Origin of the sequence: Gordonia zhenghanii, assembly GCF_021738965.1 — a bacterium.
Taxonomy (GTDB): Bacteria; Actinomycetota; Actinomycetes; order Mycobacteriales; family Mycobacteriaceae; genus Gordonia; species Gordonia zhenghanii.
Genome location: NZ_JAKKOQ010000018.1, coordinates 1 through 51,341 on the forward strand (window position 1 = coordinate 1; position 51,341 = coordinate 51,341).

Here is a 51,341-nt window from a genome sequence, read left to right on the forward strand (position 1 = left end):
CCGCCGACAGCGACGACCCGGACCTGGTGCCGGCCGCAGAGAATCCCGACCTGAACGAGATGGTGGTGACCACTGATGAGGAGGGCCGGATCACCGCGACCGCGGATCTCGACGTTCTCACCGGGGAGGAGTTGCAGGCCGCGCTCGACCCACTGTGTCGGCCGGTCCCGTCCCCGGACGGGTCACCCGACCCACGCAGTACGGGTCAACGTCGCGCGGACGCGCTCGGGCAGATCATCCGCACCTACCTCGCGGGCTCCGAACGCCCGAGCAGTGGCGGCGTCCTACCGCACGCCACCCTGATCGTCCCCACCGTCGGGGCGCCAGGAGATGACGTGGCTCGGTTCGGGTTCGCTGGCCCGGTCTCCCCGGCCACGGTCGGACTCGCGTTGTGTACCGCCGCGGTCACCGCCGTCCGGGTCGACGGTGAGGGGGTTCCGCTCGATGTGGGGCGCGAGCACCGGTTGTTCACGCCGGGGATCCGGAAGGCACTCGCGGTCCGTGATGGCGGGTGCGCGTTCCCCGGCTGCGGGCGCCCGGTCTCCTGGACCGACGCGCACCACTGCACCCCGTGGGCGCACGGTGGAGACACCTCGGTCGGTAACGGAGTCCTGTTGTGTCGGATGCACCACGTGAAAATCCACCACACCGGATGGGAGGTGTTCATCGGCCACGACGGACACCCCTGGTTCCGCGAACCAGTCGACCCGCAGCACCCGAACCGGCACCGCGAACCACTGCGATCACACGCACGACGCACCATGACCGCCCACCCCAACGCAGCATGACGCGCGGTGGGGTCAGCTGAAGAGGTGCTGGCCCCACCATTCGCCGTCCTTCAAGCCAGGAGGCACAGCGAAGACGGCGGATGCGTTCGGAATCAGGTACTCGGTCATCGCGTCCTTGCGGGACAACTGGTGCTGCATCGGGACGAACTGTTTGAAGCTGTCGCGATTGAAGGCGATGAAGAACAGTCCCGCGTCGAGGTGACCGAAACCGTCGGAGCCGTCGGTGAAGTTGTAGCCGCGGCGGAGGATCTGGACGCCGTTGTTCTGATCCGGGTGCGCCAGGCGCACGTGCGAGGTCCGCGCGATCATCGGTGATCCGTACGACGTGATGTCGAAGTCCGGCTCGTCGAACTCAGAGGCCTTACCGATCGGAGCGCCTTCGCCCTTCGTCCGGCCGATGATCGTCTCCTGTTCCTTCAGGTTCGCGCGGTCCCAGGGCTCGATGTCCATCCGGATACGGCGGGCGACGAGGTACGTGCCACCCGTCATCCACTGTGCCGCAGGAGGATTGTCCTTCTCCGCGACCCACACGTGGTCGTCGAGCACGTCGGTGTCCTCGGCGCGGATGTTCGCGGTTCCGTCCTTGAACCCGAACATGTTTCGCGGAGTGTCCTGGCCGCGCGTCGTCGACGACGTACGCCCGAAACCGAGCTGCGACCAGCGCACCGACACGACGCCGACGCCGATCCGGGCCAGGTTTCGGACAGCGTGGACGGCGACCTGTGGATCATCGGCGCACGCCTGGATGCAGACGTCGCCGAACGACCGCGACGGCTCGATCTTCTCCGCCGCGAACGCGGGCAGATCAGCGAGAGCGGCAGGCTTGCGCGCGCCGATCTCGAACCGATCCTTCTGACTCGGGTCCGCCGCGCTCGACCCGAACAGGCCCGGACCGAAGCCGACAGTGAGCGTGAGATGGGCAGGGGAGAGCCCGAGCGCCTCGCCGGTGTCCGCAGGCGGCGCGTAATCGCCGAGGTCCAGCGCACCGCCCTCGACCGTCTCCTCGCCGCGCGTCATGCGCTCCGCGGCGACGGTCCACCGCTTCAACATGTCGACCAACTCGTCACGCGAATCGGTGACGACGTCGAACGCCGCGAAGTGCAGACGGTCCTGTGCCTCGGTGGTGATTCCGGCCTGATGATCGCCCCGAAACGAGACCGTCTGGTCGTCCGACGACGAGTCGGACGAGCCGACGCCGTAGCCGCCGGCCGCACCCGCGACGCCGCCGACGACCAAGCCTGCACCCGCCGCCCCGAGGACGGCGCGGCGCGAGACTCCCGAGTTCTCCCCGCTACCCACTACTTCTTCTGCATCACGATGCCGGGAACCTGCGAGAGGCTCGCCGACAGCGCGTCGATCTTGTCCGAGAGACCCTTGCGAGTGTTCTCGTCGACCTGGTCGTAGGACTTGTAGCCGTCGCCCTCGCGCAGTGCGTCGATCGCCGACCGGACGTCACCGAACTGCGCGGTGATCTTGTTCATCAGATCGGGGCTGGTCTTCGAGATCATCGGCTGCATCTCGGCGATCAACGTCTCCGCGCCGTCGATGTTCGCAGCGAAGTCCCACAAGTCCGTGTGGCTGTAACGGTCCTCCTCGCCGCCGACCTTGGTCGCAGCGATCTCGTCCACCAACGCCTGCGGTCCCTGGACGAACGACTGAGTCTCGAACTGGAAGTCCGGCTTGTTGACCTCGGTCTGCAACGTCTTCACGTTCGTGAGCAGGCCGTCGGCGATCTTCGCGATCGCCTCCTTCGTGTCAGCGGTCTTCGCCTGCGCAGCGTCGGCCGGCGCGACCTGGTCGCCCGCCTCGCCCACATCAGAGGCTTGCGGCGCCCAGAGGAAGCGCTCGATGCGGTGGAAGCCGGTGAACTCGACCTTGCCGTCCTCGGTGTCGTCCCACCGCATGTCGACCTTCGGATCCAGATCCGGGAAGCTCTCGGCGACCGGCTCGACACGCTCCCAGAAGGTGCGGACCTGACCGAACTGCGAACGCGCAGCATCGAGATCGCCCGACTTCACCGCGTCCGTGAACGTCTGAGTCTGCGCGACGAGACCGTCCACCTGGCCGCGGACGTACTCGAGGTAACGGCCCTTCGCAGCTTCGACGTCGGCCGGAGCCTCGCTCTTCTCCTTCTTCTCGCCGGTCACGTTGACCTCCGTGCGGATGCCCTGACCGACCATGCCCGGCTTGCAGGCCACGGTGTAGGTGCCCGGATCGACGATCTCCACGCCCAGCTTGCCGGTGAGCCCCGGACCGATGTTCTCGACCTCGCCGAGCACGCGGTTGTTGTTGCCGTACACGTAGAACTCGGTGACCTTCGACCCTGAGTTCGTCACCGCGAAGTCGACCTGACCGGTTTGAAGATCGGTACTCGACAGGTCGCACGCGTCATCGGTCGACGTCACCGTGATCGCGCCCTCGCCGTCGGACTTCGACTCGCACGCGGCGAGCGCTATCGGCGTGGCGACGGCCAGACCGAGGATCGTCGCGGTGCGAAGGCCGCGATACAGGGACGTGGGGGCCATGAGATTTCCTTTCGGGGTGTGCTCGGCGAATGCGAGCATCAAGAGGAGACGGACTCTGAGTCGGACTTCATCGACGGAGCCGGATCGGTACGCTTGGGCGATCGACCGCGCAGAACGAACAGGGTGCCGACGATCGCGACGTAAGCGACCCACACGACCACCTGCAGCCACGTCGGCTCGGGCCGGAAGTTGAAGATGCCCTGCAGAACCTCGCCGTACCAAGCGCTCTGGTCGTACCACGAGGTGATGTCGAAGGCGATGTTGTCCAGTCCCGGGAACCAGCCGTACACCTGCAGCGCATGCACGCCGTAGCTTGCGATACCCGCGGCGACGACGATCAGGAACAAGCCCGTGTAGTAGAAGAATCGGGCGAAGTCGATGCGGACGGCTCCGCGATACAACAGCATCGTCAGAACCACTGCCACCAGGATTCCGAGTAGCAGCCCGAGCAGCGGCCACGGCCCGTTCGACGAACTCTCCGCGTACCCGACCATCAGCAGCGCGGTCTCCAAGCCCTCACGGCCAACGGCCAGGAACGCGAGGCCCATGACCGCGGCGGGGCCCGCGGCCATCGCCGTCGACAACCCGGACTTCAGCTCGCCGGAGATGGTTGCCGACGCCTTCCGCATCCACAGCACCATGAACGTCACGATCACCACCGCGACGATCGACGCGATGCCTGCGATCAACTCGGCCGCCAACGATGAGACCGTCGACGTGCCGAACTGGATGATCAAGAACGTGCCGATCATCAACGCCAGTGCGACGGCGACGCCCGCCCAGATCCATTTCAAGACCTCGCGACGACCCGACTTGACCGCGAAAGCGATCAGGATCATCACGACGATGCCCGACTCGAGGCCCTCGCGAACACCGATCAGCCCGCTCCCGAACATCTGGGTTACTACGGACGGTGCGCCCGACGCGGCGAGAGAGATCATCGACGGTTTCAGCTTTCATGAGGCAAGGCATGCCAAACGGCAACGCTCTACAATAACCTTCGAACGCAACTGAGTGAACAGTCGGCACGTCCGCGTCACGAAGTGAGGTCGATAGCTGTCCTGAATGCCGTGAATCGATGTCGTCGCACGTCATAGCCTTGCCGGGCGATGAGCGCATCGCGGATCTGCGGATGGATTCGCGCCGCGATGCCCGTCCACCACGGTTTATGGGAACGAGGTAGGTCGTCCAGCAACCTGTCGGAGGCGGCGGAGAAGACCGGCGCGAGCCGTAGGTAGTCGGGTCGGAACTCACGAAGGTCGCGGTCGGCGAACGCCGCGAGATGAAGACCGGAGATGGCCCGCGGGAGGTCGGCGTCGATGTGCGCCGCGACTCCCGACACCAACCCCTTCACGACCGGTAGGTGTGGTTTGCGTTCATCGCGCCGTTCGCACGTCGACCACGCCCGCTGCCACATGGGCTCGCACGCCTCGCCTGCCTCGAAGGCGACGAGGTTGCGCATGTAGTACTCGTCGAAGACCGGGATCAACGCGAGCACCCAATCCGGATTGTCGACGTCGCCGCGATCGCAGACGCCGATCATCTCGTCGGTCACGTAGGAGTAGACGCGGGCGAACCACTGCTTGGGATCGTCCGCCGCCGCGAGACGATCCGCTGTCGCGCGCTGAAAGGCCAGAACCTGCATCGCGGCACGCCGCGAATCGGTCGTATCGACGGGGCGGCGGCGCTCAACAACTGGCGCGGTCGCCGGTGCGGGCGGCTCGAGTCCGGCCAGGAGATCCAGCGAATCGGCGACCTGGCCGCGGACCCGCTTCGCGAGGACGGACGTCGCGGCCCGCGACACCAACTGCATTTGAACGGTCCACGTCAGGGTGCAGCCGGCGGAGGTCGGCGCGATCTCCTGGCGTCCCGAATGGTCGAGTAGCGCGGGACCGCCGTCGTAGACGCGGTAGTCGAACGATCGCGCGAAGTCGGATCGTTCGACCACTTCGCGAAGTCTGGCTCGTCCGCCCGGCAGGGTGACGGTGCGCAAGGCTCCGACGCCGTCCGGCCGGTCGCCGACCCCTGGCTCACGTAACTCGATCCGGGCCGTTGACCACCGGTTCATGTGTTCCGGATCGGTGAGCATGGTCCATGCCTGCTCCGGCGAGCAGCGGAGATCTCGGTGCAGCTGGAATAGGGTCACGCGACTCGCCCGTACCGGCCGGCGTCCGGATCGGCGAGATCGATGCCGAGTTGGGAGGTGACCAGCCGCAGCTCCCGCTGGGCGACGCGAGTGTCCGATCCGAGGACGCCGAGTGCGCGCAACACCTCACGCGAGCGCACCAGCGGCCGCGCCAACGCGACCACGTTGTGCAGGGGAGTGGCGCGCAACCCCATCGCGGACGCGACGTCCTCGTCGACCCATCGCGTCGACACGCTTGCGAACAGCGTCCGCAGCACCGGCCGCGTCACCGTGTGCACGGCGCCGTTGATCGCGTTCGCCACCACCGGCGGCAACGGCGGCAGTGGAACCTCGGTGCGATATCCGTCGTCGAGCAGCGCTGACACCAGAGTTCGCGCATCGGGGTCGGGTTCCATCTGAAACGCGCGTGCGACGCGATCGATGTCCTGGGCGTCGGCGAAACTGCGAGGCAACAGGTCGTCGTCGACGCCCATCACCGATCCGATCCACCGCCACATGTGTGTGATCGCCTCCCGCTCCGCCGCCGAGTATCGAAGACCGAAGTCGTGACCGATGCGCAACGGCAGCGCGAGGAATCCCGCGGTGATCGTCAACTGGCTGTACGTCTGATTGATGGGCACGCCCCACTGCTCGGTGTCCCACCACTGACGTACGAGATGGTGGCGGACCATCGCGTGCACCAACCTGATGCGCAAGGTCTGGACCCAACCGGGGTGACCGATCTCCATGCATTCGGGCGCCGTTGCGAGCGCGACCCATCGGGCTGTCGACTGGACTCGATCCCAGGTGCCCTCGGTGAGACGCCCGGTTGCGCTGAGCGGCCGCGTGAACCCGCGCGCCTGATAGCCGTAGATCAATGACTGGTACAGCGTCGACGACTGCAACGAGCCGAACCGCCACCACGCCATTGCGCCTGCGCGAGCGAGGGCCGGGTCGTACCACGACGGCGGTGTGCCGACCGCGTCGAGGAACGCGGTGAGGGCAGGGGGCAACGGGGTCGGTGAGTCGCGGTTCTCGAGTGCGGCCACGACGTCTCGCCACGGCATCGCATCCGGAGTTCCGTGCCGGTCGAAGTACTCGGCGACCACCGCGTCGGCCAACCGGTCCCCGCGCATGAGGCCCGCGGCCATGCTCGCCGTCCGCTCAGGATGACGTGCGGCGACGGCATCCCAGTTGCGCGCCCCCGTGATGGCGGCGGCCTGGTGAGCGGTGATCAGGTCCATAAAAGACAGTGTGTTCTTTTATGAGACGGTCGTCAAGATCTGTCTACGGGTTCGTGGCGGACAGGCCGGACCACAGCAGGGACGTCACGTGGTCGACGAGCTCGTCGCGGCTGATCTCCCGAGTGTCGGCCCACCATTCGACACTGGCCGCGACGGCGCCGACCATCGCCCGTGCCCACACCGGAGCGGGCGCGGCGTCGAGTCCTCGAGTCGCGAATCCGGCCCGCAGCACCTCAGCCACCGTGGTCTCGACGAATGAGCGTCCGTCGGTGCGCCACCGGACGGAGAGGATCGGAGCGAGCGTGGGGTTCTCGTCGAACCATGCGGCCAACAGGTCGACGGCGGCCCGCGTCTGGGCGTGTGCGTGGACCGAGCCGGTGGCGACCGACTGCATCTGCGCCACTATCCGACGCGAGTGGCGCGCGGCGAGTGCGTCGATCACGGCGTCGCGGTCGTCGAACGCGGCATACACCGCCGACCGGGTGAGGCCCGCCTCGGCCGCGACCTGACTCACCGACACGTCTGCGCCCGACCGGGTGATCGCGCGTTCGGCGGCGTCCAGCAGGCTCTCGCGTCGAGCGTCCCGGTCGACGCCCGGGCCGGGTGGTCTACCGCGTCTGCGGTTGGTCTCGCTCACACTTAGAGACGCTACTGGGAACCTTGACGGGTCGTCCGGAGTTGAGTCTGTGATGTGGCACGCTAGTGTCTTGCCTCGAGCGGGAGTCCGCTCACCAGAAAGGACTGATCAGCTGTGGCGACGGCCAACACTCTTCGACGCGTCGCACTGGGAGCGACAGCCGGACTGGCAGCCGTCATGCTGACCGCCTGCAATATCGACATGCCGTGGGACAGCCCCGACATCCCCGACGGACTGCCGCCGGGCCCCGGCGTCCAGCAGCCGTACGTCGACATCCACGCTTCCGGCCGCACCGCCGACACGCTGCGAGCGTGGGCGACGCCGATCGCCGACGACCTCGGCATCCCGGTCACCTCGATGGAGGCGTACGGCAACGCCGCCGAGATCCAGCGTCAGCAGCACCCCGAATGCGGAATCGCCTGGACCACCGTCGCCGCGATCGGCGGCGTCGAGACCAAGCACGGCACGCACCATGCCGCCGACGTCGCTGCGAACGGCGACGTGCGCCCGGAGATCCGCGGGCCGCAGCTCGACGGAACCAACGGCAACTGGGAGATCCGGGACACCGATAACGGGAAGATCGACGGCGACACCGAGTTCGACCGAGCCGTGGGCCCGTTCCAATTCATCCCCACCACGTGGCAGCGTTTCGGCGTCGACGCGAACGGCGACGGCAGAGCCGACCCCGACAACATCGACGACGCTGCACTGTCGGCCGCGCGCTACCTGTGTGTGTCGTCGGGCGGCGACATGACGACTCCCGAAGGCTGGGAGAAGGCCGTGCTGACCTACAACAACTCGATGGACTACGTCCTCAAGGTGCGCAATCACGCGAACGCGTACTCCGTCAACGTCAGGTACTGAGCGGGTCGCCGCGACCGAGCCATTACCCTGGTACACGTACCCGAAGGCGACGTCGCACGAGGCGTCGGCACGACCATCTGAATGGGGCTGGAATAAGTGGCAATTATCGAGCAGGTTGGCGCGCGCGAGATCCTCGATTCCCGAGGCAATCCGACCGTCGAGGTGGAAGTGGTTCTCGGCGACGGGTCGTTCGGTCGGGCAGCGGTCCCGTCGGGCGCATCCACCGGTGAGCACGAGGCCGTCGAGCTTCGCGACGGTGGCGACCGCTACCTCGGCAAGGGCGTCCAGAAGGCCGTCGAAGCAGTGCTCGACGACATCGCCCCCGAAGTGATCGGCATCGAAGGAGACGACCAGCGTGTCCTCGACCAGACGCTGGTCGACTTGGACGGCACCCCCAGCAAGTCGCGGCTCGGCGCGAACGCGACCCTCGGCGTCTCGCTCGCGGTGGCCCGCGCCGCCGCCGAGTCGGCAGGGCTGGACCTGTACCGCTACATCGGCGGACCCAACGCCCACATCCTGCCCGTCCCGATGATGAACATCATCAACGGCGGTGCACACGCCGACAACGGAATCGACTTCCAGGAGTTCATGATCGCGCCGATCGGTGCGCCGACCTTCAAGGAATCCCTGCGTTGGGGCGCCGAGGTCTACCACGCACTCAAGTCGGTCCTGCACAAGCAGGGGATGAGCACGGCGCTCGGCGACGAGGGCGGTTTCGCGCCCGACCTGCCGAACACCGAAGCGGCCCTCGACGTCATCGCGACCGCGGTCGGCAACGCAGGCCTGAAGTTCGGCAGCGACGTCGTCGTCGCACTCGACTCGGCGTCGACCGAGTTCTTCACTGACGGCGCCTACCAGTTCTCGGGCGCACCGAAGACCGCTGAGCAGATGATCGACTTCTACGCCAAGCTGATCGCCGACTACCCGATCGTGTCGATCGAAGACGGTCTCGCCGAAGACGACTGGACCGGGTGGGCCGCACTCACCGAGTCCATCGGCGACAAGGTCCAGTTGGTCGGCGACGACCTGTTCGTCACCAACCCCGAGCGTCTGGAAGAGGGCATCAGCAAGGGCATCGCGAATGCTCTGTTGGTGAAGGTCAACCAGATCGGCACCCTGACCGAGACTCTCGACGCCGTCGCGCTGGCCCACAACAGCGGCTACAAGTCGATGATGAGCCACCGCAGCGGCGAGACCGAGGACACCACCATCGCCGACCTGGCCGTCGCCTGCAGCTGTGGCCAGATCAAGACCGGTGCCCCGGCTCGCTCCGAGCGCGTCGCGAAGTACAACCAGCTCCTGCGCATCGAAGAAGGTCTCGGCGACGCCGCACGCTACGCCGGTGACCTGGCGTTCCCGCGTTTCAACGCCGACGCGTGATCAACTGATACGTATGGGTGAGTCGACATCCGGGCGCGGCGCCCGGGGCCGGAGCAGCCGTCGGGACGACAAGTCCCGACGGTCGCGTCCGGTACCTCGCCGCACCCGGAGTCGGTCGTCCGACGACGATGTCGCCGCGCTCGCCGATGCGGTCGCGCCGCAGCCTTCAGCCGAACCGGCAGAGGATCGGCGTTCCGCCCGTGGCCGCGGCGGTCCGAGTCCGGCGCGTCGGTCGATGGCGTCGCGGTTCGGTCACGTCGACCCCAAGCGGGCCGCTGTGATCGCACTGGTCGTCGTCTTCCTCGCGTTGACGCTGGCGGTCCCGGTGCGGACGTATCTGTCGCAGCGCAGTGAGTTCAACGAACTGCAGCAGGAGAACGCCGAACTGCAGCGACAGGTCGCCGATTACGAGCACAAGGTCGTCGAACAGAACGATCCCGCCTACATCGAGGCGAAGGCGCGCGAACGGCTGCAGATGGTCAAACGCGGCGAGCGCCAAGTGATCGTGATCGCGCCGAACAAAGAACAGCAGGAAGCCGCGGAGCGCGCTGAACGTGAGCGCGAAGCCAACCCGTGGTACCAGAACATATGGGATGCGGTGTCGACACCGCCGGAGGGCAAGTGAGCGTTTCCGACAACGACCTCGCGGCCGTCGAGCAGCAGCTCGGGCGAGTACCGCGGGGCGTTCTTGAAGTCAGTTATCGGACCCCGGACGGTGCGCCGGCCGTCGTGAAGACGGCGCCGCGACTCCCGGACGGGACGCCGTTTCCGACTCTCTACTACCTGACGGATCCGCGCTTGACCGGCGCGTGCAGCCGCCTCGAGTCCGGCGGCGTGATGCGCGAGATGCAGGCGCGTCTCGCCGACGACGAGGAGCTCGCCGCAGGCTATCTCCGCGCGCACCTGAGCTATCTCGCCGAACGCGACGCGATCGAGTCGCTCGGCACCGACTTCACCGGCGGCGGGATGCCCGACCGGGTCAAGTGCCTTCACGTCCTCGTCGCGCACTCGCTCGCGAAGGGGCCGGGCGTCAACCCGCTCGGCGACGAGGCCGTCGCCATGCTGGCCGACGTCGAGAAGCTCCGCGGCATCGCGGTGCCCGCCGACTGGGCACATGGGGTTGGTGGCGCATGACGCGTGTCGCTGCCGTCGACTGTGGTACCAACTCGATCCGTCTGCTGATCGCCGAGGCCGGGGGAGGCGGGTCGCTCGTCGACGTCGCCCGTGACATGCAGGTGGTCCGACTCGGGCAAGGCGTCGACGCGACCGGAGAGTTCGCTCCCGAGGCGATCGAACGAGTGCGTGCGGCCCTCGCCGACTACGTGGACGTCATGCTCGACGCCGGAGTCGAGCGGGTCCGGATGGTCGCCACGTCGGCCACCCGCGACGCAGGCAACCGCGACGAGTTCTTCGCCATGACCGCCGAGTTGCTCGGCGAGATCGAGTCGGGTGCAGTGGCCGAAGTGATCTCGGGCGACGAGGAGGCTCGACTCTCGTTCCGCGGCGCGGTCGGCGGCCTCGACCCTGCGGACGGTCCGTTCGTCGTCACCGATCTCGGCGGCGGCAGCACCGAAGTCGTCGTCGGCTCGGTGACCGGAGGCGACGCCGTCGTCGCGGGCGCCTACTCGACGAACATCGGCTGCGTCCGACTCACCGAACGCGCGCTCCGCTCGGACCCGCCGACGCTCGACGAGGTCGACGCCGCCGCCGGTTTCGCTCGCGAGGAGTTGGCGAAGGCCTTCGCGGCCGTCGACGTGTCCGCGGCCCGCACCTGGGTGGGAGTCGCCGGAACGCTGACGACGTTCGCGGCCCTGCACGCGGGACTCGACCACTACGATCCCGAAGCCATCCACCATTCCACGATCGGGCTGGCCGACCTGCACAAGCTGTGCTCGAAGCTCGTCGCGATGACCCGCGCCGAACGCCTCGATCTCGGCCCGATGCACCCCGGACGCGCCGACGTGATCGGCGGCGGCGCTCTCGTCACTCAAGAGTTGGCGCGCAATTTCGCCGACCGTGCGGCGATCACCGAGATGGTCGTCTCCGAACACGACATCCTCGACGGCATCGCGCTGGGCTTGCTGGAGGGCTAGCCGCGCCCGAACAGCGTCACGTCGTTGCAGGCTTCGCAGACGTCGTCGGGGATTACGCCCGCACGCTGCAGATACCCGAACGCGATGCAGCCGAGGCAGACGCCGAGCGCGAACTCCAACAGTGCGGCGACGATCAGGACGCCGACGACGATCTGCGCGGCGAGTCCGAGACCGACGAGAGACAGTACGAAGGCCGTGCCGGAGAACGCGAGTCCGACGGCCTGGGCGAACCGCTTCGGCGGGCCGGGAACGGTCTTCTCCTTGCGCCACACCTGCGGGACGATCACGTGCACCGCGAGCCGACCGAACGGCGAATAGCGCGGTCCGCCCGCTACTCGCAGGACGAAGCCGAGTGCGAGCACGCCGTAGAGCCACGGCTGGTTCACCGCGATCGAGACGATCGCCAACACGATCACCAGCCCCGCCGTCGACCGTGCGGCATAGTCGTTGACCGGGTTCGGGAAGTCCAGCACGCCACGGTGCCACGACGGCTTCTCCTGGACGGCGACAGTCGCGTCCACCTGGGTGAACAGCGAATCGGGCGTGGTCATGCGCGGTACTCCTTCGATCGGACGCTTCACGGTACGTCGGTGCGGCGGCGACGTCGAGGATTTAGCGCGCGACAGTTCTGACGCCTCACGCCGAGGTGAACTCGTCGATCACTTCGAGGATCGCGGTGCCGTAGCGCTCCAACTTGGCCTCACCGATGCCACTCACGGAGAGCATCTGTTCGCTGCTGGTGGGTCGGATCTGGGCGAGGCCTTCGAGCGACTTGTTGGACAACACCGTGTACGGCGGGATCTGCGCCGCTTTGGCGACCGACGTCCGCCACCGCCGCAACGACTCGAACAACTCGCGGTCGGCGTCGGACAGGTCCGCTGAGACTGCGGCCGTCTTCGGTCTGCGCGCACGGCCGGGGCCGCGGGTGTCCTCGCGGAACATCTGTTGGACCTCGCCGTGCATCACCGGGACGCCTGCCTCGGTGAGGTAGTACTGCCCGTACTCGCCGCGAGTCTCCAGGTATCCGGACGCCAGAAGTTGCCGGACGACGCTGCTCCACGTGTTCGCGTCCAGGTTGGAGCCGATCCCGTACGTGCTGAGACTCTTGTGTCCGAGTTGCTCGATCCGCTTGCTGTCGACGCCGCGCAGGATGTCGATGAGGTGACCTGCGCCGTAATGCTGCCGGTGCTCGCGATCGAGACGCCAGATCGTCGACATCAGCTTCTGCGCCGAGACCGTCCCGTCCCACGTCTTCGGCGGATTCAGACAGGTGTCGCAGTTACCGCACGGCTCGGAGTCCTGGTCGAAATAGCGCAGCAGCTGCTGCCGACGGCAGGTGGCCGTCTCGCACAGCGCGAGCATCGCATTCAGGTGCTCGGACTGCGCACGACGATGTGCGGCGTCGCCGTCGGACATTCGGATCAGCCGCTGCTGTTGGACGACATCGGCCAACCCGTACGCCATCCACGCCACCGACGGCAGACCGTCGCGCCCCGCGCGACCGGTCTCCTGGTAATAGCCTTCGACGCTCTTCGGCAGATCGACGTGGGCGACGAACCGCACGTCGGGCTTGTCGATGCCCATCCCGAACGCGATCGTCGCCACCACGACGATCCCGTCCTCACGGAGGAACCGGTGCAGGGTGTCGTCCCGCAGCCGTTTGTCCAGGCCTGCGTGATACGGCAGTGCATTGATGCCGTTCGACGACAGGAACTTCGCGATGTTCTCCACCGATTTACGACTGAGCGCGTAGACGATCCCCGTCGCCTGCTGTCCGTCGACGACGCCCTCGGTCGTGATGAACTCCAACAGCTGTTTGTTGACCTGCGACTTGGGCTCGATCCGGTACGTGATGTTGGGCCGGTCGAAGCTGGCTACGAAATGCCGGGCGTTCTGCAGATGCAGGCGCTGCGTGAGCTCCTCGTGCGTGCGACGCGTCGCCGTCGCGGTCAACGCGATCCGTGGAACATCGGGCCACAGCTCGGCGAGGTCGCCGAGCGCCAGATAGTCCGGCCGGAAGTCGTGGCCCCATTGGGACACGCAGTGCGCCTCGTCGATCGCGACCAACGACAGCTTCCCACGCGAGAGCAGGTCACGCGTGTACGACTGGCTCAACCGCTCCGGCGCGACATAGATCAAGTCCAGATCGCCTGCGAGAAAGCGGCGTTCGACGTCCGACCGCTCCTCAGACGACTGCGTCGAATTCAAGAACGCAGCCTTGACCCCCAGCTGGAGCAGGGCGCCGACCTGGTCGGACATGAGCGCGATGAGCGGGGAGACCACGATCGCGCAACCGTCCCGGACCAGGGCGGGAACCTGGTAACAGAGGCTCTTGCCGCCGCCCGTCGGCATCAGGACCACGGCGTCGCCGCCTGCGATCACATGCGAGACGACGTCCTCCTGATCGCCGCGGAACGAGTCGTACCCGAAGACGGTGCGCAGCACCTCGTACTGGTCGGCCACTTGATTCAGGAGTCCTCGCCCCGGTATTGCTCGATCTGCTTGGGCTGCTGCGCCTGCTCGGCCTTCTTCGCGGCGTCGCGCATCTCGAAGCCGTCGGTGATCAACTCGCCGACCTCACGCGCCACATCGACCACTGCAGTCGTGATGATCGTCGTGATGTTGCCGACCCGCGACGCAGTGTTCTGCACCATGTCCTGCATGAAATCCTTGTTGCGCTCTGCCCGACCGACCACGATCGCATCCCTCCGCTCGACGTTGGGTACATCGTATGGGGTCCCGACTCTGCTCGACCAGCGGAGGCCAGCCGCGCCTACAGGAGCTTCTCGGCGAAGGCGACGATCTCGGCCTCGACGTCGTCGCGGATCTCCGGTTCGTTGTGGACCTCGTGTCGAAAGCCCGAATAGACGCGGGTCCGGACGTCCGACTGTCCGCTCGAGACGAGTCTGTTCGCGACGTGATAGGCGCCCTCGCCGAAGTTGGCGACCGGATCTTGGTCGCCCGCGAGGATGAGGACGGGGAGGTCGTCGCGCACCGACGAGTACCAGTCGTCGGCATTCGCCTGGTGATACAGGTCGACGAACCCGCGAACGAAGCGGACGCTCATCGGTGCGCCGAAGTTGTTGAGTGGGTCGGTGCCGTGATCGCGGACGACGTCCTCGTCGCGTGCGACCCACGCTGTGGGGCCTGCACTGTCGCCGTAGCGGGACCCGAACCCGGTGAACAGGGCCTCTACGTAGCGGGCATCGGCTGGGCCACTCTGGTCGGGTTCGGCAGCGAGCGCCGCTCGATCGACGACCGACTCCGCGCCCGGCATCTGTGCCGCGACGCCGCACAGGATGAGTCCGTCGATCTCGATGCGAGAAGCCAAGGGGCGCGCGATCATCGAACCCCAGGAGTGACCGAACACGATGTACGGCAGATCCGGGTACGCCGCACGTGCGAGCCCGAAGAGCGTGACCTCGTCTGCCACGGCAGTCGCTGCTCCGTCGTCCCCGGTCTCGACCCAGAACCCGGATTCGGCTGCCGTCTTTCCGTGGCCGGCATGGTCGTCAGCGACCACAGCGAACCCGGCGTCGAGCAGCGTTGTGATCAGGTGCAGATATCGACGGGAATGCTCGCCGAGGCCGTGGATCAGCTGGACGATCCCGCGTGCCGGCCTCGTCGGGTGATACAGCCAGCCGTAGACGGTGTCGCGGCCGTTGTGGGAGGGGAAGGAGAGTTCGGTGAGAGCCACGAGACGTCCTTTACAGCGGTCTGGAATCGGGATCTCAACGTATCGCAGAAACCAGAAAGACTTCGGCACTCGAATTCGGCCTGACGCCGAATTCGAGTGCCGAAGATTATTCAGTTCGCGTCAGGCCGCGTCGACGGCCTTCTCCCGCTCGATGTTGACGACGATGTCGTTGTCGTCGCGGGTCATCCAGTTGGGAAGCGACAGCTTGGCGATCTTCTTCCACGTCGATCCGAGCTGGTGGCTCAACGAACCCGTGTTGTAGGGGAGTTCGTACTTCTCGCAGATCTCGCGGACCTCGACGGCCATCTGCGGGTAGCGGTTGGCCGGCAGATCGGGGAACAGGTGGTGCTCGATCTGGTGCGAGAGGTTGCCGCTCAGAATGTGGAACAGGCGGCTGCCGTAGATGTTGGCCGAGCCGAGCATCTGACGGACGTACCACTGCCCCTTCGTCTCGTCGACGCACTCCTCAGCGGAGAACGTCTGCGCGCCCGACGGGAAGTGGCCGCAGAAGATGATCGAGTACGTCCACAGGTTACGGATGACGTTGGCGCTCGCGTTACCGACGAGGGTGCTCGCGAAGAACGGGCCGGTCAGCGCGGGCCAGATGATGTAATCCTTGGCGACCTGCTTGCTGGCCTTGTTCCACATGCCCTTCAGCAGACCCTTGACGTCGCTCCACTTGCGCTTGCCCTGAACGATGTTCTCGGCCTCGAGATCGTGGAGCATGACGCCCCACTCGAACAGCACCATCAGACCGGTCGCGTAGGCGAGGTTCCCCAGGTAGTACGGGTTCCACTTCTGCTCGCGGTCCATCCGGAGGATGCCGTAGCCCACGTCGCGATCCTCACCGAGGATGTTGGTGTAGGTGTGGTGCATGTAGTTGTGGCTGTGCTTCCACTGGTCGCCGGGGCACACGGTGTCCCAGTCGAACTCACGCGAGTTGTAGGTGTCCTCACGCATCCAGTCGTACTGGCCGTGCATCACGTTGTGGCCGATCTCCATGTTGTCGAGGATCTTCGACAGGGCGAGCGCACCGACACCGGCCAGCCAGACCGGCGGCAGGAACGGAACGTACATGGCGGCACGGCCGGCGAACTCGAGCTTCCGCTGGACGTTGATGATCGAGTAGATGTATTCGCGGTCCGAGTCGCCGAGGTCCGCGACGATACGTGCGCGCAGCTCGTCGAGGTCGGCGCCGAGTGCCTCGACCTGGTCGTAGGTCAGGTTGACTTCGGTCGTCGGGCGGGTCGGGGTGCGGCGTGCGAGGGGTGAGACAGTCATGGTCTTACGGTTCCCTTCGAAGTGGTGGGTGGTGGTCAGACGTCGATCTCGACGTCGCCGACCGGGGCGTTGATGCAGATCTGGATGTGGCTGTCGGGCTCGGAGTCGAGTTCGCCGGTCAGGATGTTCCGGGTGCAACCGGACGTGCGGACCTTGGTGCAGCTGAAGCAGATGCCCATGCGGCACCCGTATTCCGGGCTCAGGCCTGCGGACTCGGCTTGCTCGAGGAGGGTTCGCCCGTCGTTCTCGGCGCTGACGCCCGATGCGCCGAACTTCACCGAGCCTTCGACCTCGTCGGTGTCGATGACCGGCGAGGCGATAGTGAACGCCTCGGTGTGCACGGCGTCGGCGATGCCTGCCTCGTCGGCGTACGCGCGGACCGCGTCCATGAGAGTCTGCGGACCGCACATGTACACCTGTGCACCGTCGACGGCGACATCGGCGATGTGCTCGGCCGCGAAGTGCTCGGGGCGCTCACCGCGTGTGTAGTGCAGGCGGACGTCGATGCCATCGATGGTGCGGTCGATCGCATCGAGTTCGACGCGATAGGGGACGTCGTCGGCGGTCCGAGCGTAGTGCACGAAGGTGACCGGTCCGGTGTGTCCTTCGGCGACCAACGTGCGCAACATTGAGAGGACGGGTGTAATACCGCTTCCGCCGCTGACGAGGACGATCCTCGCGGGGCGCTGATCGGGGAGTGCGAACGCGCCGTCCGCAGCTGCCAGAGTGACGACCTCGCCGACCTCGAGCGCGTTGCGCACGTGGTTCGAGACGAGTCCGCCGTCGTGGACCGCAACGGTGATCTCGATGTCTCCGCGGGTGTTCTCGGCATTGGTCGGCGAGTAGAAGCGACGCTGGCGAACGCCGTCAATCACCACTCCGACCTCGACGTACTGTCCGGCGCGGTGGCCCTTCCACTGACGCGTGGGGCGCATGGTGACGGTGGTGGAGCGGTCGGTCTGGTGACGGATGTCGATGACCTTGGCTCGGGTGTCCCGCCAGGTGAGCATCGGATCGATGAACTCCAGGTAACGGTCCACCGGGTATGGGGTTGCGGTGGCCTCGACGAGTGATCCGACGAGGGTCGCGATACGGTTTGCCATTAGGGTGTCCTTCGGTCTGTTCGAACTTTTCAGTGAACATGTGTACTCCCATATTCTGTGGGTCCGTACCGGTGTGTGTCAAGGATTGTGAACGTGTCTGCCATCACCGTGGGGGTGGTGAACTAGACTGCTCGCGTGGCAGGAAGCCGAGCGGAAAAGAAGGAACAGACTCGGCAGGCGCTGCTCGATACCACCATCGATCTGGTGGACGACCGTTCGTTCGGAAGCATCAGCCTGCGTGAGGTCTCACGCGGTGCAGGCATCGTGCCCACCGCGTTCTATCGGCATTTCGCCTCTATGGAGGACTTAGGCGTCACTCTTGTCGAGGACGCTATGCGGATGCTGCGCGGAGCGTTGCGCAAGGCGAGGCGAGATCTCGCCAGCCGCGGCATGCCGACGGCGCGCGACTCGCTCGACATCTTGTTGACGAAGGTCCGCAGCGATGAGAAGCAGTTCCGATTCCTTGTCCGCGAACAGCACGGCGGCGTCGCGGAAGTGCGCCGAGCCATCGGCACCGAACTGCGGTTGCTCTCGCGTGAACTCGCGATCGATCTGGCGCGCACGCCCGCGCTGGCGTCGTGGGAGGCCGAGGACCTCGAGATCGCCGCCGACCTGATCGTGACGATCATGATGACCACCGTCGCCGAGCTGCTCGACGGCGACGGTCGAGACGCCACCGAACGCACGTTGGTGGCGCGCGCGGAGAAACAGTTGGTGATGGTGTTTCTGGGGATGTCTGCCTGGCGTCCGAACGAATGACAATTGGCCCGATGCCGGTCACGATTGTCGGACTGATGAGGAATGATCGTCCTCATGGATGTGGGTTCTCAGTTCGGTCCGTACCGCCTCGACGCGCTCGTCGGTCGCGGCGGCATGGGGCAGGTGTTCCGGGCGCACGACACTGTTCGCGACCGTGAAGTCGCACTGAAGCTGCTGCGGGGAGACCTCGCATCCGACGAGACCTTTCAGGAGCGGTTCCGTCGCGAGTCGCAGACGGCGGCGAAACTCGGTGAACCACACATCATCCCGATCCATGACTACGGCGAGATCGACGGCGTCCTCTATCTGGACATGCGATTGGTCGACGGCCGTGATCTGCGCGCCGTGCTGCGCGGCGACGGCCCGATGGCTCCGCCGGACGCGGTGGCCGTGATCGAACAGGTCGCCTCGGCGTTGGACGCCGCGCACGCGGTCGGTCTCGTGCACCGGGATGTGAAGCCGGAGAACGTCCTGATGACGTCGAACGGGTTCGCCTACCTGGTGGACTTCGGCATCGCCCACCATTCGGGGGACGCGCATCTGACGCGCACGGGGACCGCGGTCGGATCGATCGCCTACATGGCGCCCGAGCAACTCGACAACGTCCCGGTCAGTCCCGCATCGGATGTCTACTCGCTCGCAGCCGTGCTTTTCGAGTTGCTCACCGGTCGGCAGCCGTATCCGGGGGACTCGGTGAGTGCCGTCGTGAAGTCGACGGTGCTGTCGGCGGTCCCGGCTCCGAGTTCGATCAGCCAGGCCGTGTCGCCCGCGTTGGACGCAGTGGTCATGCGTGGACTCGCAAAGGCGCCTGCCGACCGGTACGCGTCCGCGGGGGAGTTCGCTGCGGCGGCCCAGGCGGCGATCCACGGCGCTCCGATGAATCCGGCGTACGACGCGACCCAGATCGGTACGCCCCTCCCGGCCAGCACGAAGAACTACTCCGGACCCCAGTCGTTCTCTGGACCCCAGTCGTTCTCCGGACCGCAGCAGATGACGAATCCGATTCCTCCGCAGGGCTATCCGGGGCAGCCGTACGGCGGCGGGTACCCGGGCCCGCAGCAGCAGGACGACAACCGGATGCTGCACATCGTGTTGGCCGTGCTCATCGTCGTGCTCGTCGCGGCGCTCATCGGTCTGGCGGTGTACTGGTTCGGTTTCCGCGATTCGGGCGGTTCGTCGACGGCATCGCCGTCGTCCACGACCACGATCACGAACACCGTCGATCCGCAGACGTCGGCCGTGGCGCCGACGCCGCCGCCGGGCACGTCGTCGTGTGGTGGCGGAGTCGGCGTGGCGACGTCGGTGACGAGTTGTGAGTTCGCCGCGAACGTCGGAGCCGTGTACCTGCAGCAGGGGCCGAAGGGCGAGGCGCGCACGATCGTGGCGTCCAGTCCGGTGACTGGCATGGCGTACACGATGGCGTGCTCGCCGGAGACCGGTGTGGTGGTCTGTCGCGGCGGCAACAATGCCGTCGTCGTGATCTATTGAGCCGCCGACACTGACTGTGAACAGACAACGAGAGGATGCTCGCGTGGCATCGAGGCGTCATACCGCTGGAATCGCACTACTGGCGGCAGTGGTCGCCACCTCACTCGTCGCCTGCGGATCGGGGGATGAGCAGGACTCGGTCGCGACGGTCACCGAGGTCGTGACGGCGACTTCGTCGTCGCCTGCCGCCCCGTCTCCTTCTGTCGGGTCGTCGTCGACGCCTCGGGGGAATGCCAGACTCACGGCGAGTTTCGACGCGTTGACGGTGGCGCAGCCGGTCGGCCTCGCAGTCGCCCCGGTCGGCGGCGGTGACGTGACGACGTTCGGCGACCAGGCTCCGCAGGTCGCCTGGTCGACCATCAAGGTGCCGCTCGCGGTGGCCGCAGAACGTGCGAACGGTCCGAGCCAGGCCGAATCGTCGGCGATCATCAACTCCGACAACGCCGCGGCGGAAACGCTGTGGAGCTCACTCGGGTCGAACGACGAGGCGGCGGCCGCGGTCACCGCAGTACTGCGAGAGGGCGGTGACACGACGACGACGGTTCCGTCGCAGAAGTTGCGAGCGGAGTACTCGATCTTCGGCCAGACGACGTGGCCGTTGGAGAATGCGGCGACATTCGCGGCTAACCTGCCCTGTCTGCCGGACAGCGGACACGTCGTCTCGTTGATGGGGGAGGTCGCAGGCAACCAGCAGTGGGGTGTCGAAGTGATCCCCGCGCGGACGACAGCGGTCAAGGGCGGCTGGGGGCCGAGTGCGTCGGGCGGCTACGTGGTCCGCCAGCTCGGGCTCGTGACTCTGCGTAACGGTTCTCGGGCCGCGGTTGCCATGAGCACGTATTCGCCTGGGGCGTCGATGGACTCGGGTATCGCCGCACTGAACACTGTTGGAAGCTGGGTCGGTCGCCACCTCGCGTCGCTGCCTTCCGGTCGCTGCCGGTAACGGTCAGGCAACGCCCGCGTTGCGGGTGGGCCTCGCCGATTGGCCCCCTTCAGTCCCCCGACTAGTGTTACTGAAGTTGTTGATGTGACCAAAGGGACGTTTGTGATTCGTCGGGCGATTGTGGTTCGTCGTGGGTTGGTGGCGTTCTCGGCTGCCCTGATGCTCGCCGGTGGCGTCGTGCCAGGAGCGGGCAGCGCGGACGCTCTACCGTTCATCCCGATGCCGAATCCGCTACCGCGGCTCTCGCCGCACGCGACGCAGGTCGACCTGCTCAAGAGTTTCAACCGCCGCTCGCGCACGATCACCAAGAGCATTCCTGGTCGTATCGGTCTCGCGATCACCCCGGTCGGCAGTGACGACACGATGAACTTCGGCACCGTCAAGACGGCGCGCGCATGGTCGACGTTGAAGGTTCCGGTGTCGATCGCCGCCGAACGCGCCAACGGGAAAACTGTTGTCGGCGACATCCGTTCGGCGATCCGCGCATCCGACAACGACGCGGCCGAACGCCTCTGGGGCTCTCTAGGCGGCGATGAGCTCGCCGTCGAGCGAGTGTCCGAAGTCCTGAAAGAAGACCACGACGGCGACACCCGCGTCCTGTCGTCGATCTCCCACCCGTCGAGTTTTCCCGGCTACACCGACTGGACTCTCGCCCGCCAGTCGGTCTTCGGTGCGCACCTTCCGTGTCTTCCCGACTCGGGCCGAGTTCTCGGCTACATGCGCACCGTCGAGGCCAACCAGAAATGGGGCGTCAAGACAATGCGCAAGCGCGGTGTCACCACTGCGGTGAAGGGCGGCTGGGGGCCGGTGTCCGACGCAACGGGGAAGTATGTCGTACGCCAGCTCGGAGTCGTCACCACACGGCGAGGCGCATTCGCGGTGAGCATGGCGGCCCTGCCGTCGAGCGGAACGTTCAGCGACGGGACCGCCATGCTCAACCGAGTCGGAAAGTGGATCTCCGGCAAGCTGAACAAGCTGCCGGTGGGCGGCTGCTAGCTCGCCCCGAGACTCGCCAGCACGATCGCCTCGGTGAGGGCGGTCCGGCGGATCTCGTCGGGGTCGACGCTCTCGTTCGGCGCGTGGATGTGGCAGCGGGGCTCCTCGACACCCAACAGCGCGATCTCGGCGTCCGGATGAGCTTCGGCGAGCACCGTGCACAGCGGGATCGAGCCGCCCTGGCCCGCATAGAAGACGCCGTCGACGCCGTATGCCGTCTTCATCGCGTCGGTGAGTGCGGTGTATCCGGGCCCTTCGGTCGCGGCCCTGAACGGGCGGCCGAACGCGTCCGGTTCGAACTCGACTCGCACGCCCCACGGGATGTGCTTGTGTAGGTGTGCGACCAGCGCGTCGTACGTCGGCTGTGGCTCCATCCCGGGCGGGATGCGCAGGTTGAGCATGGCCGAGGCCTGCGGGATGATTGCGGCCGCGCACTCGGCGGTGCTCGGCGCATCCATGCCGATCACGGTGACCGCAGGCCGGGCCCACGCCATATCGGCGGGGCCGCCGCTGCCGAGGATCTCGGTGCCGTCGAGGGCTCCGACATCGGCGCGGAACTGCTCGTCGGAGTAGGAGACGCCGCCCCACTCCTGGGTGTTCTCGACCCCTTCGATGACGGTGTCGCCGCGCTCGTTGCGCAGCGACGCGAGGCCCGCGACGAGGGCGGCCATCGCGTCCGGAGTCGGTCCGCCCGCGGCGCCCGAGTGAACTGCGGTCTCCAGCGCCGACACGGTGACTTTGACGTTCACCACGCCGCGCAGGCTCGTCGTCAACGTCGGGAGGCCTGCGGCGACGTTCCCGGCGTCACCGATCAGGATGAGGTCGGCCGCGAACAGTTCGGGTCGCTGCGTCACAAGGTCGTCGAGGCCCTCGCCGCCCGCCTCCTCTGATCCCTCGATGATGATCCGAACACTGCAGGAGAGGTCGTCGGCGACGGCCCGCAGTGCGGTGAGGTGCGAGACGACGTTGCCCTTGCAGTCGGCGCTCCCGCGGCCGTACCACCGGCCGTCGCGCTCGGTCAGCTCGAACGGCGGCGACGACCACAACGCGCCGTCGCCTGCAGGCTGCACATCGTGGTGGCTGTACAGGGCGACCGTCGGGCTGCCCTCCGGGCCTGCGCGGTGCCCGACGACCGCAGACGATCCGTCGCTGGTCACGATCACCTCGACGTCGAATCCGAGTTCGGCGAACGCATCCCGGACCCAGGCGGCGCTCGCCGCGGACGCGTCGGCCTTCGACGAGTCGAGGTGGACGGACGCGAACGAGACGAGCGTCGCGAGATCGCTGTGCGCGCGATCCATGAGGTCGGAGACGGAGGACGAGAGGGCGTCGGCGGACGGAACCGTGGTCATGCCCTTCAGGATCGCACGAGATCGAAACTCGCGTGCATCTCCCAGTACAGGATCTCGGGCCGGTCGGCGTCGATCGCCGCGGTGACCTGGACGGCTCCGGAGTCGGTGAGCCGCACGGCATCTCCTTCGCCCAATCCGTGCTGCTCGCCGTCGGCGTCCACGGTGACTGCTCCGCGGGCGACGTACAGATGCCCGAACGGCGCTCCGGGCAGGTCGATCGTGGCACCGGGCAGCGGTCGAGCGATGTGTAAGGCGGCGAACCGGTTTGCGATCCGGGCTACGTCAGACCCTTCGTGTTCGGGCCGCCCCGATGCGACGATGACAGGTTGTCCGGACGCGAGTGTGTCGTCGAATCGGTGCTCGGACTGCTGCGGAGGCAGACCGTCGGTGTGTGGAGCCACCCACATCTGGACGACGCGCAACGGCGAGCGCTCCGCACGCGTGGCCGCATTGGTCTCCGCGTGCGTGATTCCGGTGCCCGCCGACATCACGCCCAACGTCCCAGCGGGCAGCGTGCCGGTGTTGCCTGCCGAATCACGGTGTGTCACAGCGCCGTCGAGAACCCAGGTCAGGATCTCCATGTTCTGGTGACGGTGAGCGTCGAGTCCTTCGCCCGCGTCGACGACGTCGTCGTTGTGCATCACCAGCACGCCGTGGGCGTTGTCGAACAGGTCGAAGTTCCCGGTTCCCGGAAACGACTGGCGGGAGGTGAGCCATTCGTTGGCCCAGAAGTGGCGGTCCGCAGACTCGATCACGGTGATCATCAGTGCTCCTCTAGAGCATCGAGGCGAGTGGACAGGCGGGTCATGATGGACTCGAGGGCGGAGCCGTCGTCGGAGGTGAGGCCGGTGTAGAACAACTCGTCGACGTCGCGCCCGTGCCGTGCGGCGGCGGCTGTGAAGGCGTCGAGCCCGGCGTCGGTGAGGCACGCGAACGCGCCGCGGCGGTCGCCGGGAACGGGTTCGCGGCACACCAGACCGCGGTCGGCGAGCGCGCGGATCTGATAGCTGAGGCGGGACGCGGAGAACACCATGCGGCGCGACAGATCGCGCATCCGCATGCGGCGGTCCGGGGCCTCGGCCAGGAGCAGCAGGACGTGATAGTCGCTGAGCGTCATACCGTCCGAGGCTCGCAGCCGCTCGTCGAGGACGGTCTGCACGCGGACGCTGTTCTCGATGAACAGGCGCCACGCGGCGGGCCGGTGGTCGGTCGAGGTCACTTGCCGCTGGCGCGATGCGGGCGGAGCGCATCGGCGGGGACGACGCCCAGGCGGCCGGCTTGGAAGTCCTCCATCGCCTCGATGACCTGTTGTTTCGTGTTCATCACGAACGGTCCGTACTGGGCGACTGGCTCGCGGATCGGCTGTCCGCCGAGCAGCAGGATCTCCATCGCGGGACGGTTCGAGTCCTGGTTCGCGTCGGCGGCGACGGTGATGCGGTCGCCCGCACCGAGGACGGCGAGCTGTCCGCCTTCGACGGGGCGCTTCTCGACGCCGACGGTTCCTCGTCCGGACAGTACGTACACGAGTGCGTTGAAGTCCTCGCGCCACGGCACCGACAGTTGCGCACCAGGCGAGACGGTCGCGTGGGCGAAGACGATCGGCGTGTGCGTCGAACCCGGCCCGGTGTGGCCGTCGAGATCGCCCGCCACGACGCGCACCAGGGCTCCGCCGTCGTCGGAGGCGAGCAGCAGCACCTGTTCGCCCTCCAGATTCTGGTAGCGCGGAGTCAGGAACTTGTCGGCCGACGGCAGGTTGACCCACAACTGGACTCCGTGGAATGCGCCGCCGGACTCGACGAGTTCGGCGGGCGGCGTCTCGATGTGCAGGATGCCCGCGCCTGCGGTCATCCACTGCGTCGCGCCGTTCTCGATGAGTCCGCCGCCACCCGTGGAGTCCTGGTGCTCGAAGCGGCCGTCGATCATGTACGTCACGGTCTCGAATCCGCGGTGCGGGTGCCAGTCGGTGCCGCGGGGCTCGCCGGGCTCGTACTCGACCTCGCCCATCTGATCCATGTGGATGAACGGGTCGAGATCGCGCGGGTGGACGCCGGCGAACGCGCGGACGACAGGGAATCCTTCGCCCTCGTAACCGCGCGGGCCGGTGGTCACCGTGCGGACCGTGCGCTCGGTCGCGGTAAGCGGCGCAGGGGAGATGCGCGGCAGGGTCAGAGTGTCGGCGGTGACGGCGGGCATGATGGCCTCCAGTTCATTAAAATTTGAACAATCTATGGACGATAACAGCGCCGATGCCGAGTCCATTCCCAATCGTGTCCACCGATTCGGCTTGTTCGGCCGCCGTTGGACGCCATACTCGATTCGGGTGGACTGGCGTGATCGCGTCGGTCGTCAGATTCATAAGATTCGGGAGGCATCAATGAGTGACGTGGTATCGACGCCCGCCAAATGGCTGGCCGAACTGTTCGGAACATTCTGGCTCGTGTTCGGCGGCTGCGGCAGCGCCGTCTTCGCGGCCAAGGTGATCGCGGAAGACTCGGGCACCAGCACCAGTTTCCAAGTCGGCATCGGATTCCTCGGTGTCGCACTCGCTTTCGGTTTGACTGTCGTCACCATGGCGTACGCGGTCGGCCACATCTCCGGCGGCCACTTCAACCCGGCCGTGACGCTCGGCGCCGCGGTCGGCGGCCGGTTGCCGTGGAAGGATCTGCCCGGCTACTGGGTGTCCCAGATAGTCGGCGGTCTCCTCGCAGGCGCCGCGATCTACGCGATCGCCTCAGGTAAAGACGGATTCGACGCGACCGGCAACATGGCTGCGAACGGATTCGGCGACCATTCGCCGAGTGGATACAGTCTCGCCGCCGTGCTCCTCGCCGAGATCATCCTGACCGCGTTCTTCCTCATCGTCATCCTCGGCGCCACCGACGGACGCGCGCCGAAGGGCTTCGGCCCCTTGGCCATCGGCCTGTCGCTGACCCTGATCCACCTCATTTCGATCCCGATCTCCAACACGTCGGTCAACCCCGCACGCTCGACGGCGGTCGCGTTCTTCAACGGCGACGGCGCCCCGGGGCAGCTCTGGGCGTTCTGGGTGGCTCCGCTGGTCGGCGGCCTCATCGGTGGACTGCTGTACCCGCTGCTGTTCGAGAACGGAAAGTTCAAGTACGGGTCGTCGGCCACGGCGGACAGCGGAGTCGCCGATCCGTCGTAGGGTTCAGACATGGCTATCAATCCGCCCGAACGGGGCATCCGCGCAGGTGACGATCGGCAGCGGCTCCGGAAGCTCGCCCAGGCGGCGATGAACGCCGACCAGACCGTCGGACAGGTCGAGACGCTGCTCGCCGACATGGGCCCGCTCCTCATGGGGCTCACCAGGACGACGGGGTCGCTCGACGAGACGCTCGCAGGCATGGACGCGACGATCGCCAAGATGGACGCGACCCTGAACAAGGTGGACACGACCGTCGAGCAGATGGCCACCGTCGTCGGACGACTCGAAGCGGTGACCAGCCGCGTGGAGCAGGTCGTGCTGATCGTGGAGGCCGCCCTGCGCCCGATCGGAGTCGTCGAGTCCGCAGGCCGGGCGATCGTCAGCAGGTTGGGAGTCCTCGGTCGCGAATGACTCGACCGCGTGACTGCGCAGGCTAGTCTCGCCAGATGAGCATCGAGACCTCGTCAGTCACCGGTCGTCACGGCATCACCATCGTTTACGACGTCCACCGGCCCGACACGGAGCCGGTGGGCGTCGTCGTCGTTGCGCACGGGCTCGGCGACCACGCCGGTCGCTACCACCACGTCGCGAAGGAGTTCACCGACCGCGGGTACCTCGTCGTCGCACCCGACCAGGCAGGCCACGGCCGGTCCGGCGGCAAACGCCTTGGAGTCACCGACTTCAGTGACTTCACCGCAGACCTCGACACCGTGATCAATGCGGTGGACGTCGACGGACCACGATTTCTGCTGGGGCACAGCATGGGCGGCGCGGTTGCGCTGTCGTACGCCCTCGACCACCAGGACCGGTTGGACGGACTGATCCTGACCGGGCCCGCGTTGGTCCCCGGCGAGGATCTCCCGTCGGTCCTGGTGAAGATGGCTCCGGTGCTCGGCAAGGTCGTGCCGTGGATGCCCGCCACAGCGCTCCCCGCGTCGGGCGTGAGCCGAGACCCGAAGGTCGTCGCCGACTACGAATCCGATCCGCTCGTCTGGCACGGCGGCATCCGCGCCGGACTCGGCGGCGCCCTCATCCGAGAGATGAAGACCTATCCGGATCGCCTTCCGTCCCTGAAACTTCCGCTGCTCATCCTGCACGGCGGAGCCGACGTCCTCACCAACCCCGACGGCACTCGGATGGCGGCGCGCCTCGCAGGCAGCGACGACGTCACGTCGAAGATCTACCCGGGTATGTTCCACGAGATCTTCAACGAGCCCGAGCAGGACGAGGTCCTTGAAGCCGTGACCGACTGGGTCGTCGCGCACACGGTCTGAGGGTGGGGAGGCTCGATCGGCGAGAAGGGAAGCTCGATCGGCGGGTGGCGCTACAGCCAGCTCGGGTCCGTGTCGATGGTGGTGCGGTCGAGGGACTCGAGTAGGTCGAACTGGACGGCGGTCTTCGGCAGTTCGTAGGCGAAGAAGTAGCGGGCGGCTGCCCGCTTGCCCTGATAGAAGGCGTCATCGGGCGAGGCGGCGGCGTCGGCGGCGAGCACCTGCTCGAGCCACATCCACGCGATGACGACGTGACCCGCGGCTTCGAGGTAGACAGTCGCGTTGGCCAGCGCCAACTTCGGGTCGCCCGGCGCCCACACCGCTGCGGTCGCCTGGCCCAGACGGCCCACCGCGTCGGCCAACGCTTCGGCGTGCCCGGCGGCCTCGTCGCCTGCGTCCCGGCCCTTCGAGATGGTCCGCCCGATCGTCTCGACGAGGATCGCGAGACCCTCACCGTCGTTCATGACCACCTTGCGGCCCAACAGATCCAGGCCGTGGATGCCGTGCGCGCCCTCGTGGATCGGATTGAGTCGGTTGTCGCGGTAGTACTGTTCGACGTCGAATTCCTTGGTGTACCCGTAGCCACCGTGCACCTGGATGGCGAGGCTGTTGGCCTCGAGGCACCACTGACTCGGCCAACTCTTGGCGATCGGCGTCAACACCTCCAGGAGTAGGTGAATGCGTGCGCGTCGGTCGGGGTCGCCGGTCTGCTCCTCGTCGAGCAACGACGCGCAGTACAGCAGCAGCGCGAGGGATCCCTCGACGTACGACTTCTGGGCAAGCAGCATCCGGGCGACGTCCGGGTGCTCGATGATCGGGATCGGCGCCGACTCGGGATCCTTGGCGTCGACGGGACGGCCCTGCGCGCGGACCTTCGCATACGCCAACGACGCGCGATACCCGGCATGACCGAGTGCAGTCGCGAGGAAACCGACACCGATGCGGGCCTCGTTCATCATGTTGAACATGTACTTCAGGCCGTGATGCTCTTCGCCGACCAGATAGCCGACCGCGCCGGCCGTCGATGCGTCGCCGTAGGTCCCGTCGCCGAAATTGAGGAGCGTGTTGGTGGTGCCGCGGTTGCCCATCTTGTGGTTCAACCCGACGAGCGCGACGTCGTTGCGAGTGCCGTCCGGCAGGAACTTCGGGACGATGAACAACGAGATGCCCTTGACGCCTGCGCCGCCTCCCGGAGCCTTCGCCAACACGAGGTGCACGATGTTCTCGGTGATCTCGTGGTCGCCGCCGGAGATCCACATCTTGGTTCCGGTCACGCGGTAGGCGCCGTCGTCGGCGGGCACCGCCTTCGTGGTGATGTCGGCCAGCGACGATCCCGCCTGCGGTTCGGACAGGCACATCGTTCCGAAGTAGCGGCCCTCGAGCATCGGGCGGACCCAGGTGTCGATCTGTTCTGGGGTGCCGTAAGTGGTCAGCAGGTTCGCGTTGCCCGCCGTCAAGAACGCGTACGACGACGTGGGCGCGTTCGCCGCCTGGAAGAACGTCATCGCTGCGCGTGAGACGGTGTTCGGCAGCTGCATGCCGCCGAGCTCCTCGTCGAAGGTTCCGGCCATGAGTCCGGCCTCGCCGTACGCCGACAGTGCGCGGCCGATCTCCGGTAGCAGCACCACTGTGCCGTCGTCTCCGACATACGGCTCGGTCTGGTCCGACATCTTGTTGTGCGGCGCGAACAGCTTGGTCGCCATGTCTTCGGACAGGTCGAGGACGGCGTCGAATGTCTCGCGGGAGTGCTCGGCGAAACGTGGTCGCGATGTCAGCGACGTGACGTCGAGCCATTCGTGCAGCAGGAAGTCGATGTCACGGCGATCGAGGTGCTCGGTCATACGGTGATCATACGAGGCGTCAGATGCCGAGCCGGCCGACGATGCGTCCCACCGCGCGAGGCGAGAGGCCGCCGATCGCGCGGAGAACCGACGCGTACCGCGGATACAGATGTGCGGGGCGCTCGGTGACGGCCCGCAGAATCCACTGGGCGGCCTGCTCGGGGCGCAGCGCCGGAGCATGGTCGTACGACGACGTCGGCGCGATCATCGGTGTGCGTACCAGCGGGAAGCCCACTTCGGTGACGGTGACACCGGTGCCCGCGCACTCGGCGTCGAGTGACTGGCCGAAGGCCGCGAGTGCGGCCTTTGATGCGTGGTACGAGCCGAACTTCGGCATAGACCCCGCGTGGACGCCCCAGGTGACCACGTTGACGATCTGTCCGTGCCCGGCGTCGATCATCGCGGGAAGCAGGCCGAGGGTGAGCGAGACCGGGCCGAAGTAGTTGACGGCCATCGTCCGCTCGTAGTCGTGAAATCGGTCGACGGCATCCATCGTCGACCGGCGGATGGACCGTCCCGCATTGTTCACGACCACATCGGGGGTGCCGAAACGCTCGAGGACGTCCGCTGCGAGGCGTCGCGCGTCGTCGGGGTCGGAGAGGTCTGCGGTGAGCATGTGTGCTGTTCCGCCTGCATCGGTGATCCGGTCGCAACTCTCCTGGAGCGACTCGATGCCGCGGGCGACGAGGACGAGTGTGGCCCCGTGCTCCGCGAGCAACTCTGCTGCAGCGGCGCCGATTCCGGACGACCCGCCGGTCACGACGATCGTTCGGCCAGTCAGGTCGGTACGCGAGTCCGGGAGAATCGAACGCACGCGTTCGGTGAGTCCGCGTGACGGACTCAACACGAAGTCACGGGGTGCGGCGAGCACCGAATCTATTGCACGAAGCCCGAACACGGGTCACTTGTGATCTTTGATCACATCGCGCACCTCGTCGGCGGTGATGTTCTTGGCGACCAGTTTGCCGTTTTTGACCTTGCGGACACTGTACTTGCCGGTCTTCTTACCTGTGGCGACGTGAAGGCCTGCCTTCTTCGCCTTCTTGTTGAGATCTTCCAGCACGTCTGGATCGTAGCCTGTGAAAATGAACAGCCTCGACGGGTTGCCCTTAACCGGCCTCGATCGCGGCCTGCACGCGTCGTTCGAGTGCGGCGGCACCAGCGGTGGGGAGCGCGATCAGACCGTCGAGTTCGGACCGTGCACGGGCGTAGGCCTGCCGTCGTTCTTCGCCGGAGGCCGCGTCGTTCATCGCGAGCGCGAGCAGTCGTTGGGCGCGGGCGAGTCGCTCCTGTTCGACGGGACTGAAGTCGTTGCGGCGTCGTCGTTTCGCCTCCTGTTCGGCGACAGCGAGCGACGTCGAGTACGCGTGGACGGCATCTCGGTACGACCGGACGGCGCCCTGGTCGGTCGAGTCGGGCGCCGGACGTAGGAGTTCGGCCCGACTCCGGTCGCGGTGGAACGTCTCGGTGAGCGGTTCGCGGAGGTCGACGAGCATCGGATAGTCGAGGAGCGTGGCGAGGTCGGTCTCGTAGGCGAACCACGTCTCATCGGTCCGCTCGTGCTCCGCGGCCGCCGCCGCGAGCTCGGCCTGGACTGCGGCCGAGTCGACTCGGCCGCGGCTCTCGGCTTCGGCGCGCGCCACCGACGCCTCCTGCTTGATCCGGTACCGCTCCAGCCGCCGCTGCGCTCGACGTTCGTTCCAGGCTCCGATGCCGCGTGTCACGCCGCCGACCGAACCGCCGACGACGAAGATCAGCCACCAGTAGTCGCCGATAGCGTTCCATATGCCGCCCATGGTTCGAGCGTAAACCGCTTCAGCAGATCTCGACGCCTACCGGCGTGGTCTCGTCGAGACGACGGGCGTAGGTCTCGCCACCGATGTCCGCTTTGATCCGGCATGTCTCGGTGAGCGACGAGCCCTCGAGGTAGACGGCGTAGATCGGGTTGCCGTCCAGGTCGTGTCGCAACGACGAGCACGACTGGTCGGTGCGCAGGTATGCCGAGCCGGGGTGGCTGGCGAGGGCGTCGCCGACCTCTTGTTCGTAGGATCCGGGCGTCGTCGCGTTGTAGACGAAGGCGACCGTTCGGCCGTCGCACGGGGGACTGCTGATCGGTGTCGACAGGCCGAGGTCACCCGACTCGCGCGACGGTGTCGCTGTCTCTTCCTCTGTCTCCGTCTCCGGTTCCTGGGTGACGGTCGTCGTGATCAGCGACTGCGAGTTCCCGGTGGGCGGCGATGCGGACGTGTCGGCGACGGTGGCAGGCTCGTCGTCGCTCGTGCTGCGCAGCCCGAACCAGAGGCCGCCCGCGATCAGGGCGACGACCACCACCACGGCGGCAGCGACGAGGGCGATGCGACCGCGGTCGGCCGGTGGGGCTTGTGGGGGATGGGCGTGGGCAGTCGGCACGCCTGCGACGAGGGTCGGCGCGTATCGCCCGGCGAGCACGTCGCGGGCAGCCGCGGCCAACGCGCCGCACGTCTGCATGCGCCGGCCCGGGTCTTTCGCGGAGCCTGCTGCGATGACCGGGTCGAGGACTGTGCCACTCGGCGGGATCGGTCGCGTGAGATGGCCGCTGATGATCTGCTCGATGCTCGTCGCCGCGTACGGCGGTGCACCGGTGACGGCTTCGTAGAGGACGCACGCGAGCGAATAGACGTCGGCGGCCGGCGTGAGCTCAACGGAGTCGCCGAACCGTTCCGGCGCCATGTACGCGAACGAACCGATCGCGGTGCCGGTCTGTGTGAGTCGTGTGGAGCCCGCGGCCTGGGCGATCCCGAAGTCGACCAGGTACGCGAAGTCGTTGCCGTCGATCAGGATGTTCTCGGGCTTCACGTCCCGGTGCAGCAGCCCGGACGCGTGGGCCGCGTCGAGGGCGCCCGCGATCTGACCGATGATCGCGACCGCGCGTTCGGGATGCAGCGGGCCGTCGCCGAGGACAGACCGCAGATCACGACCGTGCACGATGCGCATGTCGAGGTAGAGGCGGCCGTCGATCTCACCGAAGTCGTGGATCGGAATGACGTGCGGATCGTTGAGTCGGGCGACCGTCCGCGACTCGCGGAGAAACCTGGTGCGGTAGCCGTGGTCGTCGGCGAGAGCGGCGGGCAGCAGCTTCAGCGCGACCGTTCGACCCTTGACGGTGTCGACCGCCTCGTACACCTCGCCCATGCCGCCTCGCCCGAGGAGTCGGACGAGGCGGTACGGGCCGAGGACTGTGCCTGACGAGTCAGGGCCCGAGGAGTCAGGGGAAGACATGTCGGGAGTATAGAGCGCGGCGCGTTCTACACCGGTAGTCCCTCTTCGAGGAGGTCGAGTGCTTCGAGGCATTCCTCGAGGGTCGGGATCTCGCCGTCCCCGGTGTTGCCGACGACGTGGAACATCACTCCGGCGGACGCGGCGATGAAGACCCGAAGACGAAAGTCGTCGGCCTTCACCCCGAGATAGTCGGCGATGACTCCCCGCATCTGGACGAGCATCTGGTCGGCGTCGGCCTGCTGGGCGGTGACGAGCGCAGGCTCGGTCTGGATGAGCCGGAACCGGGCGGGGTTCGACGCCCACTCGTCGTCGTGACCGACGTTGTACAGGTCGGTGATGATCCGACGAAGGAGGGCGAACCTGTCCAGGCCGGGTTCGATGGTGTGCAGAATGTCGTTCCGCACGTCGTCGAGATCGTCGGCCAGGACCACCTGTTCTTTGCTCTGGAAGTAGCGGAAGAACGTGGTGTGGCTGACGTCGGCGGCGTCGGCGATCTGCGCCACCGTCGTCGCCACATAGCCCTGGTCCTGGAACAGATGCATGGCAGCAGACCGGATGGCGTCGCGGGTGCGAGCTTTGTTGCGTTCACGCAGGCTCGGCCGCGGCCCGAGGGCCGCGGCCGATTCTGATGTCTCGGACATGTGGTTCTACATAGCCTCGGCCCGTTCCGCGTGCTCGGACGGCACGCCGGCGTCGCGGACCTTGCTGCCTTCGATGTCGAAGTCGATGACCAGCTTGTCCAGCCACTTCGGCAGACCCCAGGCGCGGTCGCCGAGGAGCGCCAGTGCTGCGGGAACGACGATCATGCGGATGATGAACGCGTCGAAGAAGACTGCGACTGCGAGCGAGAAGCCCATCATCTTCGCCGTCGTGTCCGGCGCCAGCATGAATGCGGCGAACACGCTGATCATGATGACGGCGGCCGACGAGACCACCCGGGAGCCGTGCCGGTATCCGGCGACGATCGCCTCCTTGGCGCTCAGCCCGTGGATGAACTCCTCGCGCATTCGGGTCACCAGGAACACCTGGTAGTCCATCGCCAGGCCGAAGACCACGCCGACCAGGAAGATCGGCAGGAACGACAAGAGCGGTTTGGTGTGGTCGATCAGGCCGAGAGCGCCGTCGGTGAAGATCCACGACGTGATGCCGAAGGTCGCGAGCACGGAGAACACGAAGCCGAGCGTGCCGATGAGCGGCACCCAGAGCGACCGGAACACGCCGATCATGATCAGGAACGCCAGGCCCACCACCACTGCGATGTACGGGATCAGCGCGGAGTCGAGCTTGGCCGACAGGTCGGACATGATCGCGGTCTGACCGCCGACGTGGAGCTCGCCGCCCGCAGCCTCGGCGGCAGGTGCGAGACCGCGGATCTCCTCCATCAGCTTGTGCGTCTGATCCGACGACGGCGCGCTGACCGGCGTCACGACGACTATCGCGCTGTCCGCGTCGACGTTCGGGTTCTGCTTGTCGGTCGTGCCGTTGCCCATCCACATGGTGGCTTCCGGCGCGACGACGCCGTCGAGCTTCTTGATGCCGTCGACAGTGGCGGTGGCGGCCTTGTCGACCGTGCCATCGTCGGAGTGGACGACGACGAACAGTTCGCCGCCGATGCCCTCACCGAATCCCTGGGCGATGAGTTCCTGGCCCGCGACCTGGTCGTCGGAGACCATGTCCATGCCGAGCTTCATACCGCCGATCGGGATCGCGGCGGCGACCAACACGATCAGACCGCCCGCGATGAACGGGATCGGACGCTTGCTGACGGACTGGCCGAACTTGGTGCCCATCGTCACGGCGTCGGGCTTGGGCGCTGCCTGCTTGATCCACGGGATGCGCGGGGTGAACGCGTACTTGCCGAAGGCGCCGAGCAGCGCCGGGATCAAGGTGAGGCCGCCGAGGACGGCGACGACGACGGCGACCGCTGCGCCCAGACCCATCTGGGTGATCAGCGGGATGCCGATGACCATCAAGGCGGCGACGGCGATGACCACGGTCAGGCCGGCGAACACCACCGCGGTGCCCGCGGTGCCGACGGCTCGGCCCGCAGCGTCGGCGGGATCACCGCCTCGTGCGCGTTCGGTTCGATAACGGGACACGATGAACAGCGCGTAGTCGATGGACACGGCGATGCCGAGCATCATGACGATCGCGGTGGCCGTCTGGTTGACGGACATGAACTCGGCGGCCAGCGTCAGGAGTCCGATGGTCAGACCGACGCCGACGATGCCGGTGACCAGCGGGATGAACGCTGCGATCAGCGCGCCGAACGCGATGATCATGATGACGAAGGCGACCGCGAAACCGATGAGTTCGGCGGTGCCGCCCTGCTCCATCGCCTGCATGACTCCGCCAGTGGCCTCCACCTGGAGGCCGTCCGCGCGGTGTTCGGCAAGGACGTCGAGCACCGCGTCCTTGTCGTCGACGGTGACGTCCATCAGGTCGATGCCCTGGTGGACGGAGATCAGACCGACGCGGCCGTCGTCGCCGAGGACCGACGCAGCCTTGTCCGGCATCGCCTGCGCGACGGCGACCGGGTTGGCGATCGTGCCGGCTTCGGTCACCTCCGGCAGCTTCTTGAGGTCGGCGACGAGCGAGTCGATCTCACCGGTGTGGGCGGCGAGTCCGTTGTCGGCCGCGATCACGATGTTGGTCGAGGCCTCGGTCTGCTGCTGGGTGATGGCGGGGAAGTACTCCTCCATCTGCTCCATGGCGGTTCCGCCATCGGTGCCCGGCATCTCGAAGTCTTGAGCGAACTTGGGTTGCAGTGCGCTGATCAGGGAGAAGACCACGGCGAGTGCCGCGACCCACGCGCCGAGGACCCACCATTTGTGGCGGAAAGAGAACCGCCCGATTCGGAACAGAAAGGATGACATGGTCACTATTGTTACTGACTAACACTTTTGAGCGCTACCGCGAATCTCAGTGACAGTCCTCTCGTGATCAGCAGTGGGTGCTGTGGTTCACTCCGCCTGCTTGCCGCCGGGCACGACGAGTGCGGCGGCGACCGCCGTCGTCAACGGAACCGACAGCGCCAAGGCGATGCCGCCGACGAAGGCGCGCGCCAACTCGATCGCGACCTCCTCGGACGTCAGGAGCGACGACACCGGTTGCGCGGCCACCGAGAACAGCAGAAGCAGGGGGAGTGCACTGCCCGCGTACGCGAACACGAGTGTGTAGACGGTGCTCGCGATGTGGTCGCGACCGACCCGCATCGCGGCACGGAACGCACCGAGACGCGTCTGGCCGGGCATGGCGGCGAGTTCGAAGGTCGCCGACGCCTGTGTGATCGTCACATCGTTGAGGACGCCCAGCGTGCCGATCACGAAGCCGGCCAACAGGAGGCCGTTCAACGACAACGTGCCCTGATACAACTGCAGACTCTTTGTGGAGTCCGCCGACAGTCCGGTCAACTGGAGGGAGGCGATGGCCGCATTGCTCAGGAACCCGGCGACGACCAGAGACGCCAGCGTCCCGACGAGGGCCGCGCTCGTCCGGAGGCTGACCCCGTGCGCGAGATACAGGACGACGAACAGGATCGCCGCCGCGGAGACGAGAGCCACCAGCACGACGTCGTGCCCGTCCAGAATCGACGGCAGCGTGAAGAAGCCGAGGACGGCGAAGGCGACCGCGAGACCGACGATCGCGCGCAGGCCGCGCCACGTCGCGACCACGACGATGGCCAGCACGAACGCGACCGCCCAGAAGATCAGCGGCGACCCGCGCGTGTAGTCGTAGAACGCGTACGTCGACGAGTCCGGTGCGTCGGCGTTGTGCGACGGCATCGCGCTCACGCGGATCTGATCGTCCACCGACAGGCTCGGCTGGCCCGGCTGCGGATCGTCCGGGGCTCCGGTCCCGACCGCCTGTGACGCCGGTCCGGAACCGGACTGCGCCGCATTGGTGGGGATGGACAGTGCCGCGTACTCGCCGGAGTCGGGGCCCGAATCGATGTGGAGGACTGTGGCGATGCACGGGCCGCCCGTCGTCGGAATCATCGGATACTCGGCGGTCGGAGTCCCCGAGTCGATGACCGAGCAGTCGGCGCGGGTCTGCGAGACGACCGTCGCGTCGTAGATCTTCAACGGTCCGCCGTCGGACGACTGGAACTGCAGGGGGATGGGATGGTCGTCGTCGGACGGCCACGTCATGATCGCGCCGACCGTGATGAACAGCGCCGCGATCGCAAGGACCACGATGACCGCCGGGCGCGCGTATCGGGCGAGGACCCCGGGGATGTCGCCGCCGTGATCGTGGTGGTGATGGTGGGCGGGCGGCGGTGCCGCTGGAGGGCGGGGTCGGGCCTTGGCGGGCTTCGTCCGCGCTTCTCGTTCCGGTCGAGACTCTGGTTCCGGGTCCGGAAGTCGGTGGCTCACGCCCTCCAGCGTCGCACGTCTGCGATGGGGAGTTACAGCCCCATGTTCTTAGCGATGATCGAGCGCATCACTTCGCTCGTTCCGCCGTAGATGCGGCTCACTCGGCTGTCGGCGTACAGGCGGGCGATCGGGTACTCGTTCATGTATCCGTATCCGCCGTGCAGCTGTAGGCAACGGTCGATGACGTCCGATGCTGCCTCGGTGCAGAACAGCTTGGCCGAGGCCGCGTCGGCGGCCGACAGCTCGCCGTTGTCGTAGGCCTCCATCGCCCGGTCGACGACGGCCTCCATCGCGTCGACCTGCGTCTTGCAGGCGGCCAGCTCGAACTTGGTGTTCTGGAACGAGGCGACCGACTTGCCGAACACCTTGCGGTCCTGCGTGTACTCCTGGGCGAATCGGATCGCGGCCGACGCCTGTGCGTACGACCCGACAGCGATCGACAGGCGCTCACGCGGCAGGTGCTGGCCCAGGTAGTAGAAGCCCTGGTTCTCCTCGCCGAGGAGGTCTTCGACGGGGACGAGGACGTCGGTGAACGAGAGTTCGGTGGTGTCGGAGACGCGCAGGCCGATCTTGTCGAGCTTGCGGCCCACCTCGTAGCCCTTCGACGTGGTGTCGACCACGAGCAGGCTGATACCGAAGCGGCGGTCGGTCTCGCTCGGAGCCGAGGTGCGGGCGCAGACGATGACGCGGTCGGCGTTGACGCCGCCGGTGATGAAGGTCTTCGAGCCGTTGAGGACGTAGTGGGTTCCGTCCTCGGTGAGCTTGGCGGTCGTGCGCATGCCCGCCAGGTCCGAGCCGGTGCCCGGTTCGGTCATGGCGATCGCGAACATCGTCTCGCCGGTCGCCATGCCGGGCAGCCACCGCTGCTTCTGCTCGTCGTTCGCCTGCGCCAACAGGTAGGGCAGGCACAGCGGGATGTGCACCGACGAGCCGCCGAGGCTGACACCGGCGCGCGCCATCTCCTCGGTCATGACGGCTTCGTACTTGTACGACTCGACGCCTGCGCCGCCGAACTCCTCGGGGACCTCGATGCCGAACACGCCGAGTTCGCCGACCTTCTTGTAGAACTCGCGCGGTACGATGCCTGCTTCGAGCCACTGGTCGTAGACGGGGACGATCTCGGACTCGATGAACGAGCGGATCGTCTCGCGGAACGCCTGGTGGTCTTCGGTGTAGATTTTGCGGCGCACAGCGCCTCCTTCACGTGTCGGTTGGATGTGCCGGGCCGCAATGCGTCGGTCCGGACGATTGTGGGGTCAGCGGGCGTCGACCATGGCCAGGGCGAGTCCGGCGTAGTAGTCGCCCACGGATTCCGGACTCCACGTGCGGCCGTCTCGGAACCAGCGGGACACGTCGACTCCCAGCGACGAGATCGCGGTGGTCGTCATCGCGACGTCGCCGACGGTGAACTCGCCGTCGGCGATCCCGCCTTCGAGGACGCCGGTGAGGGCCCGATCGATCTGTACGCGGATCGCGACGATCTCGGCGAGATGCTCGGGGTCGAGCCGGGTCAGCTCGTAATTGACGACGCGCGAACTGACGTGGTGTTGAGCGTGATAAATGACGAACTCGCGCACGATGTTCGCCAGACGCGTGGTGGAATCGAGTGCTGAATCGGCGGCGGCCGTAACGATCTCCAGGATTTGCAGATGTCCGGTCCGGGTGATCTCGAACAGCAGCTCCTCCTTGGAGGAGAAGTGGACGTACACCGCGGCCGGGCTCATTCCCGCCGCTGCGGCGATATGGCGCGTGCTGGTTCCGTGGAAGCCGTGCTCGGCGAACGATGCCATCGCGCCGTCTTGGAGTCGAGCGCGGGTGAGTTCGGATTTCGATACCACCGTCGGCCCCCTTCTGGCACACTGGCGTTGAAACTAAGCGAACGCTTATTTCTGAGCGTACACGAATTGAGGAGAAATCATGACCTCGGATTCCACCGGCCGCCGCGTCGTCGTCACCGGAGCGGCGGCGGGAATCGGCCGCGCCATCGCCACGAAGCTCGCAGCTGAGGGCGAGCGGGTCATGGTCAACGACCTCGACGCCGATGCGGTCCACACACTGGCCCACGAGATCGGCGCGATCGCCGCGCCCGGCGACGCTGCGTCACCCGAAGGCGCGGGCGGTCTGGTCGACACCGCCAACGAGTGGCTCGGCGGCGTCGACGTCTGGTTCGGCAATGCGGGAATCGACCGCGGACGTGGTCTGCAGGCGTCCGAGGAGGACTGGACGGACTCGTGGGAGGTCAACACGATGGCGCATGTCCGTGCGGCCCGTGCGTTGGTGCCGCAGTGGGTGGAGCAGGGCGGTGGTCGTTACGTGGTGACGGCGTCCGCGGCGGGCATGCTCACCATGCTCGGCGCGCCCGCGTACTCGGCGACGAAGCATGCGACCATCGGGTTCGCCGAATGGTTGTCGGCGACGTACCGCGACAAAGGTGTTGTGGTGCAGGCGATCTGCCCGCAGGGCGTCCGCACCCGCATCTACGAGGAGTCGGGCGATCTGAAAGAAGTCCTGTCCCACGACGCCGTGCTCGAACCGTCCGACATCGCCGACGCCGTCTGGGCCGCTCTGGCGGATGACGAGTTCTACATCCTCCCGCACGAGAAGGTCCGCGACTACTACGTCGCTCGCGCGACGTCGCCCGACCGGTGGCTCACCGGCATGAACCGTATCCAACAGAGTCTGGAGAACCGCTGATCGGGCACAACTCTCACGTATAGCGCCAGCCGAGGTGAAAAATCATCGCTGTTGTCGCTCTACGTGAGAGTTGTGTCCAGCGGTGACACCTCGACTCGCCGCATGTGCTCGCCGCGTCGGATCAGCTCGACGATCAGCGGAAAGACGGCGTGCCACTGATAGACCACTTGTTCGTAGGTCAGGCGCACCGGGTGATAGCCGAACGCGTGCGCTTGCAGGTCACGGAGTCGGTCGTTCTCGTACGCGTCCCTGTTCTGGTGGAACTCGGCGCCGTCGACCTCGATGATCAGCGAGGTGCCGACGAGGAAGTCCACCCGCCCGACCATCGGAATGTTCACCTGGGGGTTGGCGGGTATGCGTGCCGACTTCAGGCGCAGTCGCACCATGGTCTCGATGCCCGACTCTGCTCTGCCGTCGATCTTGCTCAATACTCGGTCGGCGAACCGGCTCCGGCCCGCGAACTCGGCCGTCAGATCGGAGTGCGTCATCAGTCCGAGGTTGATGATTGAGTCGCAGACGACGATGAAGTCTTCGGGCGGCAGACACTGCGCGGCATGCCGGAGGGCCGTGAGCAGGTCGTCGACCGCTTCGAACTCGGGCGGCTGGCGTCCGCTCTGGCGGCACCACCCCGGGTGTGAGCGGGCAGCGCCGTCGTTCCCGCGAATATGCACTCGGTCGCTTCTCGGCACCCAGACGCTGTGGAGTCGGAGTGCCGACGCGCAGGAGAGGACGCCTCCGGATCGGACCGCGTGCTCCACCTGCCTGTCAGCCGACGCGATCGAATACCAACCCCGTCTGAGACGGATCAGCGTCCCGTCCGCGACGGCGTGCCGCAGTTCGATCTGAGGCGCACGTTTCAACAGATATCCCCACCGATAGACCCCCGTGTCCATGACGAAAATCGTCTACTGGAAGTGGAGTCAGTGGATTGGTTTTCCGATTTTCGGCACAACTCTCACGTATACGGCCATTCGCCCCCGGAAAACGGGGTGACCGGCGCTCTACGTGAGACTTGTGCCCGCGCGACGCGCCGCTTCGACGAACGCGCGGACCTTTGCGTGGTCTTTCACGCCTGGCGAGGACTCCACGCCGCTGGAGACGTCGACGCCCCACGGACGCACCTGGCCGACCGCGTCCGCGACATTGGTCGGGGAGAGACCGCCCGCGAGGAGCCAGCGGCCGCACACGCCCAGGTCGGCGAGGACCGACAGGTCCCACCGTTCGCCCGAGCCCGGCCGCGGCGCGTCGAGGAGGAGATTCTCCTCGCCGTACGCGCCGACCTGCAGCGGCGGGTCGTTCGCGAGCGATGTCGCGCGCCACAGTCGGGCGAACACCGCGGAGGCCGCGGTGAAGTCGTCCGCCGTGTACGACCCGTGCAACTGCAACACCGAGAAACCGAGGTCGGCGGCGATGCGGGCCGCGTCGACGGCAGGCATGTCGTTGACGACGAGGACCGTGTCCACACGGCCTGCAGCGCGGTCGACGATCGTGCGCGCGACGTCGGCGGCGACGGCCCGCGAACTCGTCTGGTTCATCACCACGCCGATCGCGTCGGCCCCCGCGTCGACGGCGACGTCGACCGTCGCCGGATCGGTGAGCCCGCAGACCTTCACATACATGCGGTCAACGGTACCGACCCGCTTAAGGCAGATGAAATGGTCAGCTCAGTTCGACGACCGCCGACTTGTCGTTCATCACGATCACCGGCGTCACCGTCGAATAGCCTGCCGCTTCGATCTTCTCGAGGTCGACGCGGAGTATCGGCTGGCCTTTGGTCACGGTGTCGCCCGCGGCGACGAGCGGCTCGAAGCCCTCGCCCTTCATCTTGACGGTGTCGAGTCCCACGTGGACGAGTACTTCGGTGCCGTCCTGCAGGCGCAGGCCGATGGCGTGGCCGGTGGGGAACACGGTGACGACAGTCGCGTCGGCGGGCGCGGTCACCTCTCCCGCGGTGGGTACGACGGCGGCGCCCGGACCCATCATCCCGGACGAGAACGTCTTGTCCGGCACCTCGGAGAGTGCGATCGCGTAGCCGGGGATCGGGCGGTGCAGGACGAGCGTCTTCGTCGTCTTCTCCAACGTCGCGACCGATGCGGACGACTCGTCGGCGTCCGGTACGACGTCGGGCACTTCGTCGGCGTCGGGTGCGTCGACTTCGCCGGCCATGACCTTCTCCATGGCGTCCTTCACGAACTGCACGTTGAGGCCGTAGATCACCTGGACCGACTTGCCGCCGGGTCTGATCGTGCCCGCGGCCCCGGCGCGTTTGAGGGCGGGCTCGTCGACGACGGACGTGTCGGCCACCTCCATGCGCAGACGGGTGGCGCAGTTGTCGAGCTCGGTGATGTTGCTCTTCCCGCCGAGGGCGTCGATGAACTTGACGGCGGTGCCGACGTAGCCGGCCGATCCCGCTCCGTCCTCGTCCGGATCGACGTCCTCCGGATCGTCGTCTTCGCGGCCGGGGGTCTTGAGCCGGAACTTCAGGATCACCCAGCGGAAGACGAAGAAGTAGACGACGAACCAGAACGCGCCCATCACGAAGATGATCCACGGGTTCTCGGCCAACGGGTTCGTCCAGTTGAGCATGAGGTCGACGAAGCCGCCGGAGAAACCGAAGCCCATCCGGACCGGGAGCAGGGAGCTGACCGCCATCGAGATACCCATGAAGAGGGCGTGGATCAGATACAGCGGAGGCGCCAGGAACATGAACGCGAACTCGAGCGGCTCGGTGACGCCGACGAAGAACGACGACACCGCGCCGGACAGCAGGATGCCGTAGGCGATCTTCTTGCGCTTGGTCTTCGCGGTCACGTACATCGCGAGGGCCGCGCCGGGCAGACCGAACATCATGACGGGGAAGAATCCGGTCATGTACTGGCCGGTGACGCCGAACTCGCCGTCGCCCGCGAGGAAGTTGTTGAGGTCGTTGATGCCTGCGACGTCGAACCAGAACACCGAGTTGAGCGCGTGGTGCAGACCGAACGGAATGAGGAGTCGGTTGAAGAAGCCGTAGAGGCCGGTGCCGACGGCTCCGAGATCGACGATGTGCTCACCGAACCAGACGAGGCCGCTGTAAATGAGCGGCCACAGGAACAGCAGGACGAGTCCGACGATGAGCGAGACGCCCGCCGTGACGATGGCGACCGAGCGTCGGCCGGAGAAGAAGGAGAGTGCGTCGGGCAACTGGACCGATTTGAACCGGTTGTAACAGGCGGCGCCGATGATGCCGCACAGGATGCCGATGAACGCGTTCTGGAACGACCCTGGTGCGAACGCGGCGTTGACATCGGGGGAGGAGATCACCCACTGCCCGTGGTCTTGGACGATCTGCTGGCCGTCGGTGAGGGTGGTTCCGTCCTCGAGCGGGGCGGTCGTGTAGTCGCGGGACAGCAGCGTCATCACCGATGACGGCGCGAGCAGACTGGTGATGACCAGCCAGGACACGAGGCCTGCCAGCGCCGACGTGCCGTCGGACTTACGCGCCATGCCGATCGAGACACCGACTGCGAACAGCAGCGCCATGTTGTCGAGGATCGCCAGGCCTGCGGTCTGGAGGAACGACGTGACGACGTTGGTCTGGTCGTCGTTGATGCCGATGATCCAGTTGGCTATGCCGACGAGGATCGCGGCGACCGGAAGGACCGCGACCGGCAGCATGATCGACTTGCCGAGATTCTGCAGGAATTTCATCATCGGTGGTGACCCATCGTCGGACGAGCTGAGGCTTCGTTCGAGTTGGACCATACAACGATGACCGGCGATTTTGAGGGCGATCGTGTGGGCCGGCACCGGGGTTGGTAAGTTACGTGAGCCTACCCATATATAGGGGAGGTTTCTCCTTCCGAAAGGCGCTCAGCGATGAGAAAGTCCCGATTCCTGTCGCTCGCGTGCGCGGCAGCCATTGCCGTCACAGCCACGGCATGCTCCAGTTCAGACGACGGCGGGTCCGGTGCCGCGGGCGGCGAAGGCTTCCCGATCACCATCGAGCATGCGCTCGGAACGACGACGATCGAGGCTCAGCCCGAGCGCGTGGCGACCGTCGGCTGGGCCAACCACGAGGTGCCGCTCGCCCTCGGAGTCGTGCCGGTCGGCATGGCCAAGGCAACGTGGGGCGACGACAACGGCGACGGCATCCTGCCGTGGGTCGACGACAAACTGACCGAACTCGGCGGCGACAAGCCCGAACTGTTCGACGAGACCGACGCGATCGACTACGAGGCCGTCGGCAACTCGGCGCCGGACGTCATCCTCGCTGCGTACTCGGGGCTCACCCAGGAGCAGTACGACAAGCTCGAGAAGATCGCTCCCGTCGTCGCCTACCCGAAGACCCCGTGGGGGACCACCTGGCAGGACATGGTGACGCTCGACTCGAAGGCGATCGGCCGCGAAGACGACGGTCGCAAGCTGGTCGAGGACCTCACCGGGCAGGTGGACGCCGCTGTCGCCAAGCATCCCGGTCTGAAGAACACCAAGACGATGTTCGCGTTCCTCGATCCGACGGATACCAGCAAGATCGGCTTCTACAACACCCACGACCCGCGCGCCGCGTTCCTGCGCGACGCGGGCCTGCCGGTCCCGTCGGCCGTCGAGAAGAACTCCGCCGAATCCACCGAATTCTACACCGAGGTCAGCGCCGAGAAGGCCGACCAGTTCAACGACGTCGGCCTCATCGTCACCTACGGCGACGAGAACACTCTGTCCCGGCTCCAGGCTGATCCGCTCCTCGGCAAGATCCCGGCGGTCAAGGCAGGCCACGTCGCGATTCTGCAGCAAGACACGCCGCTCGCCGCGTCGTCGAACCCGACTCCGCTCTCGATCCCGTGGGGCATCGGCAAGTACATGGACATTCTCGGCGCAGCGATAGCTCCTTGATTCCAGAGACCACTGGAGTCCGACCGGACAGCGGGAACCGACGGGACATTGTGACCCGACGGGCCGCGGCGGCCGGACCGATCGGGTGGCTCCTCGTGGGCGCCGTCGTGCTCGTCGCGCTGTTCTGCGTGTCGCTCGCGTTCGGCGCCCGCGACGTCGCGTTCGGCGACCTCACCGACGCATTGTTCGGCGACGCCGACACGTTCGGGGCCGCAGCGGTCGAGAAGCGGATCCCTCGCACGGTCCTGGCGATGGTCGTGGGAGCCGCATTGGCGATGTCGGGTGCGGGCATGCAGGCGGTGACCCGCAATCCCGTCGCCGACCCCGGCATCCTCGGGGTGTCGGGCGGCGCTTCGTTGGCCGTCGTGTGCGGCATCGTCTTCTTCGGCATGACCGACCCGTATTCGTACATCGCGGTGGCCATCGCGGGCGCCGCGGTCGCAGCGGTGTTCGTCTACGCCGTCGGCTCGATGGGGCGCGGCGGTGCGACGCCCCTCAAGCTCGCGTTGTCCGGTGCGGCGACGGCCGCCGCGTTCACCTGCCTGATCAGCGCGGTGCTGTTGCCGCGAGTCGACGTCATGACGCGCTTCCAACACTGGCAGGTCGGCGGCGTCGGCGGTGCGGACTGGGATCGGATCGCCGTGCTCTCCCCGGTACTCGCGGTCGGCGCTCTGCTGGCGTTCGCGTGCGCTCGCGGCATGAACTCATTGGCTCTCGGCGACGACGTGGCGACCGGACTCGGCGAGAACGTCGGCCGCACCCGCATCCTGACCGGGGTCGCGGCCGTCGTGCTCGCCGGTGCGTCGACCGCGGTCGCGGGCCCGATCGCGTTCGTCGGTCTGCTCGTCCCGCACGCGTGCCGCGCGCTGATCGGCACCGACCACCGGTGGCTGCTGCCGTTCTCCGCCCTGGTCGGGGCGTCGCTCCTCGTGGCCTCTGACGTCGTCGGACGACTCGTGGTCCGACCCGAAGAGGTCGACGTCGGCGTGGTGACTGCGATCATCGGTGCTCCGCTGTTCATCTGGATCGTCCGTCGGCAGAAGGTGCGTGAGCTGTGACCACGGTCGAGGTCGTGAAGGCCGGGCGGCGTGCCCGCTCGCGTCGTCGCGCGCTGCTGCTGGCGGCGCTGATCGCACTCGTCGTCATCGTGTTCTTCGTGTCGCTGATGGTGGGACAGAGGTTCTACCCGCTCGGCGACGTCATCGACGTGATCCTCGGCCGACCGGTGTCGGGCGGGTCGTTCACCGTCGGTGAGCTGCGGCTGCCGCGCGCCTGCATGGCCGTCCTGTCCGGGTTCGCGTTCGGTTTCGCGGGCGTGACCTTTCAGACTCTGCTGCGCAATCCGTTGGCGTCGCCCGACATCATCGGAATCTCCTGGGGAGCGTCGGCCGCCGCCGTGGTGGCGATCGTGATCTTCGGCCTGACCGGTACGTCGGTGTCCGTCGTCGCGCTCCTCGGCGCACTGGTGGCCGCCGCGGCCGTGTACGGGCTGTCGATGAACAGTGGTTTCTCCGCGACGCGTTTGATTCTGATCGGTATCGGCATCGCGGCGATGCTCAGCAGCGTGGTCTCGTACGTTCTCGCCCGAGCCGCGGACTGGGACATCGCGAACGCGCTCCTCTGGATCACCGGGTCGCTCGCCGAACCCGATTGGGGCAAGGTGACGCCCCTCGCGGTGGTCGTGGCGGTCGTCGCGCCGATCATGCTGACGCGCTCGCGGGACATGAACATGCTGAGCCTCGGCGACGATGCGGCGGCCGGCATGGGGGTGCGCGTCGAAGGGACTCGTGTGCTCGTCATCGTCGGCGCGGTGATCCTGTTGGGATTCGCGACCGCGGGCACCGGTCCGATCTCGTTCGTCGCCTTCATGTCCGGCCCCATCGCGATGCGGTTGTTCACGCGCGCAGGCGGTTCGATGCTCCTCCCGGCAGGCTTGGTCGGCGCGCTGCTGGTCTCCTGTGCGGACCTCGTCGCACAGTTCGCGTTGCCGCACCGGTATCCGGTCGGCGTTGTGACGGGTGTGCTCGGCGCGCCCTTCCTCATCTATCTCCTCATTCGCGTCAACCGGTCGGGAGGCACCCTGTGACCGTCCACCATCAGCTGTCGGCCGAGAAGGTTCGGCTCGCGTACGGCGATCGAGTAGTCGTCGACGGACTCGATCTGCAGGTGACTCAAGGGCAGATCACCTCGGTCGTCGGCGCCAACGGATGCGGAAAGTCGACGCTCCTGCGGGCCCTGGCTCGTCTGCTGTCGCCGTCGTCGGGGCAGGTGGTGCTCGACGGCCAGGACATCTCGTCGCGTCGTTCCCGCGATGTGGCGCGGATCCTCGGACTGTTGCCGCAGAGTCCCGTCGCGCCCGACGGCATCATCGTGTCCGACCTGGTCGGCCGTGGGCGCCACCCACACCAGAAGATCCTCGCGCCGTGGAACACGCACGACTACGAGGCCGTCGCCGATGCGTTGGACGCGACCGGGACCGCCGACCTCGCCGACCGCTCGGTCGACGAATTGTCGGGCGGCCAACGGCAACGCGTGTGGATTGCGATGGCGCTTGCCCAGGAGACGGACATCCTCCTGCTCGACGAGCCGACGACGTTCCTGGATCTCGCCCACCAAGTGGAGGTCCTCGATCTGCTGACCGATCTCCGCGAACGGCGCGGCACCACGATCGTGATGGTGTTGCACGACCTCAACCTCGCCGCCCGCTACTCGGACCGCCTGGTCGCGATGCGGGACGGCAGTATCCACGCGACCGGAACACCAGAGGAGGTTATGACCGCCGACCTCGTCGACGAGGTGTTCGGTCTCAAGAGTCAGATTCTCCTGGATCCCGTGTCCGGGAGACCCGCCGTCATGCCGATAGGGAGGCACCATGTCCGTTGACAGTCAGGCCGTCGTCGAGAAGAACCCGTACGTGCTGGGGCGCGCGAGAGTGTCGCTCGTCGAACCGGTCTCGCCGAACTTCGTGCGCATCACGTTCGTCGGCGAGGACGTCGACCGAATCGGCAATCCGGGCCACACGTTCGACCAGCGGATCAAGGTGATCTTCCCGCCTGCGTCCGGGACTCTTCCCGAGCTCGCGGCAGGAGACGACTGGTACCAGCGGTGGACGGCGATCCCGGAGGCCGATCGCGGCGCGATCCGCACGTACTCGATCCGCGACGTGCGAGTCGGCGACGGCGGAGCGACCGAACTCGTCGTCGACTTCGTTCTGCACATGGTGCCGGGCGCCACCGGCCCCGCGTCGTCGTGGGCGGCGCAGGCACGCGAAGGCGACGAAGTGTTGGTCGTCGCGCCGGGACGCGGCCGGTTCGACGGCGGCGGCTTGGAGTACGCGCCCGGTACGGCGGAGTCGGTGCTGTTGGCAGGTGACGAGACGGCAGCGCCTGCGATCGCGCGGATCCTCGAAGATGCGCCTGCCGACCTGCGGGGCACGGCCTTCATCGAGATTCCGACGGGCGACGACGTGCTGCCGTTCGCTGCTCCCGCGGGCGTCAGCGTCCACTGGCTGGCCCGCGACGGCGCGGACCACGGTGCGCGCCTGCGGCCGGCGGTCCTGGACCATCTCGGGTCGTCCGAGCCGGTAGCGGACGTCTCGGGAGTCGACGACGACCCCGACGAACCGATGGTGTGGGAGACGCCGATCTACTCCAACCTGGGCGAAGAGATCGCTCCGGACCCGGCCCCCGCCGACCGCTACTACTGGATCGCAGGCGAGAGCAAGGTCGTCACCGGTCTGCGCCGCCACCTCGTGAAAGAGGTCGGTATCGCCCGGTCCCAAGTCGCTTTCATGGGTTACTGGCGCCACGGCGTCGCGATGAAGGCCTAGCGTTTCTGCCGCCGGGAACACGAACCCCGCACGAGAGGTTGCACTGACTATGGCTGACAACGCTGACATCGAGTATCGGATCGAACACGACACGATGGGCGAGGTGCGGGTGCCCGCGGCCGCGCTATGGCGGGCGCAGACCCAGCGCGCCGTCGAGAACTTCCCGATCAGCTTCCGTCCGCTCGAGCGGACTCAGATCCGTGCGCTGGGACTGCTGAAGGCGGCCACCGCCACGGTCAACAAGGATCTCGGGCTGCTCGACCCGGAGAAGGCCGACGCGATCGTCTCGGCGGCGCGCGAGATCGCCGAAGGCGAGCACGACGACCAGTTCCCGATCGATGTGTTCCAGACCGGTTCGGGCACGAGTTCGAACATGAATGCCAACGAGGTGATCGCGTCGATCGCGGAGAAGGCAGGCGTCCCCGTTCACCCGAATGACGACGTGAACATGTCACAGAGCTCCAACGACACGTTCCCGACGGCGACGCACGTCGCCGCCACGGAGGCCGTCGTCCGCGAGCTCGTCCCGTCGTTGGAGCGTCTGCACGAGACGCTCGCGGCGAAGTCCACCGAGTGGGCATCGGTCGTGAAGTCGGGCCGCACGCATTTGATGGATGCGGTTCCTGTGACCCTCGGGCAGGAATTCGGCGGGTACGCGCGCCAGGTTCAGGCCGGCGTCGAACGTCTGCAGTCGACGCTCCCGCGCGTCGGTGAGCTCCCGATCGGTGGGACCGCGGTCGGTACAGGACTCAACGCGCCGGAGGGTTTCGGCACGCGCGTCGTCGCCGAGCTCGTCGCGCTGACCGGGGTGGACCAACTCAGTCTCGCCACCGACAACTTCGAGGCGCAGGCTGCGCGCGACGGTCTCGTCGAGTTGTCCGGGCAGTTGAAGACGATCGCCGTGTCGCTCACCAAGATCGCCAACGACGTCCGCTGGATGGGGTCGGGGCCGCTGACCGGGCTCGGCGAGATCGCTCTCCCGGATCTGCAGCCGGGTAGTTCGATCATGCCGGGCAAGGTGAATCCCGTTCTGCCCGAGGCGGTCACGCAGGTGGCGGCCCAGGTCATCGGCAACGACGCCGCCGTCACCTGGGGCGGCGGCAACGGCGCGTTCGAGCTGAACGTCTACATCCCGATGATGGCCCGTAACGTCCTCGAATCGGTGAAGCTGCTCGCGAACGTGTCGCGGCTGTTCGCCGACCGGTGCATCGACGGGCTGCAGGCGCACGAGGAGAGGCTGCGGACTCTCGCGGAGTCGTCCCCCTCGATCGTGACGCCGCTGAACTCGGCCATCGGCTACGAAGAGGCAGCAGCCGTCGCCAAGCAGGCGTTGCGCGACGGCACGACGATCCGCCAGACGGTGATCGATAGGGGTCTCATCGGCGACAAGCTGTCCGAAGAGGAACTGGACCGGCGCCTCGACGTCCTCAAGATGGCGAACGTCGACCGGAAGCGGTAGCGCCGTCGCGCGCCGCCGACCCGGTCAGAAGCGGTCTGGCGCGACGTCGTCGGCCTGCACCCCGCCAGCGACGACCTCGGCGGGCAGCTCGACTCCGCGGAAGATCGCGGCTCCGGCCCGGGCCAGGCCGTCGGCCATCTGGATGCCGTAGCCGCCTTGGCCTGCGAACCAGAAGAAGCCGTCGACGCCTGGATCGAAGCCGACGACCGGCGAGCGGTCGGGGGCGAAGGTGCGCAGGCCCGCCCACGAGGAGCGGACGTGCCGAAGGTTCAGGTCGGTGACCTCGTTGATCGACTCGATGGCGCGGGCGATCTCCAGGTCTGCCGGCCGGACATCGTGCGGGTGGCTCGGAGTCTCGTCCGCTGGCGAACACAACAGGCCGTTGGCCTCGGGCCTGATGTAGAAAGCGGCGTCGAGGTCGTCGACCACGGGCAGCGTCGACGTCGTCAATGAGTCGGGTGCGTCGACGCCGAAGATCGTCCGGATCTTGGGGCTCAAACCGGCCGGGGCGGCGCCTGCGAGGTCGGCGACGGCGTCGGCCCACGCTCCGGCGGCGTCGACGACGACCGCTGCGCTCACGGTGTCGCCGTCTGGGAGAGTGACCGTCCACGTCCCGTTCGCCCGCTCGAGGGCGGTCGCTGTGGCACGAGTGCGGATCTCGCCTCCGCGTCGTCGGAGTCCGCGGACATACCCCTGGTGCAGGGCGTGGACGTCGATGTCCATGGCCGTCGGGTCGATCAGCGCGGACTCGATCGCGTCGCGCCGAAGGTACGGCACGAGCGCGGCCGCATCGTCGACCGACAACATCTCGACGGCCGGAGCTTGCCGACGAACCTCGTCACGGAATGCGGTGAGGGCATCGCCGCGCCCTTCTCGGGCGAAGACGAGGTAAGGCCGTGGGGTGAGGATCGGCCTGTCGAACTCTTCGGACGGGTCGGTGAGGAACGCGCGGCTCGCACCGGTGAGCGCCCGCACCGTCGCGTTGCCGAACGTCTCGAGGTAGAGGGCGGCCGACCGCCCCGTCGTGTGGAACGCGAGCGTGCCCTCCTGCTCGACGAGACAGACTCGCCGGTCCGCGGCCAACTCGTAGCCGATGGACACTCCGGCGATCCCGCCGCCGATCACGACGACGTCGAATGCTGTCGCAGTCACGGATCCACCTCCTGGTCCCAGGGTAGGAGAGCTCTGCTCGTTGGTCGAGCCTCGCCGTCTCCGCTCACACAAACGGCGTTGGCGCCCCCCGGGGGGGGGGCGCCCCCCCGGGTCGGGGGCGACCTGGCCCCATCGACATGGGTGGGCCCCC

At 66.9% G+C, this 51,341-nt stretch carries 50 protein-coding genes; 20 read left to right on the forward strand and 30 right to left on the reverse strand.

All coding sequences use genetic code 11. From position 1 onward, the window contains the following. Positions 1–788 (forward strand): HNH endonuclease signature motif containing protein (locus L5G32_RS17355; protein ID WP_237012338.1); only part of this gene is annotated, 788 nt, incomplete at its 5' end. Positions 789–800: 12 nt separating this feature from the next. On the opposite strand, the gene efeB is transcribed toward L5G32_RS17355, so the two are convergent. The 6 genes from efeB to L5G32_RS17385 form a co-directional block, all read right to left on the reverse strand. Next, the gene (gene efeB, locus L5G32_RS17360; RefSeq protein ID WP_237012339.1) at positions 801–2,087 is read right to left on the reverse strand and encodes an iron uptake transporter deferrochelatase/peroxidase subunit; all 1,287 of its coding nucleotides are present in this window, start codon (positions 2,085–2,087) and stop codon (positions 801–803) included. Next, entirely contained in the window at positions 2,087–3,313 is a 1,227-nt protein-coding gene (efeO, locus tag L5G32_RS17365) for an iron uptake system protein EfeO (RefSeq protein ID WP_237012340.1), read from the reverse strand. Before efeO ends, efeB begins: the two co-directional genes overlap by 1 nt. Before the next feature lie 38 nt (positions 3,314–3,351). Next, positions 3,352–4,254 carry an iron uptake transporter permease EfeU gene (efeU, locus tag L5G32_RS17370; RefSeq protein WP_237012341.1) on the reverse strand — a complete coding sequence of 301 codons (903 nt, stop codon included), beginning with the start codon at positions 4,252–4,254 and terminating at the stop codon, positions 3,352–3,354. Positions 4,255–4,349: 95 nt separating this feature from the next. Then, positions 4,350–5,459 (reverse strand): SRPBCC family protein, encoded by a 1,110-nt coding sequence (locus tag L5G32_RS17375; protein WP_308192059.1) that lies wholly within the window; start codon positions 5,457–5,459, stop codon positions 4,350–4,352. Then, a complete protein-coding gene (locus L5G32_RS17380; protein ID WP_237012342.1) occupies positions 5,456–6,682 on the reverse strand; it encodes an oxygenase MpaB family protein in 1,227 nt (408 codons plus the stop codon). The genes L5G32_RS17375 and L5G32_RS17380 overlap by 4 nt, the downstream gene beginning before the upstream one ends. A 43-nt stretch (positions 6,683–6,725) precedes the next feature. Further along, complete coding sequence (locus L5G32_RS17385; protein ID WP_237012343.1) at positions 6,726–7,319, reverse strand: TetR/AcrR family transcriptional regulator; 594 nt, start codon at positions 7,317–7,319, stop codon at positions 6,726–6,728. Positions 7,320–7,496: 177 nt separating this feature from the next. Between L5G32_RS17385 and L5G32_RS17390 the strand changes: the two genes are divergently transcribed. The 5 genes from L5G32_RS17390 to L5G32_RS17410 all read left to right on the forward strand — a co-directional run bounded on the left by L5G32_RS17390 (position 7,497) and on the right by L5G32_RS17410 (position 11,656). Beyond that, positions 7,497–8,183 carry a lytic transglycosylase domain-containing protein gene (locus L5G32_RS17390; protein WP_237012385.1) on the forward strand — a complete coding sequence of 229 codons (687 nt, stop codon included), beginning with the start codon at positions 7,497–7,499 and terminating at the stop codon, positions 8,181–8,183. Positions 8,184–8,279: 96 nt separating this feature from the next. Further along, positions 8,280–9,563 carry a phosphopyruvate hydratase gene (gene eno, locus L5G32_RS17395; protein WP_237012344.1) on the forward strand — a complete coding sequence of 428 codons (1,284 nt, stop codon included), beginning with the start codon at positions 8,280–8,282 and terminating at the stop codon, positions 9,561–9,563. Positions 9,564–9,576: 13 nt separating this feature from the next. Next, entirely contained in the window at positions 9,577–10,188 is a 612-nt protein-coding gene (locus L5G32_RS17400; RefSeq protein WP_237012345.1) for an FtsB family cell division protein, read from the forward strand. Next, positions 10,185–10,697 carry a DUF501 domain-containing protein gene (locus L5G32_RS17405; protein WP_237012346.1) on the forward strand — a complete coding sequence of 171 codons (513 nt, stop codon included), beginning with the start codon at positions 10,185–10,187 and terminating at the stop codon, positions 10,695–10,697. The genes L5G32_RS17400 and L5G32_RS17405 overlap by 4 nt, the downstream gene beginning before the upstream one ends. Next, on the forward strand, positions 10,694–11,656 hold the full coding sequence (locus L5G32_RS17410) for a Ppx/GppA phosphatase family protein (RefSeq protein ID WP_237012347.1): 963 nt from the start codon (positions 10,694–10,696) through the stop codon (positions 11,654–11,656). The genes L5G32_RS17405 and L5G32_RS17410 overlap by 4 nt, the downstream gene beginning before the upstream one ends. Here the strand turns inward: L5G32_RS17410 and L5G32_RS17415 are convergent. The 6 genes from L5G32_RS17415 to L5G32_RS17440 all read right to left on the reverse strand — a co-directional run bounded on the left by L5G32_RS17415 (position 11,653) and on the right by L5G32_RS17440 (position 17,737). Next, positions 11,653–12,207 (reverse strand): DUF4395 domain-containing protein, encoded by a 555-nt coding sequence (locus L5G32_RS17415; RefSeq protein WP_237012348.1) that lies wholly within the window; start codon positions 12,205–12,207, stop codon positions 11,653–11,655. The two genes, L5G32_RS17410 and L5G32_RS17415, sit on opposite strands and share 4 nt — an antisense overlap. Positions 12,208–12,292: 85 nt before the next feature. Next, entirely contained in the window at positions 12,293–14,119 is a 1,827-nt protein-coding gene (gene recQ, locus L5G32_RS17420) for a DNA helicase RecQ (protein WP_237012349.1), read from the reverse strand. 5 nt (positions 14,120–14,124) lie between these two features. After that, positions 14,125–14,352 carry a hypothetical protein gene (locus L5G32_RS17425; protein ID WP_237012350.1) on the reverse strand — a complete coding sequence of 76 codons (228 nt, stop codon included), beginning with the start codon at positions 14,350–14,352 and terminating at the stop codon, positions 14,125–14,127. Between the two features lie 77 nt (positions 14,353–14,429). Continuing rightward, complete coding sequence (locus L5G32_RS17430) at positions 14,430–15,353, reverse strand: alpha/beta fold hydrolase (protein WP_237012351.1); 924 nt, start codon at positions 15,351–15,353, stop codon at positions 14,430–14,432. Positions 15,354–15,473: 120 nt separating this feature from the next. Next, positions 15,474–16,634, reverse strand: a complete 1,161-nt coding sequence (locus tag L5G32_RS17435; protein ID WP_237012352.1) for a fatty acid desaturase family protein — start codon at positions 16,632–16,634, stop codon at positions 15,474–15,476. Positions 16,635–16,669: 35 nt separating this feature from the next. Next, positions 16,670–17,737 (reverse strand): ferredoxin reductase, encoded by a 1,068-nt coding sequence (locus L5G32_RS17440; protein ID WP_237012353.1) that lies wholly within the window; start codon positions 17,735–17,737, stop codon positions 16,670–16,672. Positions 17,738–17,872: 135 nt separating this feature from the next. Between L5G32_RS17440 and L5G32_RS17445 the strand changes: the two genes are divergently transcribed. The 4 genes from L5G32_RS17445 (at position 17,873) to L5G32_RS17460 (ending at position 21,920) form a co-directional block, all read left to right on the forward strand. After that, entirely contained in the window at positions 17,873–18,496 is a 624-nt protein-coding gene (locus L5G32_RS17445) for a TetR family transcriptional regulator (RefSeq protein WP_237012354.1), read from the forward strand. Between the two features lie 54 nt (positions 18,497–18,550). After that, positions 18,551–19,984 (forward strand): serine/threonine-protein kinase, encoded by a 1,434-nt coding sequence (locus L5G32_RS17450; protein WP_237012355.1) that lies wholly within the window; start codon positions 18,551–18,553, stop codon positions 19,982–19,984. Positions 19,985–20,027: 43 nt separating this feature from the next. Beyond that, a complete protein-coding gene (locus L5G32_RS17455) occupies positions 20,028–20,924 on the forward strand; it encodes a serine hydrolase (RefSeq protein WP_237012356.1) in 897 nt (298 codons plus the stop codon). A gap of 219 nt (positions 20,925–21,143) precedes the next feature. Further along, entirely contained in the window at positions 21,144–21,920 is a 777-nt protein-coding gene (locus L5G32_RS17460) for a hypothetical protein (RefSeq protein WP_237012357.1), read from the forward strand. Here the strand turns inward: L5G32_RS17460 and L5G32_RS17465 are convergent. The 4 genes from L5G32_RS17465 to L5G32_RS17480 are packed head-to-tail and all read right to left on the reverse strand — an operon-like array spanning position 21,917 to position 25,465. Further along, entirely contained in the window at positions 21,917–23,272 is a 1,356-nt protein-coding gene (locus L5G32_RS17465) for a dipeptidase (protein ID WP_237012358.1), read from the reverse strand. The genes L5G32_RS17460 and L5G32_RS17465 overlap by 4 nt on opposite strands. A 5-nt stretch (positions 23,273–23,277) precedes the next feature. Next, positions 23,278–24,039, reverse strand: a complete 762-nt coding sequence (locus L5G32_RS17470; protein ID WP_237012386.1) for a pirin family protein — start codon at positions 24,037–24,039, stop codon at positions 23,278–23,280. After that, positions 24,036–24,491, reverse strand: a complete 456-nt coding sequence (locus tag L5G32_RS17475; protein ID WP_237012359.1) for a MarR family winged helix-turn-helix transcriptional regulator — start codon at positions 24,489–24,491, stop codon at positions 24,036–24,038. The genes L5G32_RS17470 and L5G32_RS17475 overlap by 4 nt, the downstream gene beginning before the upstream one ends. After that, entirely contained in the window at positions 24,488–25,465 is a 978-nt protein-coding gene (locus L5G32_RS17480; RefSeq protein WP_237012360.1) for a pirin family protein, read from the reverse strand. Before L5G32_RS17480 ends, L5G32_RS17475 begins: the two co-directional genes overlap by 4 nt. A 181-nt stretch (positions 25,466–25,646) precedes the next feature. On the opposite strand from L5G32_RS17480, the gene aqpZ reads away from it, so the two are divergent. From aqpZ to L5G32_RS17495, 3 genes are read left to right on the forward strand one after another with little or no spacing between them, the layout of a single operon-like run. Further along, on the forward strand, positions 25,647–26,438 hold the full coding sequence (gene aqpZ / locus L5G32_RS17485; protein WP_237012361.1) for an aquaporin Z: 792 nt from the start codon (positions 25,647–25,649) through the stop codon (positions 26,436–26,438). A 9-nt stretch (positions 26,439–26,447) separates the two neighbouring features. Beyond that, the gene (locus L5G32_RS17490; protein WP_237012362.1) at positions 26,448–26,849 is read left to right on the forward strand and encodes a hypothetical protein; all 402 of its coding nucleotides are present in this window, start codon (positions 26,448–26,450) and stop codon (positions 26,847–26,849) included. A gap of 35 nt (positions 26,850–26,884) precedes the next feature. Further along, a complete protein-coding gene (locus L5G32_RS17495) occupies positions 26,885–27,712 on the forward strand; it encodes an alpha/beta hydrolase (protein WP_237012363.1) in 828 nt (275 codons plus the stop codon). Between the two features lie 50 nt (positions 27,713–27,762). Here L5G32_RS17495 and L5G32_RS17500 read toward each other — a convergent pair whose 3' ends face one another. The 10 genes from L5G32_RS17500 to L5G32_RS17545 form a co-directional block, all read right to left on the reverse strand. Next, positions 27,763–29,550, reverse strand: a complete 1,788-nt coding sequence (locus L5G32_RS17500; RefSeq protein ID WP_237012364.1) for an acyl-CoA dehydrogenase — start codon at positions 29,548–29,550, stop codon at positions 27,763–27,765. A gap of 19 nt (positions 29,551–29,569) precedes the next feature. Next, a complete protein-coding gene (locus L5G32_RS17505; protein WP_237012387.1) occupies positions 29,570–30,430 on the reverse strand; it encodes an SDR family NAD(P)-dependent oxidoreductase in 861 nt (286 codons plus the stop codon). A 21-nt stretch (positions 30,431–30,451) separates the two neighbouring features. Continuing rightward, positions 30,452–30,613, reverse strand: a complete 162-nt coding sequence (locus L5G32_RS17510) for a hypothetical protein (RefSeq protein ID WP_237012365.1) — start codon at positions 30,611–30,613, stop codon at positions 30,452–30,454. A gap of 46 nt (positions 30,614–30,659) precedes the next feature. After that, positions 30,660–31,346, reverse strand: a complete 687-nt coding sequence (locus tag L5G32_RS17515) for a hypothetical protein (RefSeq protein ID WP_237012366.1) — start codon at positions 31,344–31,346, stop codon at positions 30,660–30,662. A 19-nt stretch (positions 31,347–31,365) separates the two neighbouring features. Then, positions 31,366–32,808, reverse strand: a complete 1,443-nt coding sequence (locus L5G32_RS17520; RefSeq protein ID WP_237012367.1) for a serine/threonine-protein kinase — start codon at positions 32,806–32,808, stop codon at positions 31,366–31,368. Between the two features lie 26 nt (positions 32,809–32,834). Next, entirely contained in the window at positions 32,835–33,449 is a 615-nt protein-coding gene (locus L5G32_RS17525) for a TetR family transcriptional regulator (RefSeq protein ID WP_237012368.1), read from the reverse strand. 6 nt (positions 33,450–33,455) lie between these two features. Further along, positions 33,456–35,684 (reverse strand): MMPL family transporter, encoded by a 2,229-nt coding sequence (locus L5G32_RS17530; protein WP_237012369.1) that lies wholly within the window; start codon positions 35,682–35,684, stop codon positions 33,456–33,458. 87 nt (positions 35,685–35,771) lie between these two features. Further along, positions 35,772–37,184: a YibE/F family protein gene (locus L5G32_RS17535; protein ID WP_237012370.1), complete on the reverse strand. Its 1,413-nt coding sequence runs from the start codon at positions 37,182–37,184 to the stop codon at positions 35,772–35,774. Positions 37,185–37,216: 32 nt separating this feature from the next. Then, positions 37,217–38,374, reverse strand: coding sequence for an acyl-CoA dehydrogenase family protein (locus tag L5G32_RS17540; RefSeq protein ID WP_237012371.1), 1,158 nt, complete (start codon positions 38,372–38,374; stop codon positions 37,217–37,219). Positions 38,375–38,440: 66 nt separating this feature from the next. Continuing rightward, positions 38,441–39,022, reverse strand: a complete 582-nt coding sequence (locus L5G32_RS17545; protein ID WP_237012372.1) for a TetR/AcrR family transcriptional regulator — start codon at positions 39,020–39,022, stop codon at positions 38,441–38,443. Between the two features lie 79 nt (positions 39,023–39,101). On the opposite strand from L5G32_RS17545, the gene L5G32_RS17550 reads away from it, so the two are divergent. Beyond that, entirely contained in the window at positions 39,102–39,878 is a 777-nt protein-coding gene (locus L5G32_RS17550) for an SDR family oxidoreductase (RefSeq protein WP_237012373.1), read from the forward strand. 59 nt (positions 39,879–39,937) lie between these two features. Here the strand turns inward: L5G32_RS17550 and L5G32_RS17555 are convergent, their stop codons facing one another. The 3 genes from L5G32_RS17555 to L5G32_RS17565 form a co-directional block, all read right to left on the reverse strand. Further along, on the reverse strand, positions 39,938–40,771 hold the full coding sequence (locus L5G32_RS17555) for a DUF559 domain-containing protein (protein ID WP_237012374.1): 834 nt from the start codon (positions 40,769–40,771) through the stop codon (positions 39,938–39,940). Between the two features lie 108 nt (positions 40,772–40,879). Then, on the reverse strand, positions 40,880–41,497 hold the full coding sequence (locus L5G32_RS17560) for a phosphoribosylanthranilate isomerase (protein WP_237012375.1): 618 nt from the start codon (positions 41,495–41,497) through the stop codon (positions 40,880–40,882). A 40-nt stretch (positions 41,498–41,537) separates the two neighbouring features. Continuing rightward, on the reverse strand, positions 41,538–43,571 hold the full coding sequence (locus L5G32_RS17565) for a PTS sugar transporter subunit IIABC (protein WP_237012376.1): 2,034 nt from the start codon (positions 43,569–43,571) through the stop codon (positions 41,538–41,540). 165 nt (positions 43,572–43,736) lie between these two features. On the opposite strand from L5G32_RS17565, the gene L5G32_RS17570 reads away from it, so the two are divergent. From L5G32_RS17570 to L5G32_RS17595, 6 genes are read left to right on the forward strand one after another with little or no spacing between them, the layout of a single operon-like run. Beyond that, entirely contained in the window at positions 43,737–44,750 is a 1,014-nt protein-coding gene (locus L5G32_RS17570) for an iron-siderophore ABC transporter substrate-binding protein (RefSeq protein WP_237012377.1), read from the forward strand. A 50-nt stretch (positions 44,751–44,800) separates the two neighbouring features. Next, a complete protein-coding gene (locus L5G32_RS17575) occupies positions 44,801–45,808 on the forward strand; it encodes a FecCD family ABC transporter permease (protein WP_237012378.1) in 1,008 nt (335 codons plus the stop codon). After that, positions 45,805–46,836 carry a FecCD family ABC transporter permease gene (locus tag L5G32_RS17580; RefSeq protein WP_237012379.1) on the forward strand — a complete coding sequence of 344 codons (1,032 nt, stop codon included), beginning with the start codon at positions 45,805–45,807 and terminating at the stop codon, positions 46,834–46,836. Before L5G32_RS17575 ends, L5G32_RS17580 begins: the two co-directional genes overlap by 4 nt. Further along, complete coding sequence (locus L5G32_RS17585; protein WP_237012380.1) at positions 46,833–47,633, forward strand: ABC transporter ATP-binding protein; 801 nt, start codon at positions 46,833–46,835, stop codon at positions 47,631–47,633. The genes L5G32_RS17580 and L5G32_RS17585 overlap by 4 nt, the downstream gene beginning before the upstream one ends. Continuing rightward, positions 47,623–48,579, forward strand: a complete 957-nt coding sequence (locus L5G32_RS17590; protein WP_237012381.1) for a siderophore-interacting protein — start codon at positions 47,623–47,625, stop codon at positions 48,577–48,579. Before L5G32_RS17585 ends, L5G32_RS17590 begins: the two co-directional genes overlap by 11 nt. 49 nt (positions 48,580–48,628) lie before the next feature. After that, entirely contained in the window at positions 48,629–50,038 is a 1,410-nt protein-coding gene (locus L5G32_RS17595; protein WP_237012382.1) for a class II fumarate hydratase, read from the forward strand. A 24-nt stretch (positions 50,039–50,062) separates the two neighbouring features. Here the strand turns inward: L5G32_RS17595 and L5G32_RS17600 are convergent, their stop codons facing one another. Next, on the reverse strand, positions 50,063–51,190 hold the full coding sequence (locus L5G32_RS17600) for an NAD(P)/FAD-dependent oxidoreductase (RefSeq protein ID WP_237012383.1): 1,128 nt from the start codon (positions 51,188–51,190) through the stop codon (positions 50,063–50,065). Positions 51,191–51,341 lie beyond the last annotated feature (151 nt).

Bases quoted from the DNA above. Each gene is read 5' to 3' on its own strand.
- efeO (WP_237012340.1), bottom strand. From the start codon at position 3,313: ATGGCCCCCACGTCCCTGTATCGCGGCCTTCGCACCGCGACGATCCTC.
- efeU (WP_237012341.1), bottom strand. From the start codon at position 4,254: ATGATCTCTCTCGCCGCGTCGGGCGCACCGTCCGTAGTAACCCAGATG.
- L5G32_RS17380 (WP_237012342.1), bottom strand. From the start codon at position 6,682: ATGGACCTGATCACCGCTCACCAGGCCGCCGCCATCACGGGGGCGCGC.
- L5G32_RS17390 (WP_237012385.1), top strand. From the start codon at position 7,497: ATGCTGACCGCCTGCAATATCGACATGCCGTGGGACAGCCCCGACATC.
- L5G32_RS17400 (WP_237012345.1), top strand. From the start codon at position 9,577: ATGGGTGAGTCGACATCCGGGCGCGGCGCCCGGGGCCGGAGCAGCCGT.
- L5G32_RS17410 (WP_237012347.1), top strand. From the start codon at position 10,694: ATGACGCGTGTCGCTGCCGTCGACTGTGGTACCAACTCGATCCGTCTG.
- L5G32_RS17415 (WP_237012348.1), bottom strand. From the start codon at position 12,207: ATGACCACGCCCGATTCGCTGTTCACCCAGGTGGACGCGACTGTCGCC.
- L5G32_RS17435 (WP_237012352.1), bottom strand. From the start codon at position 16,634: ATGACTGTCTCACCCCTCGCACGCCGCACCCCGACCCGCCCGACGACC.
- L5G32_RS17440 (WP_237012353.1), bottom strand. From the start codon at position 17,737: ATGGCAAACCGTATCGCGACCCTCGTCGGATCACTCGTCGAGGCCACC.
- L5G32_RS17450 (WP_237012355.1), top strand. From the start codon at position 18,551: ATGGATGTGGGTTCTCAGTTCGGTCCGTACCGCCTCGACGCGCTCGTC.
- L5G32_RS17460 (WP_237012357.1), top strand. From the start codon at position 21,144: ATGCCGAATCCGCTACCGCGGCTCTCGCCGCACGCGACGCAGGTCGAC.
- L5G32_RS17465 (WP_237012358.1), bottom strand. From the start codon at position 23,272: ATGACCACGGTTCCGTCCGCCGACGCCCTCTCGTCCTCCGTCTCCGAC.
- L5G32_RS17480 (WP_237012360.1), bottom strand. From the start codon at position 25,465: ATGCCCGCCGTCACCGCCGACACTCTGACCCTGCCGCGCATCTCCCCT.
- aqpZ (WP_237012361.1), top strand. From the start codon at position 25,647: ATGAGTGACGTGGTATCGACGCCCGCCAAATGGCTGGCCGAACTGTTC.
- L5G32_RS17490 (WP_237012362.1), top strand. From the start codon at position 26,448: ATGGCTATCAATCCGCCCGAACGGGGCATCCGCGCAGGTGACGATCGG.
- L5G32_RS17495 (WP_237012363.1), top strand. From the start codon at position 26,885: ATGAGCATCGAGACCTCGTCAGTCACCGGTCGTCACGGCATCACCATC.
- L5G32_RS17500 (WP_237012364.1), bottom strand. From the start codon at position 29,550: ATGACCGAGCACCTCGATCGCCGTGACATCGACTTCCTGCTGCACGAA.
- L5G32_RS17515 (WP_237012366.1), bottom strand. From the start codon at position 31,346: ATGGGCGGCATATGGAACGCTATCGGCGACTACTGGTGGCTGATCTTC.
- L5G32_RS17520 (WP_237012367.1), bottom strand. From the start codon at position 32,808: ATGTCTTCCCCTGACTCCTCGGGCCCTGACTCGTCAGGCACAGTCCTC.
- L5G32_RS17525 (WP_237012368.1), bottom strand. From the start codon at position 33,449: ATGTCCGAGACATCAGAATCGGCCGCGGCCCTCGGGCCGCGGCCGAGC.
- L5G32_RS17530 (WP_237012369.1), bottom strand. From the start codon at position 35,684: ATGTCATCCTTTCTGTTCCGAATCGGGCGGTTCTCTTTCCGCCACAAA.
- L5G32_RS17550 (WP_237012373.1), top strand. From the start codon at position 39,102: ATGACCTCGGATTCCACCGGCCGCCGCGTCGTCGTCACCGGAGCGGCG.
- L5G32_RS17555 (WP_237012374.1), bottom strand. From the start codon at position 40,771: ATGGACACGGGGGTCTATCGGTGGGGATATCTGTTGAAACGTGCGCCT.
- L5G32_RS17560 (WP_237012375.1), bottom strand. From the start codon at position 41,497: ATGTATGTGAAGGTCTGCGGGCTCACCGATCCGGCGACGGTCGACGTC.
- L5G32_RS17565 (WP_237012376.1), bottom strand. From the start codon at position 43,571: ATGATGAAATTCCTGCAGAATCTCGGCAAGTCGATCATGCTGCCGGTC.
- L5G32_RS17570 (WP_237012377.1), top strand. From the start codon at position 43,737: ATGAGAAAGTCCCGATTCCTGTCGCTCGCGTGCGCGGCAGCCATTGCC.
- L5G32_RS17590 (WP_237012381.1), top strand. From the start codon at position 47,623: ATGTCCGTTGACAGTCAGGCCGTCGTCGAGAAGAACCCGTACGTGCTG.
- L5G32_RS17595 (WP_237012382.1), top strand. From the start codon at position 48,629: ATGGCTGACAACGCTGACATCGAGTATCGGATCGAACACGACACGATG.